Raw genomic sequence first — 55,378 nt, forward strand, 5'->3', positions numbered from 1 at the left:
CGGGAACGCCATCACGTCCGTCGGACCCGGCAGGTCCATCCAGCGCTGGTGCAGGTCCGCCATCACGTCCAGCTCCACCAGCAGGACGGACAGCTCGGCCAACGGGCTCACGCCCATCCGGTCCAGGGCGAACCGGGCGGCGGCCACGATGGACGGCTCGTCCACGCCGACGCCCGACTCGTTCGCGATCTCGATGCTCACGACGCCTATCGTCCCCGGCGCTGCCCGCGCGACCTCGCACCGGGTCCGGCGTGGTGCCCGCCCCGGTCGCGGGTATCGTCCTCGTCCTGCTCGACCTGCCACTTCTCGTAGGCGTCCACGATGTCCGCGACCAGCCGGTGGCGGACCACGTCGCTGCTGGTCAGGATCGAGAAGTGGACGTCCTCCACGCCGTCGAGGATGTCCCTGACCACCCGCAGGCCGCTGCGCTGCCCACCGGGCAGGTCGACCTGGGTGATGTCGCCGGTCACCACGACCTTCGAGCCGAAGCCGAGGCGGGTGAGGAACATCTTCATCTGCTCGGGCGTGGTGTTCTGCGCCTCGTCGAGGATGATGAAGGCGTCGTTGAGCGTGTTGTGCGTCAGCAGGTGGTCCTCGGTGACGTACAGCGAGTCGGCCGCCGCCACCTGGATGCACACGGCCTCCGCCCGACCCGCGGGCTCGATGCTGTCGATGAACCGCATCGGCCGACCGCCACCGCCGGCCGCCCGGTACCTGTCCCGCTTGCGGGCGAGCCGGAAGGGCTCCACGCCCTCGGGGAGGCGGATGTCGACGACGTGTGCGTCGTCGCGGTGGCCGACCTCGCGGCCGCCGGCCCGACCCGGGGTCCGTCCCCCGGCAGGACGGGTGCGGGTGTAGGCGATCCCGCCCAGCGACCGGACCAGTCCGATCACCTCGTCCCGGAGCCGGGCCGAGGTGGTCGCGTACTGGATGCGGCAGGTCCGCCCGGCCTGGACGACCGGTCCCCCGTCGGAGTCCAACAACCCCTGGAGCAGCGCCAGCCGGACCTCGGACGTGTTGAGCAGGTAGGCGTCCGGGATGAACTTCGTGCCCGAACGGGTGCCCAGCAGGTCCAGCGCCCGGGTCACCGGGTTCTCCAACGTGACGACGTCGCCCGGGGACCTCACCCGGTTCAGGGTGTGGTCCGCCCGGCTCTTCCGCCGCGCCACCACGCCGGGGAGGGCCGCCTCCAGGGCCACCGCCAACTCGGGGTCGGCGGTGGCGGAGGACGGCGTGGTGGAGCCCGTCGGGCAGCCGTCGCCCAGCAGCAGACCCAGGGCGTAGGGGTCCATCGGGACCTCCCGCGCCGGGTGGCAGGCAGGCGCGCTGAGCAGGGGGAGCTCGTACCGCCGGGCGTGGGCGGCCCGGAGGTTGCCGATCATCTCCTTGGTCTCCAGCACCCGCCACGGCTTGTCCCGGCGTCGGTCGGACGCGGTCCTGACCGTCCAGAGGTGGTCGCCGCAGCACAGCGTCGAGGCCCCGTCCTGGGCGGTGACGCGGTAGATGTCCTTCTCACCCTGCGGGTACACGCCGAGCACCGGCGTGGGCTCGCCGTTCGAGCCGATGACCAGGTCCCCGACCCGGAGGCTGCCGATCGGGCGGAAGCCCCCCGGCGTGAGCACCTCGGTGAACACCGGCTGCGCCCGACCCCGCATGTAGGCCAGCGGGGCGACCTCGATCGTGCCCGCCTGGGTCAGCCGCGGGATGGACTCGGGGTCCACCATGTCGTGCAGGGCGTCGTACAGGGGGCGCAGGTACGGGTCGATCTTCTCGTACAGCGTGCCGGGCAGGTAGCCGAGCCGCTCGCCCGCCTCGACCGCCGGGCGGGTCAGGACGATGCGGTTGACCTGCTTGGCCTGGAGCGCCTGCACGGCCTTGGCCATGGCCAGGTAGGTCTTGCCGGTGCCGGCGGGGCCGATGCCGAACACGACGGTGTTCTTGTCGATGGCGTCGACGTAGTGCTTCTGGTTGAGCGTCTTGGGCCGGATGGTGCGGCCGCGCCGGGAGATGATGTCGAGGCTGAGCACCTCGGCGGGCGACTCGCTGGTGCCCGCGGACAGCATCGCGACGGTGCGGCGGACCGTGTCCGGGCCGACCTGCTGGCCGCGGCTGGCCAGGGTGACCAGCTCGGTGAAGACTCGTTCGGCGAAGGCCACGTCGGCGGGTTGGCCGGAGAGGGTGATCTCGTTGCCGCGCACGTGCACGTCGGCGTCGAGCAGCTCCTCGACCAGGCGCAGGTTCTCGTCGCGCGAGCCGAGCAGGGCGAGCACCGCCCCGTCGGGCACGGCGAACTTGGACTGGGCATCGGCCGCGTCCCGGCCTGCCTGCGGCGTGTTGTCAGCGGTACCGGCCACGTGGCCTCGGGCCCTCTTCCTGCGCGTTCGTCCTCGCCCGGGGGTGGGCTCGGCTGCTGCGTCGATGCTAGCCGCCCGTACCGACAGTGCGCACCGCAGTTGGGAAGCCGCCGGGCGGGAGGGGTGCGGGCGCCCAGGGGGTCGGGTCCGGGGGACCAGGCCCGGGACCAGGCCCGGAGGTCGGGCTCGGGGATCAGGCCAGGGGCCCAGGCCACGAGGTCAAGCCCGGGGATCAGGCCAGGGGGCCCAGGGCGCGGCCGCCGAGGACGTGCAGGTGGGCGTGGAACACGGTCTGCCCGGCGTCGCGGCCGGTGTTGAACAGCAGCCGGTAGCCGCTGTCGGCGATGCCCTCGGCCCTGGCGACCTCGCCCGCGGCCAGGAACAGGTCGTCGAGGACGCCGGGCGCGGTGGCGGCGAGGGCGGCGGCGTTCTCCACGTGGGCCTTGGGCACCAGCACGACGTGCGTGGGCGCCTGCGGGGTGATGTCGCGGAAGGCCAGGGTGGTGTCGGTCTCGTGCACCACGGTGCCCGGGACCTCGCGGGCGACGATGCGGCAGAACAGGCAGTCGGACGTGCGCGGCAGGCTGGACATGCGCGGCAGGTTATCGGGCCAGGCGCAGGGCGGCGTCGCGGCAGGCGGCCCACGCCCCGGTCCCGACGGTGATCACGTCCAGGTGCCCGGCGCCGGGCAGCTCGACCAGCTCGGCGCCGGAGGCGCGGGCGAACGCGGCGCTCTGCTCGAAGGGCACGTCCTCGTCGGCGGTGCCGTGGACCAGCACGATCGGCTTGTCGATGGGCAGCAGGGCGGTGGGCGAGGCGTCGGCGTAGCGCTCGGGCACCTCGTCGGGGGTGCCGCCGAGCAGTTCGGCGGCGCGCCGGGTGATGGCGGGGTGGCCGAGGAGGTCCAGCACGCCGGCCTGGGCGACGGCGCCGACGACGCGGGGGTGGCGGGCGGCGGCCCACACGGCGAGGTGCCCGCCCGCGGAGTGACCGAGAGTGACCACGGGGCCGAGGGCGGGGTCGAGTGCGTCGATCGCGGCGAGGACGTCGTCACCGGTGGCGGGCCAGCCGCCACCGCCTGTTACCCGTCGGTACTCGACGTTGTGGGCGGCGGCGCCGTGGGCGACGAGGTCGGCGGCCAGGGGGCGGCCGAGTTCGAGCCCATAACGCTGGTGCCAGAAACCACCGTGGATTACCACGATCACCGAAAACGATTCACCGGGCGGGGTGGAAAACTCCGCGAACTGACTGGGGTGCGCCCCGTAGGTGATGCGCAAGGAAACCTCGTTATCGGAGGAACGCAAAAAGAGGCCGCGTCGCGGTGGGACCTGGGGGTCGTCCCACCACGACGCGGCGGCGCCGGACCGAGGGGGGAGGTGTCCGGCGTGTCCGGGGTTCGGGGACCGCTCCCGGTCGAACCGGGGCGACCCCTCTGGCCAGAAGCGTAACCCCTGTGTCGGCCATTCGCCAGAAGAGGCGGGAACCATTACCGCCAGCGATCGGTCAGCACACCCAGCGCACCCAGGGCCACCGCCGCGGCGGTCGACGCGCGCAGGACGTCAGGGCCCAGTCGCACCGCGTGCGCGCCCGCGGTGGTCAACGCGGACAATTCCTCGTCGGTGATCCCGCCTTCGGGTCCGACCACCAGCAGCACGTCCCCCGAAGCGGGCAGCGGAACCGATCCGAGGGCCGACGAAGATGATTCGTGCAAAACCAGTGCGACCGCGGACGAGGCGGCCAGCCGGGCGAGTTCGGCGGTGGAGGCGGGCGCGGCGACGGACGGCACGCGGGCGCGCCGGGACTGCTTGGCGGCCTCGCGCGCGGTGGCGCGCCAGCGTTCGAGGGCCTTGGCGCCGCGCGGCCCGTCGTCCCACTTGGTCACGCAGCGCGAGGCCCGCCACGGCACGACGGCGTCCACGCCCGCCTCGGTGGCCAGCTCCACGGCCAGTTCGCCGCGGTCGCCCTTGACCAGGGCCTGCGCCAGGACCACGCGCACGGCGGGCTCGGGCACGGTCCGGCGCTCGACGACCTCCAGCGCGAGGGCGTCCCTCAGCACCTCGGTGACCACGCACCGCGCCTGCTCCCCCGAGCCGTCGGAGAGCACCAGCTCCTCGCCCGCGCGCAACCGGCGCACGGTGGCCGCGTGCCGCCCCTCCGGCCCGTCGAGCAGCGCCGACGGGCCGGAGGGCAGTGCGGTCACGAGGAAGACCGGCGGGGTCACCGGTGGTTGCGACCGGAGCGCAGCCGGGAGAACAGCCCGCCGCCGCCCTTGCCGTTGTGCGCCAGGGTCGGCTCGTCCTCGCCGCGCGCCACGGCCAGCTCGCGCAGCAGCTCGGCCTGCCGGGTGTCGAGCTTGGTGGGCACCACGACCTCCAGGTGGACGTGGAGGTCGCCGTGGCCGTCGATGCGGCCGCTGGAGCGCAGCCGGGGCATACCGCGCCCGGTGAGCACCAGCTCGGTGTTCGGCTGGGTGCCCGGCTCGATCTCCAGCTCCTCCTCGCCGTCCAGGGTCTGGAGCGGCAGCACCGCGCCCAGGGCGGCGGTGGTCATCGGGACGCGCACCGAGCAGTGCAGGTCGGCGCCGTCGCGCTCGAAGACCTCGTGCGGCACCTCCTCGACCTCCACGTACAGGTCGCCGGCCGGTCCGCCGCCGGGTCCGACCTCGCCCTGGCCCGCGAGCCGCACCCGCATCCCCTCGGCCACACCGGCCGGGATCTGCACCGCGATGGTGCGCCGCGAGCGCACCCGGCCCTCGCCCGCGCACTGCTGGCACGGGTCGGGGATGACCTCGCCGAAGCCCCGGCACACCGGGCACGGGCGCGCGGTGACGACCTGGCCCAGGAAGGACCGCTGCACCGACTGCACCTCGCCGCGGCCGCCGCAGGTGTCGCAGCGCACCGGGGACGAGCCCTCGGCGGTGCCGCTGCCCACGCACCGGTCGCACAGGATCGCGGTGTCCACGGTCAGTTCCCGCGAGGCGCCGGCGGCGCACTCCTCCAGCGTCATCGACAGCCGGATGAGGGCGTCGGAGCCTGGCTGCACGCGGCTGCGCGGCCCGCGGCCGCTGCCGCCGCCCGCGCCGAAGAACGCGTCCATGATGTCGCCCAGCCCGAAGCCCGCGAACGGGTCGCGCATCCCGGCTCCGCCGCCACCCGGTTCCAACGGGTCGCCGCCCAGGTCGACGACCTGCCGCTTCTTGGGGTCCGACAGGACCTCGTAGGCGGCGGTCACCTCCTTGAAGCGCGCTTCCTCGTTGGGGTTGACGTCCGGGTGCAGCTGCCGCGCGAGCTTGCGGTAGGCGCGCTTGATCTCCTCGGGTGTCGCGTTCTTGGAGACACCGAGCGTGCCGTAGTAGTCCCTCGCCACCGTGTTTCCTCCTGCGGGCGCGTTCGGGCACGCGCTCGCTCGCTTGCGAAACGTCCTGCGGGACCGCGGTGTTCCCCCGTCGTCACCGCCCGGTCAGGATCTCACCGACGTAGGTGGCGACCGCTCGCACGGCCGCCATCGTGCCCGGGTAGTCCATCCTGGTAGGTCCCACCACTCCCATGCCGCCGAGCAGGTTGTCCCGGCTTCCGTAGCCGATGGACACGACGGAGGTGCTGCGCATCTCCGCCGCTTCGTTCTCCTCGCCGATGCGCACCAGGATCGTGCCGGGGTCGCTGGCGGCGGCCAGCAGCTTGAGCACCACGACCTGCTCCTCCAGCGCCTCCAGCACCTGGCGCAGCGAACCGGGGAAGTCTGCCACGTTCCGGGTGAGGTTCGCCGTGCCACCCAGCACCAGGCGCTCCTCGGGGTGCTCGACCAGCGATTCGATGAGCACGGTGCTGACCCGCGTCATGGCGTCGCGCAGCTCCGCGGGGGCCTGGTCGGGCAGTTCGGCGACCTCCGCGGAGGCGTCGGCCAGCCGCTTGCCGACCATGGCCGAGTTGAGCACCGAGCGCATCCGGGCGACGTTCTCCTCGGTGATCACGTCGCCGAGGTCGACCGAGCGCTGGTCCACCCGGCCGGTGTCGGTGATCAGCACCAGCACCAGCCGCGCCGGTGTGATGGCCAGCACCTCCAGGTGGCGGACGGTGGAGCGGCTGAGCGTCGGGTACTGCACCACCGCGACCTGGCGGGTCAGCTGGGCGAGCAGCCGGACGCTGCGGCGCAGCACGTCGTCGAGGTCGTAGGCGCCTTCCAGGAAGTTGTGGATGGCCTTGCGCTCCGCCGTCGACAGCGGCTTGACCTCGCTCAACCGGTCCACGAACAGGCGGTAGCCCTTGTCCGTGGGCACCCGGCCGGCGCTGGTGTGCGGCTGGGTGATGTAGCCGTCCTCCTCCAGCGCGGCCATGTCGTTGCGCACGGTGGCGCTGGAGACGCCCAGGTTGTGCCGTTCGACGAGCGCCTTGGAACCGACCGGCTCCTGGTTCGACACGTAGTCGGCGACGATCGCGCGCAGCACCTCGAACCTGCGCTCATCGGCGTTCACCACGCGCCACCTCCACACCCGGCCGGACCCTGCACCCAGAGTTTACGGAGGTGGCGGCCATCTTCGTAAAAGTCGTTCGCCCCGGGTCGCCGGGTGTGGGACAACCTGCGGTGTGCTTCCCCGGATCCAGGACAACCTGCGCGAGTCGATTCGGGCGGGCGCGGTGCGCGTCGGGCCGTTCCTCGCCCACTTCGACGCCCACAGCGACAACCCCTTCATGAACTACGCGGTCCCCGACGACGGCGCAGAACCGACCGCGGCCGAGGTGGAAGACCTGGTCACGGCCTTCCGCAAGCGTTCGCGCACGCCCCGGCTGGAGTACCTGCGGCCCGCGGCACCGGTGGACGCGGCGCTGGCGGCGGCCGGGTTCGAGGTGGACCAGCTGCTGCCGATGATGGCGCTCGACGAGCTGCGGGTGCCCGAGGCGCCGACCGGGCTGGTGCTGGGTCCGGCGACCTCGGACGAGGACCTGCTGGCGGCGTGCGTGGTGCAGAACACGGCGTTCGGGGTCGAGGGGACGGCGGGCGAGCCGGACGTGGCGCGGCAGCGGGAGCTGCTGCGCGAGGGCGGCGTGGTGGTGCTGGCCCGGCTGGGCGGCGAGCCGGTGGGCGCGGGCTCGCACACGGCGCCTCGGGACGGCCTGGCGCAGGTGGCCGGCATCGCGGTGCTGCCGGCGTTCCGGGGGCGGGGTATCGCGTCGGTGGTGTGCGCGGAGCTCACCGCGCGGGTGCTGGCGGCGGGGCTGCGGCCGTTCCTGGAGACCGAGCCGGACGGCAAGGTGACCCGCCTGTACGGGCCGCTGGGGTACCGGGTGATCGGGGAGTCGGCGTCGATCTCGCTGAGGTGACCGGCCGGGGTGACCGGCCGGGGTGACCGGCCGGGGTGACCGGCTGCGGCCGCCACCCGCTCAGGTGAGCCTGCGCACCACCGCGTCGGCCAGCAGCCGGCCCCGGTCGGTGAGCACGCACCGCCCCGCGCCCAGCGCCGCCGGGTCGAGCAGGCCGTCCGCCGCGGCGACCTCCGCCTCCGCCCGCCCCTCCGCGTCGAGCACGTCCAGCGGCAGCCCGGCGGCCAGGCGCAGCTCCAGCAGCACCCGCTCCACGCGCCGGTCGTCCCCCGACAGCTCCTCGCGCCCGGCGGCCGGGGACGTGCCCGCCGCGAGCAGCCCCGCGTACTTCGCCGGGTGCTTGACGTTCCACCAGCGCAGGCCGCCGACGTGGCTGTGCGCACCGGGGCCCGCGCCCCACCAGTCGGCGCCCCGCCAGTACAGCAGGTTGTGCCGGCACCCCGCCGCCGCGTCCGCCGCCCAGTTCGACACCTCGTACCAGGTCAGCCCCTGTTCGGTCAGGGCCCGGTCGACCTGCTCGTACTTGTCGGCCAGCACGTCGTCGTCGGGCATCGGCAGCTCGCCGCGCCGCACCCGGCGGGCCAGCGCGGTGCCCTCCTCCACGATCAGCGCGTACGCCGAGACGTGGTCCACGCCCGCGCCGCGCACCGCGTCCAGGGAGGCCCGCAGGTCGTCGGCGGTCTCCCCCGGCGTGCCGTAGATCAGGTCCAGGTTGACGTGGTCGAAGCCCGCCTGCCGCGCCTCCCGCGCCGCCGCGACCGGCCGGCCCGGCGTGTGGGACCGGTCGAGCACGGCGAGCACGTGCCGGGCCGCGGACTGCATCCCCAGCGACACCCGGGTGTAACCCGCGTCACGGATGGCCCCGAAGAACGCGGGCGAGGTCGACTCCGGGTTGGCCTCGGTGGTCACCTCCGCGCCCGGCGCCAGGCCCACCGAGGCGCGCACCGCGTCCAGCACGGCGGCCAGCCCGTCGGGTCCGAGCAGGGACGGCGTGCCGCCGCCCACGAACACCGTCTCGGCCGGGGGCGGCGTGCCCAGGACCCGCGCGGCGAGGTCCAGCTCGCGCCGCAGGCCCTCCAGCCACGACTCGGGCGAGGCGGAACTGCCCAGCTCACCGGCTGTGTAGGTGTTGAAGTCGCAGTAGCCGCACCGGGTCGCGCAGAAGGGCACGTGGACGTAGACGCCGAACGGCCGGGAGCCCAGCCCGGCGAGGGCGGCGGCGGGCAGCGAGCCGTCGGGGGGCGCGGGATCACCGGCGGGCAGGGCGGAGGGCATGGCCTCCAGTGTCCCACCTACCAGCCCTTACCAGTCCTGTGGACCCCGTCCCACCATGCGGATGGAGGTGGACCACAACATGGACGCGTGGCACGCTGAGGTCATGACTTCGACCGGAATCCGCCTGGTGGTCCGCCGCCACGTCGACTTCCGGCGCGTCTCCAGCGCGATGTGCCGTCGTTCGGCCTGACCCGCGCTGACCTGTAGTTCCGTCGGCGCCGGGCTGCGCTGACGAGGATCCCACCGCGGCTCGCCCCGGGACTTCGCACGCGCCCAGCGCCCCGAATCCCCGGAGGACGAGGATGGTCCCCCCGACGACCTCGGCGAGCACGACGCCCCGCGCCAAGCAGCGCCGAGGCGAGGGGCAGTGGGCGCTGGGCTACCGCGAGCCGCTGAACCCGAACGAGCGGAGCAAGAAGGACGACAACCCGCTCAACGTGCGCGCGCGGATCGAGAACATCTACGCCCACGGCGGCTTCGACTCCATCGACCCGGCCGACCTGCGCGGCCGGTTCCGCTGGTACGGCCTCTACACCCAGCGCAAGCCCGGCATCGACGGCGGCCGCACCGCCACCCTGGAGCCGGAGGAGCTGGACGACGAGTACTTCATGCTGCGCGTCCGCATCGACGGCGGCCGGCTCACCACGCAGCAGCTCGCGCTGATCGGGGAGCTGTCCCAGACCTACGCGCGCGACACCGCCGACATCACCGACCGGCAGAACGTCCAGTACCACTGGATCCGCGTCGAGGACGTCCCGACGATCTGGCAGAAGCTGGAGGCCGCGGGGCTGACCACGATGGAGGCGTGCGGCGACAGCCCGCGCGTGATCCTCGGCTCCCCGGTCGCGGGCATCGCCGAGGACGAGGTGGTCGACGGCACCCCGGCGATCGAGGAGATCCTGCGCCGCTACATCGGCGACCCGCGCTACTCGAACCTGCCGCGCAAGTTCAAGACCGCGATCTCGGGCCTCCCGGACGTGGCGCACGAGATCCACGACGTGGCGTTCGTCGGCGTGGTCCACCCCGAGCACGGCCCCGGCTTCGACCTGTGGGTCGGCGGCGGCCTGTCCACCAACCCGATGATCGGCAAGCGGCTGGGCGCGTGGGTGCCGCCGGACGAGGTGCCGGACGTGTGGGAGGGCGTGATCGCGGTCTTCCGCGACTACGGCTACCGCCGGCTGCGGCACCGGGCGCGGATCAAGTTCCTGGTCGCCGACTGGGGCCCGGAGAAGTTCCGCGAGGTCCTGGAGACCGAGTACCTGGAGCGGAAGCTGGTCGACGGCCCCGCGCCCGAGGTGCCCGACGTGCCGCGCGACCACATCGGCGTGCACCGGCAGCGGGACGGCCTGTTCTACGTCGGCGCCGCCCCCATCGCCGGCCGGGTGTCCGGGTCGACGCTGGTCGAGGTCGCCAAGGTGGTCGAGCGGGCCGGGTCCGGCCGGGTGCGCCTGACCCCGCAGCAGAAGCTGGTCGTGCTCGACGTGCCGGAGGCCGAGGTCAAGGCCCTCCAGTCCGACCTGGCCAAGCTGGGCCTCCAGACCGAGCCGTCGCCGTGGCGGCGGGGCGTGATGGCGTGCACCGGCATCGAGTTCTGCAAGCTCGCCATCGTCGAGACCAAGGCCCGCGCGGTGGAGCTGGTGACCGCGCTGGAGGCGCGGCTGGCCGACGTCGTGGCCGGGGTCACCGCGCCCGTCTCGGTGCACATCAACGGCTGCCCCAACTCCTGCGCCCGCATCCAGACCGCGGACATCGGGCTCAAGGGCCAGATCGTCACCGACGCCGACGGCAACCAGGTCGAGGGCTTCCAGGTGCACCTGGGCGGCGGCCTGGGCCTGGACGCCGGGTTCGGCCGCAAGCTGCGCGGGCACAAGGTCACCGCCGCCGAGCTGTCGGACTACGTCGAGCGGGTGGTGCGCCACTTCGTCGCCCAGCGGGAGCCCGACGAGCGGTTCGCGCAGTGGGTCGCCCGCGCCGACGAGGACGCCCTCCGATGAGCGAGCGCGCCACCCCGTTCTACTGCCCCTACTGCGGGGACGAGGACCTCCGCCCCGAGGAGGAGCCGGCCCACTCGTGGCTGTGCGCCTCCTGCCGCCGCGTGTTCACGGTCAAGTTCGTGGGTCTCAACCTTCCACAGAAGGAGGTGCAGCGGTGACCGCCCCCACCAGGCTCGACGAGTTGAAGGTGATCGCCGAGGCCGCCTCGGTCGAGCTGGCGGACGCCAGTGCCGAGGAGGCGTTGGCCTGGACCGCCCGCACGTTCGGCGACAGCTTCATCGTCGCGTCGAACATGCAGGACGCCGTGCTGATCGACCTGGCCACTCGGGTCAAGCCGGACGTCTCCGTGCTGTTCCTGGAGACCGGCTACCACTTCGCCGAGACCACCGGCGTGCGCGACGCGGTCGAGCTGGTCTACCCGGAGGTGCGGATGGTCAACGCCGCCGCCGAGCAGTCGGTGGCCGACCAGGAGGCGGAGTTCGGCCTGCTGCACCGGACGGACCCCGCCCGGTGCTGCCACCTGCGCAAGGTGGTGCCGCTGCGGCGCGAACTGGCCAAGTACGACGCGTGGGTGACCGGCGTGCGCCGGGTCGACGCGCCGACGCGCGCGGACACCCCGGTCGTCCAGTGGGACGAGCGCAACGGCCTGGTGAAGGTCAACCCGATCGCGCCGTGGTCCGACGACGAGTTCAACGACTACCTCCACCGGCACGGGATCCTGGAGAACCTGCTGGTCCAGCAGGGGTACCCGTCGATCGGCTGCGCCCCGTGCACGGCGAAGCCGCTGCCGGGTCAGGACGCGCGCAGCGGCCGGTGGGCCGGGCTCGCCAAGACGGAATGCGGGTTGCACGGATGACGACAGCCCTGGACACGCTGGACCGCCTGGAGTCCGAGGCGATCCACATCTTCCGCGAGGTCGCGGGCGAGTTCGACCGGCCGGTGATCCTGTTCTCCGGCGGCAAGGACTCCACGCTCCTGCTGCACCTGGCGGTCAAGGCGTTCTGGCCCGCCCCGGTGCCGTTCCCGCTGCTGCACGTGGACACCGGGCACAACTTCGACGAGGTCATCGAGTTCCGCGACCGCGTGGTGGCCCGGCACGGGCTGCGCCTGGAGGTGGCGAAGGTCCAGGACTTCCTGGACGACGGCCGGCTCACCGAGCGCCCGGACGGCACGCGCAACCCGCTCCAGACCGTGCCGCTGCTCGACGCCATCACCACCCACCGGTTCGACGCCGTGTTCGGCGGCGGGCGCCGGGACGAGGAGCGGGCCCGCGCCAAGGAGCGGATCTTCAGCCTGCGCAACGCGTTCGGCCAGTGGGAGCCGCGCCGCCAGCGCCCGGAGCTGTGGAACCTCTACAACGGCCGCCACCGCCCCGGCGAGCACGTGCGCGTGTTCCCGCTGTCCAACTGGACCGAGCTGGACGTGTGGCGCTACATCGCCCGCGAGGGCATCGAGCTGCCGTCGATCTACTACGCCCACCACCGCGAGGTGTACCTGCGGGACGGGATGTGGCTGGCCGAGGGCCCGTGGGGCGGTCCGCGCGAGGGTGAGCGGCTGGTCGGCAAGACCGTCCGCTACCGGACCGTCGGCGACGGGTCGTGCACCGGCGCGGTCGAGTCCGACGCCGCGGACATCGAGGCCGTCATCGCCGAGGTGGCCGCCTCGCGGCTCACCGAGCGCGGCGCGACGCGCGCGGACGACCGGCTGTCCGAGGCCGCCATGGAGGACCGCAAGCGGGAGGGCTACTTCTGATGAGCGACCTGTTGAGGCTCGCCACGGCGGGCAGCGTCGACGACGGCAAGTCCACCCTGGTCGGGCGGCTGCTGTACGACACCAAGTCCGTGCTGGCCGACACCCTGGACGCGGTGCACCGCGCCAGCGCCGACCGCGGCCTGACCACGCCCGACCTGTCCCTGCTGGTCGACGGCCTGCGCTCGGAGCGCGAGCAGGGCATCACCATCGACGTCGCCTACCGCTACTTCGCCACGCCGGCGCGCTCGTTCGTGCTGGCCGACACCCCGGGCCACGTGCAGTACACCCGCAACACGGTGACCGGCGCGTCCACCGCGCAGCTCGGCGTGCTGCTGGTCGACGCGCGCAAGGGCGTGATCGAGCAGACCCGCCGGCACGCGGCCGTGCTCGCGCTGCTGGGCGTGCCGCGCCTGGTGCTCGCGGTGAACAAGATCGACCTGGTCGACTTCGACGAGGTGACCTTCTCGCGCATCGCCAAGGAGTTCACCGCGCACGCCACCGCGCTGGGCTTCCCCGAGGACGCCGTGGTCGGCATCCCGGTCTCGGCGCTGGCGGGCGACAACGTGGTGGAGCGCTCCGCGCGCACCCCCTGGTACGGCGGCCCCACGCTGCTGGAGCACCTGGAGACCGTGCCGGTCGAGCCGGACCCGCACGACGCGCCGTTCCGCTTCCCGGTGCAGTACGTGATCCGGCCGCGCACCACCGAGCACCCCGACTACCGCGGCTACGCGGGCCTGGTCGCGGCGGGCACCGTGCGGGTGGGCGACGAGGTGGCCGTGCTGCCGAACGGGCTGCGCACGACCGTCACCGGCATCGACACCGCCGACGGCCCCCTGGAGCAGGCCGCCGCCGGCCGGTCGGTGACCCTGCTGCTGGAGCACGACCTGGACATCTCGCGGGGCGACCTGATCTCGGCCGCGGCCGTGCCGCCGACCGTGACCGACGAGCTGGACGCCACCGTGTGCTGGCTGTCGGAGAAGCCGCTGGTGCCCGGCGCGCGCGTGCTGGTCAAGCACGGCACGCGCACCGTCCAGGCGATCGTCACGCGGCTGCGCACCCGGTTCGACGAGCAGCGGCTCGCCCGCACCGACGGGCCCGACTCGCTGGAGCTCAACGAGATCGGCCAGATCGACCTGCGCACGGCCGAGCCCATCCCGGTCGACGACTACGCGCGCCACCGCCGCACCGGCTCGTTCCTGGTCATCGACGCCGCCGACGGCAGCACGCTGGCCGCCGGGCTGGTGGGCGCGCCGCTGCCGGAGCTGGGCGACGACGCCGTGGAGCGGGACAGCCGCGCCCTCGTCTCCCCCGGCCCCTGAGGGGTCCGCGACCGTGAGCACACGACGCCGGTTCCCGGGCACCCCCACCGCGCGAGCCAGGTGCGCCCGGGTCGACCGCGACGGGGGCGCGCCGCGGTCCGGCCCCACCCCGGTGGGCGCGCCGTGACCGCGCTGGTGGCCGTGGCGCACGGCAGCCGGGACCCCCGGTCGGCGGCGACCGTGCGCGAACTGCTGGACGTGGTCCGGGCGCTGCGGCCGTCGCTGGACGTGCGGGCCTCGTTCCTGGACCTGTCGGCGCCGCTGCTGGGCGACGTGCTGCGCGCGGTCCGCGCCGACGGCCACCGCTCGGCCGTGGTGGTGCCGCTGCTGCTGGGCAAGGCGTTCCACGCGCGGGTCGACGTGCCGGGCGCGGTGGCCGAGGCCCGCGCCCCGGGACTGGACGTGGCGATCGCCGACGTGCTCGGCCCGGACCCGCGGCTGGAGTCGGCCGCCCTGCGGCGGCTGGCGTCGGTGGGCGTGCGCTCGGGCGACCGGTCGCTGGGCGTGGTCCTGGCTGGCGCGGGTTCCTCGCACGCCCCGGCCAACGCGCTGGTCTCGTCGATCGCGGCCCGGTGGGCGGCGGGCTCGGGGTGGGCGGGGGTGGAGCCGGCCTTCGCCGCGTCCGCGGCGCCGGACGTGCCGACCGCGGTGGGGCGGCTGCGGGCGCGGGGCGCGCGGCGCGTCGCCGTGGCGTCGTGGTTCCTCGCGCCGGGCCTGCTGCCGGACCGGGTGGCGCGGCTGGCCGGGGAGGACGCGCTGATCGCCCCGCCGCTGGGGCCGGACCCGGAGGTGGCGGAACTGGTGCTGCACCGCTACGCGAGCGCGCTGGTCCCGCTGGCCCGGACCGCCTGAGGTGCGGGCCGGCCGAGACCCGGACCGCCTGAAACCCGGACCGCCTGAAACCCGGACCGGCCGAGACCCGGACGTCCGAAACCCGGACGTCCGAAACCCGGACCGGCCGAGATCCGGGCCGCCTGAAACCCGGGCCGGCGACGACGGGGCGAGGGTCACCCCCGGTCCCGCTCGTCCTCCTCCAGCGCCTCCACCAGCCGCTCCATCACACCCAGCGCCGTGCGCAGGTCGGCCAGGTCCACCCGGGCCGAGATGCGGTTGGTGAACGCGTGCTGCGCCGCGGTCAGCCCGCGCACCGCCGCGTACCCCGCCGCGGTCGGCCGCAGCAGCTTGGCGCGCTTGTGCGCCGGGTTCGGCAGGTACTCGGCCAACCCCCTGTCCACCAGCAGGTCGGCGATGCGCTGCACGCTCTGCCTGGTCAGGCTCATCTCCCGGGCGATGCCGGACACCGGCAGCGGCTCCCGCAGCACCGCCCCGAGCACCTGCCACCACGCCGCGGTCAGGCCGACCGGCGCGGTCATCACCTCGGCGGCCGCGAGGAAGCCGCCGTAGAGGCGGAACGTGCGCATGATGACCTCGGTCAGCACGTCCCCGGCCTCGGTGCGCGGCTCGGTCACGCCCCCACCAGCCCGCCGAACCAGGCCGGGTCGCCCGTGCGGTGCAGGCCGTACCACGCCTCCAGCACCTCGTCCGGGTAGAGGTCCAGCTCGGCGAAGACCTCGCGGGCGAACTCCAGCGGCGACGCGCCGCCCGCGGTGATCACGCCCCGGTCCCGCACCGCCCGCTCGGCACCGAACCGGTCGGCCCCGGCGTAGCCGCCCAGCTCCTCCACCGCGTTGCCGGTGTGCCGCCGGTCGTCCAGCAGACCTTCGGCCGCCAGGCCGGCGACCGCGCCGCAGATGCCGGCCACCGGCACGCCCGCCCCGACCCAGCGCCGGGCGGCCGCGCCGAACGGGGCCAGCTCCCCGGTCGACCAGGCGTCCGCGCCGGGCAGGACCAGCATGGCGCTGTCGGCCGGGTCGGCGTCGGCCAGCACGAGGTCCGGCACGATCCGCAGCCCGCCGATCGTGGTCACCGGCTCGGGCCCGGCCCCGACCGCCCGCACCCGGAAGCGGCCGGGCTCCCGCTGGAACGCCGGGTTGTTGACCCCGGCCGCCACGTACCCGAACTCCCAGTCGGCCAGGCCGTCGTACACCGCGAGGTGGATCGTCTTCATGACAGCATCCTGTCAAGTTGACAGTACACTGTCAAGAAATCGCCGTCGTAGAGTGCGGCCCATGGCAGACGAGCTGGTCCACTACGGGGTGCGGCGCGGCATCGCGACGATCACGCTGGACTCCCCCCGCAACCGCAACGCCCTGTCCCGGCAGCTGCGCGCCGAGCTGACCGCGCACCTGGACACCGCGACGGCCGACGACGCCGTGCGGGTGGTCGTGCTGAGCCACACCGGACCGGTGTTCTGCTCGGGCATGGACCTCAGGGAGGCGGGCGGCGCGAGCGCCGACCAGCAGGGGGTCAACGAGTTCCCCGCGATCCTGGAACGGCTGTGGACCAGCCCCAAGCCCGTGGTCGCCCGCCTGGCGGGCCCGGCCCGCGCCGGCGGCGTCGGCCTGGTGGCCGCGTGCGACATCGCGATCGCGGTGGACACCGCCACCTTCGCGTTCAGCGAGGTCCGCATCGGCGTGGTGCCCGCGGTCATCTCGGTGACCGTGCTCCCCCGCCTGCTCCCCCGCGCCGCGCACGAGCTGTTCCTGACCGGCGAGACGTTCGCCGCCCCGCGCGCAGCGGCCATCGGGCTGATCAACTCGGCGGTGCCGGCGGAGGGGCTGGACGACGAGGTGACCCGCTACACCGACATGCTCGCGCTGGGCGCGCCCGGCGCCCTGGCCGCCACCAAGCGGGTGCTGCGCGAGCCGCGGGCGGAGGACCTGGGCGTGGCGTTCGCCGACATGCTGGAGCTGTCCGCGCGGCACTTCGGCGGTCCCGAGGGCCAGGAGGGCATCGCCGCGTTCGTGGCCAAGCGCCCGCCGTCCTGGGTGCCGGAGTAACCGGGTCTCAGCCGGGGCGGACCAGGGTGAGCCGGCGGTCGCCGGCCTCCCGGGTCCGCGCCGCCGCGTCCCGCACCACGGCCTCGACCTCGGCGTCCCCGCCCTCCCAGACCAGCACGTGCTCCCCCGCGGGCAGCCACGACAGGTCGGTCAGGCTGTCGTACAGGGCGTCCAGGTTGTGGCCGAACCAGTCGGGGAAGTCGAGCGCCTCGGCGATCGCGGCGACGGCGTCGCGCCGGTCGCGCGCGCCCGGCCGCACCCGGTGCAGGTAGGCGGTCACCGGGTCACGTCCACCACGACGAACGACGCGTAGTGGTCACCGGTGTAGAACACCTCGTCGGCCGCGCCCGTCACCAGGCGACGCGCGCCCCGGTCGTCGCTGCCGGGGGTCGGCACGGTGTACTCCCGGTAGTGGTCGCGGGCCTGCCGGGGCAGCCGCTTCTCCCGGTTCTGGAACGTCACGCCGTCGTTGCGCGGGTACGGGAACGGCCCGCCGCGCCCGATCAGCTCCCAGGTCTCGCGGACCTGCTCGGGCAGGTCCGACAGCTCCTCCACCGGCAGCCCCGAGGACGCGCCCGGCACCGGCGCCGAGGTCGGCCCCTGGGCCGTGCCGGTCACGTCCTTGGCGAAGTAGCCGACCACGACCAGCGCGATCAGGCCCAGCAGTGCGACGGTCAGGCGGCGAGCGGGAGTCACGTCCGCGAGCCTACGAACCGCTGCCCGCGTCCGTCTCGCCGGGCTGGGCGGGCGGCACCTTGGGCACCGGGTTGAACCTGGTCGAGGCGTTGTCCACGACCCGGTCGATCAGCCGGGCCGCGCCCAGGCACAGCGGCAGCAGCACCCCCATGAGCAGCGCGAACTGGAACGGGAAGGCCAGCTGCGCCATCCACAGCTCGACCCCGTCCCACCACTGCTGGAAGGCGTCCACCACGGCACCGAGCCTAGTCGGGTGACGCGCTTCACCGCACGCGGATCACTACCAGTCGGTAAGTTGCCCGCATGTTCGCCGTCTACGCAGCCGAGCCGAGCCCGCAAGACCCGATCGCCGCCCTGCGCGTGGGCGAGCGGCCGGAGCCGGAGGTCCCACCGGGCTGGGTGAAGGTGGCGGTCAGGGCGGCCAGCCTGAACATGCACGACCTGTGGACGCTGCGCGGCGTCGGCATCAAGGCCGACCGGTTCCCGATGACCCTGGGCTGCGACGGCGCGGGCGTGCTGGAGGACGGCTCCGAGGTCGTGCTGCACTCGGTGATCGGCGACCCGGCCTGGTCCGGCGACGAGACCCTCGACCCCGGCCGCACCCTGCTGACCGAGAAGTACCAGGGCACCTTCGCCGACCACGTCGTGGTCCCCGCCCGCAACGCGCTGCCCAAGCCGGCCGGGCTGAGCTTCGCCGAGGCCGCGTGCATGGGCACGGCGTGGCTGACCGCGTACCGGATGCTGTTCGTGAAGTCCGGCCTGCGCCCCGGTCAGACCATGCTCGTGCAGGGCGCCTCGGGCGGCGTGTCCACGGCGCTGGTCCAGCTCGGCCGCGCGGCGGGCTTCCGGGTGTGGGTGACCGGCCGCACCGAGGAGAAGCGGGCGCTGGCCGAGAGCCTGGGCGCGCACGCGAGCTTCGAGTCCGGCGCGCGCCTGCCCGAGCGGGTGGACGCCGTGTTCGAGACCGTCGGCAAGGCCACCTGGTCGCACTCGATGAAGTCGCTCAAGCCCGGCGGGATCATCGTCATCTCGGGCGCGACCAGCGGCGACGCCACGGCCGCCGAACTCCAGCGGCTGTTCTTCCTCCAGCTGCGCGTGGTCGGCTCGACCATGGGCACCCGGGAGGAACTGGCCGACCTGCTGGCGTTCTGCGGCCTCAACGGCCTGCGCCCGCAGATCGGCGCGGAACTGCCGTTCGAGCGCGCCGAGGAGGGCTTCCGCGCCATGCTCGACGGCGAGACCGCGGGCAAGATCGTGTTCAGCCGCTAGACCGCAGCAGGTCCAGCAGCACCTCGGGGTCCCGCGCGCCGGCGACCCCGCGCCGGCCCACCACGAACGTGGGCACCGACCGCACGCCGATCGCGACGCCCTCGGCCAGCTCCTCGCTCAGGCGCTCGGCCAGGGCGTCGTCGGCGAGCAGGTCCTCCGCGCCGGTCAGACCCGCCTCACCGGCCAGCGCCACCAGCACCCCGCGGTCGCCGACGTCCGCGCCCTCGGTGAACGGGCCGGGACCAAGCCGACCGGTGGCTCATCAGCCACCGGCTTCCGCGAATTCACGCACCCACCCCACGCACGAAATTCCGGAGACCGACACATCGAATTGTGCGAATCGGACAATACGAGCGAGACATCGTTGTTCCCGGTTCAACCATCCACCCGAACAAGCAACCCGCCTCCCGGTAGTGCGATCGAACAAACCCGAGGACAGTCGACGCGCGTACGGTTCCGCTCGCACACGACCACCGAGGGAGCTGGTAATGACGGTGCCGCAGGGCAGGGAAGGCTTCGGGCGGGGCAGCGGCGTGTTCCGCCGCAAGCCCATCGAGCAGATAGGCGAGGAGAAGACCGGGCTGACCCGCACGCTCGGTTTGTGGCAGCTCACCGCGATCGGCATCGGCGGCATCATCGGGGCGGGCATCTTCTCGCTCGCCGGCGCCGTGGCCAACCAGACGGCGGGACCCGCCGTGCTGGTCTCGTTCCTCGTCGCGGGCATCGCGAGTGCCGCCGCCGCGTTCTCCTACGCCGAGTTCGCGGGCCTGATCCCCCGGGCCGGTTCCGCCTACACCTACGGCTACGCCGTGCTCGGCGAGATCGTGGGCTGGTTCATCGGCTGGGACCTGCTGCTGGAGTACACCGCGATCGTGGCCGTGGTGGCGATCGGCATCAGCGGCTACTTCAACGAGCTGCTGGACCTGCTCGGCGTCGACCTGCCGGTGTGGCTGCTCGGCGCGCCGGGCACGGAGCCCGACGGCGTGGCGGCCGGCAGCTACCAGGTCAACCTGTTCGCCGTGCTGCTGTGCCTGCTGATCGCGTTCGTGCTGAACACCGGCATGAAGAACGCGGCCCGCTTCGAGACCACCCTGGTGTACCTGAAGGTCGCCGTGGTGCTGCTGGTGATCGTGGTCGGCGCGTTCCACATCAACACCGACAACTACAACCCGTTCTTCCCCTTCGGCCTGTCCGGCGCGTTCACCGGCGCGGCCACCGTGTTCTTCGCCGTGTTCGGCTACGACGCGATGAGCACGGCCGCCGAGGAGTCCAAGGACTCGCAGCGGCACATGCCCAGGGCCATCATCTACTCGCTGGCCATCTCCATGGTGCTCTACGTGCTGGCGTGCCTGGTGCTGACCGGCATGGTCAACTTCAAGGACGTCGACGCCGAGAGCGCGTTCGCCTCCGCGTTCGCCGACATCGGCCTGCCCGCGCTGGGCATCGTCATCTCCGTCGGCGCGGTGCTGGGCATCACCACCGTGCTCTTCACCTTCCTGATGGGCGCGGCGCGCGTGGGCTACTCGATGTCCCGCGACGGCCTGCTGCCCGGGTGGTTCGCCAAGACCCACCCGGTCAAGCACGTGCCGACGCGGGTCACGTGGGTGCTGGGCATCGCGTCCGCGGCCATCGCCGGCTTCCTGCCCATCGGCGAGGCCGCGGAGCTGACCAACATCGGCATCCTGCTGGCGTTCGTGGTGGTGTGCGTCGCGGTGGTCGTGCTGCGGTACCGGCAGCCCGACCTGCCGCGCACGTTCAAGACGCCCGGGATGCCGGTCGTGCCGATCGTCGGCGTGGTGTTCTCGCTGTGGCTGATCACCTTCCTGGCGCCGGAGACGTGGCTGCGGTTCGGGATCTGGTTCGCGATCGGCCTGGTCGTCTACTTCGCCTACAGCAGGCGGAAGTCAGTCCTGAACCGACAGGACTGACGCGCACCACGAGTCGACCACGTCGGCGAGCACGGCCATCGGCAGCGGACCGCCCCGCAGCACCTGGTCGTGGAAGGCCCGGATGTCGAAGCGGTCGCCCAGGCGCCGCTCGGCCTCACCGCGCAGGCGCTGGATCTCCAGCCGCCCCACCATGTAGGACAGCGCCTGCGCGGGGTTCTCGGTGTACCGGTCGACCTCGGAGAAGATGTCGACGTCCGGCATGACCGCGTTGGCGCGCAGGTAGTCCACGGCCTGCTGCCGGGACCAGCCCAGCGCGTGCAGGCCGGTGTCCACCACCAGGCGGGCGGCGCGCAGCGAGTCGCCCGACAGCATCCCCAGCCGGGCCACGTCGTCGCTGTAGAGGCCCATCTCGTCGGCCAGGCGCTCGGTGTAGAGCGCCCAGCCCTCCAGGTACGCCTCGATGGACGCGAAGCGGCGCAGCAGCGGCAGGTCCTCCAGCTGCTGCGCCAGCGCGATCTGGAAGTGGTGGCCGGGCACGCCCTCGTGGAACGCGGTGGACTCGGCGCTGAACCGGTCGCGCTGCTCGGCGAGGTGGGTGTTGACGAAGTAGGTGCCCGGCCGGGAGCCGTCCAGCGCCGGGTCCATGTAGTAGGCCAGCGGCGCGTTGGGCGCCTCGGCCTCCGGGACCTCCTCCACCTCGCACCGCGTGCCGGGCAGCGTGCCGAACCAGTCGGCGGCGACCGCCTCGGCGCGGGCGATGGTCCGCCTGGCCAGGGTGAGCATGTCCGCGGCGCTGCGCCAGCGCAGGTCCGGGTCCGCGAGCAGGCGGGCCCGCACCTCGGCGGCGCTCACCGGGCCGAACACGCGCGCGCCGATCTCCTCGTACTCCCGGTCGAGCGCCTCGATCAGCTCCCGGCCGATCCGGTGCAGCTCCTCGGGGGTGTGGTCGGTCGTGGTGCAGGCGCGGACCAGGTTCGGGTAGAGGCGGTCGCCGTCGGGCAGCCAGCACAGGCCGGGCCGGTCCTCGTCGCGGCCCCGGTCGAGGACCTCGGCGGCCAGGAAGTCGCGGTAGCGGGCGAGGGCGGGGCGCACGGCGCCCGTGAGCAGCTCGGCGCACTCGTCGGCCAGCGGCGTGCCCGCCACCGGCGCGCCCAGCGGGTCGACGCGCTCGGCCAGGTAGCGGTCGACGCGGGCGATGGCAGAGGCCACCAGGTGCCGGACCGGGCGGCGGGCGGACCCGCGCTGCCGGTGGGCCAGGGCGTCGAGGTAGCCGGGCAGCGCGGCCAGCCGGGTCAGGTAGGCACGGCGGGCGGCGTCGTCGCCGGGCAGGACCAGGGGTAACGCGCCGAGCAGCAGCACCACCGGGGCGTTGAGGCCCTCGGCGTGGGTGTGCTCGACCAGGTTCGCGTCGAGGAGGTGCACCAGGCTCCACGCCTGCTGCGCGACCACCGCCCGGGTCACCGGGTCGTCGCCGGCGGTGTCCGCGCGTCGGGCGATGGCCTCGGCGCGGTCGCGCAGCGCGCGCTCGCCCTCGGCGCTCGGGTCCGGCAGCCGGTCGTCCCAGCCGGGCAGGCCGCGCAGGGTCGCCGTCACGGGATCGGCGTCCAGCACCAGGGTCAGCAGCTCGTCGGCGAGTTCGCGCGCGGTGTTCACGTCGGACATTCTCCGGTGCTACCCCGGCGGGATGCGCGCGTTCGCGGCGGAAAGGGCCTGGCGCGCCTCGGCGAGCAGCCGGGCCACGACCTCGGCGGCCGGCGCGGGCCGGACGAGGGGGTAAGTCTGCCCGGCCCACAGCGACATCAGCTCCGGGTCGCCGGACGCCCGCACGGGCCTGGTCAGGTGGTGGACCTCCGGGTAGGCGGCGGGCGCGTGGCCGGAGTTCTCGGTGAGGAAGCGGTTGACCAGACCGCGTGCCGGACGGCCGCTGAAGGCCCTGGTCAACGCGGTGCGCCGGGTGCCCTCGGCGAGGGCCTGGCGGTGGGCGGGCGAGGTGCCCGCCTCCGGGGTGGGCAGGAACGCGGTGCCGAGCTGGGCGGCCACCGCGCCCGCGGTGATCACCGCGGCCACGTCCGCGCCGTGCACGAGGCCGCCGGTGGCGATCAGCGGGAGGTTCACCCGGTCGCGGACCAGGCGCAGCGCGGCCAGCACGCCGAACAGCTCGCCGCCGCCGGGCGAGACGCCGTCGTCGGCGAACGTGCCGCGGTGGCCGCCCGCGTCGCTGCCCTGCACGCACAGGGCGTCGGCGCCGATCCGGGCGGCCTGCTCGGCTTCCCGGGGTGTGGTGACGGTGACCACGACGGTGGTGCCCGCGGCGTGCAGGCGGTGGACGTCGGCGGCGGTGGGCAGGCCGAAGGTGAACGAGACGGCCGGCACCCGCAGCGCCATCAGCAGTTCGAGCTTGGCGGCGTAGGAGTCGTCGTCCCAGCGGGGTTCGCCCGGCTCGGTCGGCGACTGCGCGCGGACGCGCTCGCGGTAGCCGGCGAGGTCGACCTTGGCCCGCGGCCCGGGGACGAACAGGTTGACGCCGAAGGGCCGGTCGGTGAGCGCGGTGGTGGCGTCGACCTGCTCGGCGACCGCCTCGACAGACTGGTAGCCGGCGGCCAGGAACCCCATCCCGCCCGCGCGGCCGACCTCGGCCACGAGCCGGGGGGTGGACGCCCCGCCGGCCATCGGCGCGGCGATGACGGGGACTTCCAGTCGGTCGAACATGAGCCACCCTAACCCCGGTCGCGCCGGGTGGCCCCGGCAGGACCGGGGCCCCGCCGGACGGTCGCCCCTCCCGCGGTGCGGCGGGAGGGGCGACCCCCGCGTCAGGGCAGGGTGTCCAGGTGCGGGGCCACCGTGTTGGCGAACTGCCAGTTGTTGGAGGCGTCCCAGTTGATCGACCAGGTCATCGCGCCGCGGATGCCGGGCCACGTCTGCGAGGGCTTGAACGAACCGCAGTTCGTGCCCTTGGCCAGGCAGTTGAGCGCCGCGTTGACGTTGGCCGGCGACTGGTACCCGCCGCCCGCGCCCGACGGCGAGGCGGGCAGGCCCAGGCCGACCTGGTCGGGCCGCAGGCCGTTCTGGAGCTGGACGCAGGCCAGCGCGACCAGGAAGTCCACCGTGCCCTGGGCGTAGACCTTCTGGTCGCAGCCGAGCATGGTGCCGGAGTTGTAGAACTGCATGTTGACCACCGTGAGGATGTCCTTCACGGCCAGCGCCAGCTTGAAGTACTCCTGGCCGGTGGACTGCATGTCGATGGTCTGCGGCGCCATCGCGATGACCTTGCCGCCGGCCGCGTGGATGCTGCGCAGCGCCGGGGCCATGTGGGTGGCGTTGACGCCGTTCTCCAGGTCGATGTCCACGCCGTCGAACCCGTACTCGGAGATCAGCGACCTGACGCTGGTGGCGAAGGCGTTGGACGCGGCGGAGTCGCCGACCCAGATGCTGCCCTTCTCGCCGCCGACGGAGATGATCACCTTCTGGCCCCGGGACTGGAGGGTGCGGACGTCGGCCTTGAACTGGGCGTCGGTGTAGCCGCCGAGCTTGCTCGACAGGGTCGGGTCCAGGGTGAAGTCGACCGCGCCGCGCGTCGCGGGCACGGCGTCGGCGAACGCGACGGCCACCACGTCGTAGGTGCGGGGCACGTCGGCCAGCTTGAGCAGCCGCGAGCCGTTGTCGAAGTTGTGCCAGTACCCGGTGAGGATGTGCTTGGGCAGCGACGGGTCCGGGTTGCCGGGCGTGGTGGTGGTCGTCGTCGTGGTCGTGGTCGTCGTCGTGGTGCTGGTGGTGGTGCTGGTCGGCGGGGTGCCCGGACCGTCCAGGCTGATGTCGTCGGCGTAGAAGGTCGGCTGGCCGTACCAGCCGTGCACGTAGATGGTGACGCTGGTGCTCGCGCCGGTGGTGAAGTCCAGGCTCAGCTGGCCGAAGCCGGTCGAGCCGGGGGTCCAGGTGCTCTTGTCGCCGCTGCCGGTGCCGGTCACGCCGAGGTAGACGTAGCTGCCCTGCACCCACGCGCTCAGCTTGTAGGCGGTGTTGGCCCGCACGGTGATCGTCTGCGAGCAGCGGGCCTGGTCCGTGCCCGCCGGGCTGCCCGCGAGCGCGTGCGACCCGCTGCGCTTGGTCGTGGACACCACGCTCGTCGCGCCGCTGCACGTCCAGCCGCTCTTGTCGCCGCTGTCGAAGCCGGGGTTGGCGACCAGGTTGGCCGCCGACGCGCTGCCCGCGACCACCAGGGTCAGGCCGGCGACCGCCAGCACGCCCGCCAGCACCGCGCCCAGCGCGCGTCTCGTCCTCGAAGCCACGTCCACCTCCACGTTCTCTCCGGCGGCCTTGCCCAGCCCAGGTGACGCGGGCCACTCGAAAATGGACTAGACCAATGGCACTTGTCAAGGGTGTGACCATGAGCGGGTGACCTTTACCGTTGATGAAGCGATCCGGATCGCGCGCGCCGCCCACGAGGGACAGGTCGACAAATCGGGCCACCCCTACATCGGCCACCCGCTGCGGGTCATGGACCGGGTGGCCGGCGAGCACGCGCGCATGGCGGCCGTCCTGCACGACGTCGTCGAGGACACTTCCGTCACGGCGAACGACCTGCTGGCCGCCGGGTGCCCGCCCGAGGTGGTGCGGACCGTGCTGGCGCTGACCCACGGGGAGGGCGAACCCCAGGAGCAGTACCTGGCGCGGGTGCTGACCGACCCGGTGGCGGTCGTGGTCAAGCGCGCGGACATCGCCGACAACACCTCACCGCACCGGCTGGCGGCGCTCGACCAGGCCACCCGGGACCGCCTGCGGGCCAAGTACGCCAGGGCGCTGGAGATCCTCGACGGGGACGGGTAACCCCGTCGTCACCCGCGCGACGCGTGCTCGACCAATGCCGGTGACAGGTGCGGCGGAGGTCACGTCAAAACCCAGTGCGCAAGGCCCTGACGTGCGGCATCATAGAGGTGAACCGATACAGAAAGATCGACCGGAAAGGCGATATGACCAACCCCCTGAGCACTGTTCGCACGTACTTCGCCACGAGGCGCGCGATCCGCGAGCGGGAAGCGCGGATCGAGCGCGAGATGGCCGCCTACGACACCCCCAGCGCCCGGATGGACATGGAGGCGATCCTCGCCCGCCACTCCACCCACGAGGCCAGGGAGCTGGAGGAGATCCTCCGCCGCCACATCCCGGCCGGTGTGCTCCGCTACCACGGCTGAGCAACCGCGTTCCTTTCGAGGGCCTTCAGGACAGGGACGTCCTGAAGGTCCTTTCGTCATCTTCAGGCCCGGTCGAACCAGGTGCCGAGGAGCGTCGCGGGCACGATCCGCACCGGGAACGGCAGCGTCGCCTCGAACGCGTCCTCGCCCTTGACCTCGGCCACCAGCTCGTAGCACCCGCGGACGTCGAGTTCGAACACGATCAGCTTCAGCTCGTGCGGGTCGACGACCCAGTAGCCGGGCACACCCATCCGCTCGTACGCGGCCTTCTTGTTGTTGAGGTCGTTCAACGCCGTGCTCGGCGACAGCACCTCGACGGCCAACAGCGGGGCCACGGGCAGGTCCTTCTCGGTCAGGTCCTCGTCGCGGGCCACCAGGACGTCGGGCTGGAGTTCGGTGGACGACGAGGGACGCACGGAGAGCGGTGCCGTGAACGCGCTCAAGCCCGTCGGACATGCGCGGTGCAGGAGCATGAAGATCTCCCCCACGACCTTCTGGTGCTTCGGAACGGGTGCCGGGCTCACGATGAGCACCCCGTCGATGAGCTCGTACCGGTGACCGTCATCAGGCATACCCTCCAGGTCTTCGACCGTGTAGGGACGTCCGGATGCCTTGTGCGTCATAGCGGTCATGGTCCCCTCCTTCCAGTTGATGCGCCAACCATGCCGGAGGAACTCACCGAAAACAGCGATCCCCGCCGATCAGGCACCCGAAGGTGGCCCGATCGACGGGGACGTGACCGCCGGTCCTACTTCTTGCCCTTGTCCTTGCCGCCGGAGTCGTCGGTGGACAGCGCGGCGACGAAGGCTTCCTGGGGCACCTCGACCCGCCCCACCATCTTCATCCGCTTCTTGCCCTCCTTCTGCTTCTCCAGCAGCTTGCGCTTGCGGGTGATGTCACCGCCGTAGCACTTGGCGAGCACGTCCTTGCGGATCGCGCGGATCGTCTCGCGGGCGATCACCCGCGACCCGATGGCCGCCTGGATCGGCACCTCGAACTGCTGGCGCGGGATCAGCTCGCGCAGCTTCGTGGCCATCCTGGTGCCGTAGCCGTAGGCGTGGTCCTTGTGCACGATCGCGCTGAACGCGTCCACCGGCTCGCCCTGGAGCAGGATGTCCACCTTGACCAGCTCGGCGTCCTGCTCGCCCGACTCCTCGTAGTCCAGCGAGGCGTACCCGCGCGTGCGCGACTTCAGCGCGTCGAAGAAGTCGAAGATGATCTCGCCGAGCGGCATCGTGTAGCGCAGCTCGACGCGGTCCTCGGACAGGTAGTCCATGCCGCCCAGCTGGCCGCGCTTGGCCTGGCACAGCTCCATGATCGCGCCGATGTAGTCGCTGGGGGCGATGATCGTGCACCTGGTGACGGGCTCGTACACCTCGGCCCGCTTGCCGTCGGGCCAGTCGGACGGGTTGGTCACCACGTGCTCGGCGCCGTCCTCCATGACCACGCGGTAGACCACGTTCGGCGCGGTGGAGATCAGGTCGAGGCCGAACTCGCGCTCCAGCCGGTCGCGGGTGATCTCCAGGTGCAGCAGGCCGAGGAAGCCGCAGCGGAAGCCGAAGCCCAGGGCCGCCGAGGTCTCCGGCTCGAACGTCAGCGCGGCGTCGTTGAGCTGGAGCTTCTCCAGCGCCTCGCGCAGGATGGGGTAGTCCGAGCCGTCGACCGGGTAGAGGCCGGAGTACACCATCGGCCGCGGCTCGCGGTAGCCCGCCAGCGGCTCGGTGGCGCCCTTCTTCTCCGCCGTCACGGTGTCGCCGACCTTCGACTGGCGCACGTCCTTCACGCCGGTGATCAGGTAGCCCACCTCGCCGACGCCCAGGCCGACGCTCGGCTTCGGCTCGGGCGAGATGATGCCGACCTCCAGCAGCTCGTGGGTCGCGTTGGTCGACATCATCCGGATGCGCTGGCGCGGGGTGATCTTGCCGTCGACCACGCGGATGTAGGTGACCACGCCGCGGTAGGTGTCGTAGACCGAGTCGAAGATCATCGCACGGGGCGGGGCGTCCGCGTCGCCGACCGGCGCCGGCACCCGCTTCACGACCTCGTCCAGCAGCGCCCCGACGCCCAGGCCGGTCTTGGCCGAGACGCGCAGCACCTCCTCGGGCTCGCAGCCGACGATGTGGGCGAGCTCCTTGGCGTACTTGTCGGGGTCCGCGGCGGGCAGGTCGATCTTGTTGAGCACCGGGATGATGGTGAGGTCGTTCTCCATCGCCAGGTACAGGTTGGCCAGCGTCTGCGCCTCGATGCCCTGCGCGGCGTCGACCAGCAGGACCGTCCCCTCGCACGCCTCCAGCGCGCGGGACACCTCGTAGGTGAAGTCGACGTGGCCCGGGGTGTCGATCATGTGCAGCACGTGGTCCTGCCCGGCGACCTGCCAGGGCAGCCGGACGTTCTGGGCCTTGATCGTGATGCCGCGTTCGCGCTCGATGTCCATGCGGTCGAGGTACTGCGCTCGCATCGCACGGGCGTCGACCACGCCGGTGAGCTGCAACATGCGGTCGGCCAGGGTCGACTTGCCGTGGTCGATGTGCGCGATGATGCAGAAGTTCCGGATCAGCTCCGGAGGCGTGAACGTCTGGTCGGCGAACGTGGTCACTCAGGGTCCTCGCACGTGAAAGACGGAGGGGATCACCCCATTCTCTCATGCCACGACGTCGCCCCGACCCGCGCGGGCGCGACCGGGGACATAGGCTCCCCGGTCGTGTATGCGAACGGTGAGGACCCGCGCCCGGTGAAGGGCGCGGTGCGGGAGGTCCACCCGGCCGCCGCGGCGGCGACCCTGGAGTACTCCCCCGACCTGGACGGCCTGGCCGACCCGGGCGAGGTCGTGTGGGCGTGGGTGCCCTTCGAGGAGGACGCGAGCCGGGGCAAGGACCGGCCGCTGCTGGTCGTGGGCCGCCGCCGGCGGGCCCTGCTGGCGCTGATGCTGACCAGCCGGCCGCCGGGCGGGCTCGGGCAGGACGACTGCCTGGACCTGGGCGTGGGCCGCTGGGACCGCGACGGCAGGCACTCCTACCTGCGCCTGGACCGGGTGTTCGAGCTGGCCGAGGACGACATCCGGCGCGAGGGCTCGGTGCTGGAGCCGGAGCGGTTCTCGCTGGTGGTGGACGCGCTGCGGCGGCTGGGCTGGCGCTAGACCCCCGACCGGGGTCGGGGGACGTCCCGGGCCCGCTCAGGGCGATCCCCGATGCCGCGCCGGCGCCCGCCGGGAACCCTGGGGTCCATGGCGAGCAACCTGATGAAGGCGTTGGACGCGGCGTTCGGCCACCCCCGGGGCAAGGTGGGCGAGCTGGGCGGCCGGGTGATGGCCAGGGTGAACGCGAAGGTGGAGGAGCACGTCGTCGAGTTGGCGCGCCCCGCGGCCGACGAGGTCGTCCTGGTGCTCGGCCCCGGTCCGGGCGTGGGCCTGAGGCTGGTCGGCGAGCGCGCGCTCAAGGCGATCGGCGTCGACCCCTCGCAGGTCATGCTGGACGAGGCGCGCAACCGGTGCGCGGAGCTGATCGTGGCCGGCCGGGTGGAGCTGCGCGAGGGCGCGGCCACCCGCACCGGGCAGCCCGGGGCGTCCGTGGACGTGGTGATCTCGGTGAACAACCTCCAGCTGTGGGACAACCGGCCGGCCGCGTTCCACGAGCTGCGGCGGGTGCTGCGGCCGGGCGGGCGGCTGGTGGTGTCGGTGCACCGGATGGCGCTGGACACCTCCGAGTACGACCTGATCCGGGAGGCGGAGCAGGCCGGGTTCGCCGGGGTGCGCACGTCGCTGCACCAGTACGGCGGCGTGGTGCCGCCCGCCGTGCGGCTACTGGCGGACGTCCCGGCGTAGCGGGTGCTCGGCCGGGATCTCGACGAACGCGATCAGCCGGCCGTCCGGGTCCGCCACCCACATCTCGTCCAGGCCCCACGGTTCCCGCCGCGGGGGCCGGACGACGTGCTCGGCCAGCCGCGCGGCGGCGTCGTCGAGGTCGCGCACCTGGAGCCACAGCCGGGTGGCCCCGGTGGGCTCCTCCGCCGCGGTGCCGGACACCTCCAGGAACCCGCCGCCGAGGAAGAACACCGTGCCGCCGGGGAACTCCCGGTGCACGGCCAGGCCGAGGACGTCCCGGTAGAACGCGCGGGCCCGCTCGGGGTCCGCGGACCGGATCAGGACACGGCTGCTCAGGATCTCCACGCCGTCCAGGGCATCACAGGTCCAGGTCGCGCGCCATCCGCACGTGCGCGTCCCCGTCGTGGCCGACCTCGCGCCAGCGGTGCGCGAGGTAGAAGCGCCGGGCGCGCCGGTTCTCCGCGAACACGTCCAGGTGCGCGGTCCCCACCCCGGCGGCGCGCAGCTCGGCGAGGGCCGCCTCGTGCAGCGCGTGGCCCACGCCCCGGCCCCAGTGCGCCGGGTCGACCTGGAGCTGCTTCAGCTCGCCGTCCGGCTGGACCAGGGCGAACCCGGCGAACCCGCCGTCCAGCTCGGCGCACAGCCACACCCGGCCCGGTCGGGTGAGGTCGTAGCCGTTCGCCCGCGCACCCCGCTCCCACTCGGCCAGCTCGCTCTCCGGCAGGTGCCCCTCGTAGTAGCTGCGCCGGGCCCTGACGTGGACGTCGACCAGCGGCCACCTGTCCTCCGCGCGCGGCGGTCGCACCGTGATGGTCCCCATGTGGTCACTGACGCGCGGCGGCCGGTCGGGTTGCCGGGGCACGGCCTCCCGCGCCCGTGCGATCGGCATCGCGGACAACTTCCGCCCTCGTTGCGCGCCCACCGGAAAAAGTGATATCACTTTGCTAAGCAAGAGATATGACCTGAGGGGTGCACATGGACACAGCTGCTGACGTCGCGGTGCGGATGCCGAGTCCCGTCGTGCGGGAGCGCGAGGCGAAGCACGTGTCGGGGTGGGGGGTGCTGGCCGTCGCGGTGGTGCTGATCGCGGCGGGCACGGCGCTGATCGTGCTGGGCGCGATCCCGGGGGACGACGGGCCGAGCGTGCCCGCGATCGTGGGCGGCTCGCTGCTCGTCACCGTCGGCGGCATCGCGGGCGGCGGCCTGTTCACCGTCGCGCCGGGCGAGGTGCGGGTGCTCCAGTTCGCCGGCAGCTACATCGGCACGGTGCGGCGGGACGGCCTGCGCTGGGCCAACCCGTTCGCCACCAAGGTGAAGGTGTCGACCAGGATCCGCAACCACGAGACCGCGGCGCTCAAGGTCAACGACGCCGACGGCAACCCGATCGACATCGCCGCCGTGGTGGTGTGGCAGGTCGAGGACACCGCGCGGGCCATGTTCGAGGTCGACGACTTCGTCCGGTTCGTGGGCATCCAGACCGAGACCGCGGTGCGGCACATCGCCACCAGCTACCCGTACGACAACCACGAGGAGTCCGGGCTGTCGCTGCGGGAGAACGCCGACGAGATCACCGAGACGCTGTCGCTGGAGATCGCGGCGCGCGTGCAGTCGGCCGGGGTGAAGGTGATCGAGTCGCGCCTGACGCACCTGGCCTACGCTCCGGAGATCGCGCAGGCGATGCTCCAGCGCCAGCAGGCGGGCGCGGTGGTCGCGGCGCGGACGCGGATCGTGGAGGGGGCGGTCGGCATGGTCGAGCTGGCGCTGGCCAAGCTCGCCGAGCAGGACGTGGTGGAACTGGACGAGGAGCGCAAGGCGGCGATGGTGTCGAACCTGCTGGTCGTGCTGTGCGGCGAACGGTCAACGCAACCGATCGTCAACGCCGGATCGCTGTACCACTGAGTTGGCCGAGCGCAAGAGCGTCCTGCTGCGCCTTGACCCGGCGGTGCACGACGCCCTGGTCAGGTGGGCGAACGACGAGTTGCGCAGCACCAACGCGCAGATCGAGTTCCTGCTGCGCCGCGCGCTCGCCGAAGCCGGCCGCCTGCCCTCCGGGACGGCGGCCCAACCCCGACGCGGTCGGCCGCGCAAGTCCGAGGAGGACGGCGGCTGACCGGTGGGCGTCGCCCGCGCGGGGAGCGCCCGCGACGCCCGCGTTGATCGACTCGCGGGTGACCCGGCCCGGTGCGAACGTGGAGCGCGTGACCGACGTCAACGCCCCGTACGCACCGGGCACGCCCGCGTGGGTGGACATGATGACCACCGACCGGGACGCCACGGCGGAGTTCTACGGCGGGCTGTTCGGCTGGGAGTTCGAGGTCGGCGGACCGGAGACCGGCCACTACACCAACGCCCTGGTGCGCGGGCGGCCCGTGGCCGGGTTCGGCGAGATGCCGCCGGACGTGATGTTCCCCGTGGTGTGGACGACCTACCTGGCCACCGACGACCTCGACGAGTCGCTGGGGGCCGTGGTCGCGGCCGGCGGCAAGGTGCTCGTGCCGGTGTTCGACACCGGCGGGCCGGGGCGCGGCGCGGTCGCGGTGGACCCGACCGGCGCGGCGTTCGGGCTGTGGGAGGCGGGCACGCACATCGGCGCGTACGCGGTGGGCGAGCCGGGCGCGGTCGTGTGGAACGAGCTGGCCACCCGCGACCCGTTCGGCGCGGCCGAGTTCTACCAGCGGGTGTTCGGCGTGGGCCTCGACCCGCTGCCCGACTTCCCGTACACGCAGCTGCGGGTGGAGGGGCGCGTGGTGGCCGGGCTGTTCGGGATGGCCAACGAGATCCCGGCCGAGATCCCCGCGCACTGGATGACCTGCTTCGCGGTGTCCGACGCGGAGCTGGCGGCCCGGCGGGCGCGCGAGCTGGGCGGCGTGGTGGTCGGCGACGTGGTCGACACGCGGTTCGGCCGGTTCACCACGGTCGGCGACCCGATGGGCGCGACGTTCCGGGTCATCCAACCGCCGCCTTCCACCCCAGACTGACCACCAGCGCCACCACGACGGTGAGGAACACCCGGCGCACGAACGACGACCCGCGCCGGACGGCGAGCTTCGCCCCGAGCACCGCGCCGGTGACGTTGCACACCGCGAGCACCAGGCCCAGGCCCCACAGCACCTTCCCGGCCGGGATGAAGTACAGCAGGGCGCCCAGGTTGGTGGCCACGTTGACGACCTTCGCCGTGGCCGAGGCGCGCAGGAACGCGAAGCCCACCAGGCCCACCAGCAGGAACACCAGGAACGCGCCGGTGCCCGGCCCGGCCAGGCCGTCGTAGAAGCCGATCAGCGCGCCGCCGACCGCCATCACGCCGACCTGGGCGGCGCGCGCGAACCGCGGCGCCTCCGCCGCGCCCAGCTCGGGCTTGCGCCACGTGTAGAGGCCGACGCCGACCAGCGCGACGAGCACCACGCCGTTGAGCACGCCGGGGGCCAGCGCGCCCGCGAACGCCGCGCCGCCCACCGCGCCGCCGAACGCGGCCAGCGCCATGGGCAGCGCCGTCCACCAGTCGATCGTGGTCTCCCGGGCGTAGGTGCGCATCGCGGCGGCCGTCCCGACCACGGAGGCGATCTTGTTGGTGGCCAGCGCGTACAGCGGCTGCCCGCCGGGCGCGATCAGCAGCAGCGCGGGCAGCTGGACCAGCCCGCCACCGCCGACCACGGCGTCGACCGCGCCGGCGAGGGCGGCGGCCGCGCAGAGGAACAGCAGGGCGGCGAGCGAGATCTGCCCGAAGCCGGGCCAGTCGAGTGCGGCGGTCACCCGATCAGCTTAACCGGACAGGCGTACTGCTTTTTCTTCCTACCTGGGAGCGTTCCCAATGCGCCCGTTCAGCTCTGTCCCGGGCCCGGTCGCACGGCCAGGGTTGGTCCGGGCGACCTGATCAACCAGGAGGTTCTCGATGCGGAGATCCCGAAAGCGCGCCGCGGCCGGCGTGCTCACCGCGTTCGCCGTCCTCGTCGGCGGATCGCAGGCCACCGGCGCCGGGGAACCGCGCGGACCGCACTACCAGGACGCCCGCGCGCCGGTCGAGCGCCGCGTCGACGACCTCCTGCGGCGCATGACGCTGGAGGAGAAGGTCGGCCAGATGACCCAGATCCGGCTGGGGAAGCTGCGCGGCAACTGCGAGTGGAACGCCGGCCCGCTGCGCGAGGACTGCCTGAAGGCGGTGCTGGAGGACGCGAAGGTCGGCTCGGTCCTGTCCGGCGGCGGTGACGCGCCGAACCCGAACACGCCGCGGGCGTGGGCCGAGATGACCAACGAGATCCAGCGGTACGCGCTGGACCACAGCCGCCTGCGCATCCCGCTGATCTACGGCGCGGACGGCGTGCACGGCCACTCGAACGTGCTCACCGCCACCATGTTCCCGCACCAGGTGGGCCTGGGCGCGACGTGGAACCCCGATCTGATGGAGGACCTGGGCGAGTCCACCGGGCGGGCCATGCGCGCCACCGGCGTGTTCTGGAACTTCGCGCCGGTCTCCGACCTGGCCCGCGACACCCGGTGGGGCCGCTACTACGAGACCTACGGCGAGGACCCGGTGCTGGCGGGCTCGCTGGCCGCGGCGAACGTGCGCGGTCAGCAGCGCGAGGCCGACGGCACCGCGTCGCTGGCCGCCACCGCCAAGCACTTCGCCGGGTACTCGGAGCCGTTCAACGGACACGACCGCGCGCCCGCGCAGCTGCCGATCCGGCACCTCCAGGACACCGTGCTGCCGCCGTTCCAGGCGCAGTTCGACGCCGGCGTGCGGACCGTGATGATCAACTCGGGCGCGGTGAACGGCGTGCCGGCGCACGCGTCGAAGTACCTGCTCACCGAGCAGCTGCGCGACCGGATGGGCTTCCGCGGGGTGGCGATCAGCGACTGGGAGGACATCCGGTACCTGGTGGACCGCTACCACGTGGCGGCGGACTACCCGGAGGCCATCGCGATGGCGGTGAACGCCGGCGTGGACATGGCGATGGAGCCGTCGAACGCGGCCGAGTTCACCAAGGGCCTGCTGGCGGGCGTGCGCGGCGGCGCCATCAGCGGCAAGCGGATCGACCAGGCCGTGCGGCGCGTGCTGACGCTCAAGTTCGAGCTGGGCCTGTTCGAGAAGCCGTTCGTGGACCCGGCCGCGGCCGACGGGGTCGTCAACGGCGCCGACCGACCGCTGGCGCTGCGGGCCGCCGCCGAGGGCGTGGTGCTGCTGCGCAACGAGGGCGTGCTGCCGCTGTCCACCGGGGCCCGCAAGCTCGTGGTGACCGGCGACGCGGCCGACTCGGTGGCCCGCCAGCTCGGCGGCTGGACCGTCGGCTGGCAGGGCGTGCCGGCGGGCTCGCCGCTGCCCCCGACCACCACCGTGCTCCAGGGCATCCGGGCCGCCGCGCCGGGGGCGGACGTGGTCGGCGCCACCACCCGGGCCGACGCCGTGGCCCAGTCGGCCGACGCCGACGCCGTGGTGGTCGTGCTCGGCGAGGACCCGGGCGCCGAGGGCGAGGCCGACACCGAGTCCCCCGCGCTCACCGCCGAGCAGCAGGGCCTGGTCGACGCCGTGCGCGCGACCGGCAAACCGGTGGTCGTGGTCCTGCTGACCGGGCGGCCGCAGGTGCTGGGCACGGTCGCCGGGGCGCCCGCGCTGCTGGCCGGCTGGCTGCCGGGCTCCGAGGGCGGCGCCGCCGTCGCCGACGTGCTGTTCGGCGCGGTCAACCCCAGCGGCAAGCTGCCGGTGTCGTGGCCCAAGACCATCGGTGACCAGCCGTTCTCCTACGACCAGCCGCGCGGCGCGAACACGGGCGAGAGCTCGAACTACGACCCGCAGTTCGCCTTCGGCCACGGCCTGTCCTACACCAGCTTCACCACGTCCGCGCCGGTCCTGAAGTCCGCCGAGGTCCGGCGCGACGGCAAGGTCGAGGTCTCGGTCACGGTCACCAACACCGGCGTCCGCGACGGCGCCCTGGTGGTGCCGGTGTACGTGCACCAGCCGGTCAGCAGGGTCCTGACCCCGGACCGCCGCCTGGTGGCCTTCACCCGGGTGGAGCTGAAGGCGGGCGAGCAGCGCGCGGTGCGGGTGACCTTCGACGCGACCCGCCTGGCCACGACCGCGGGCGACATGGACGCCACCGGCAGGCCCGAGGTGGCGAAGGGCCGGTACGAGGTGCTGGTCGGCGAGGGGAGGGCGGGGTTCACGGTGCGGTGAGCAGCCCTGATATCGTGACTGGTCGTACCGCGCGGCATTCCGCAGTGGAGGAAGACCGCCCCGGGTTCGGGGTGGAGCCGATCGACGAGCGCGGTACGACTCCGAGACCGAGGAAAAGGGTGGCTTTCGCGTGGCGAACATCAAGTCCCAGCTGAAGCGGATCAAGACGAACGAGAAGGCGCGCCTGCGCAACAAGGCCGTCAAGTCGTCGCTGAAGACCGCGATCCGCAAGTTCCGTGAGGCCGCCGAGGCCGGTGACAAGGAGAAGGCCGTCGCGCTGGCGCAGGAGGCTTCCCGCAAGCTCGACAAGGCCGTCACCAAGGGCGTGATCCACGCCAACCAGGCCGCCAACAAGAAGTCGGCGCTGGCCAGGCGCGCCAACCAGGTCTGACCCTGGTCCACGGCACCGAGCACCACAGCACCGAGCACCACAGCACCGGAGCGCCGCTCTCCCCTCGCGGGGCGGGCGGCGCTCCTGCTTTTCCGGCCGCCGGGCACTTGTTTCGAGCTTTTCCGGCCACCGGGCAGTCATCCCTGCTTTCCGGCCACCGAGCACTCATCCCTAAGCTTTTCCGGGCACCGGGCACCGGGCACCGGTCGCACGCCGACCGGCGGCGTCTCGGCATTCAGCAGCCCGGCGCTCAACCAGCCCGGCGTTCACCAGCCCGGCGTTCACCAGCCCGGCGTTCACCAGCCCGGCGTTCACCGCCGACCGCGGGCGGCGACGATCTTCAAGACCGCTCGCTCCAAGGCGTACCCCGAGTCGGCGGCGGCGCCCTTCACGTCCGCGTTGAGGTCCGCGACCACCGACATGGCCGACGCCAACCCCCACTCCTCCCACCCACGCGACTGCCCCTGGGCCTTCTTCACCTTCCACGGCGGCATACCCAGCTCACCCGCCAGCTTGAACGGGTCCCCCCGACCGACCGCCGACACGCGCGCGACCGTGCGCACCGCGTCCGCCAGCGCGTCGGCCACCAGCACGTGCGGCACACCGAGCTGGATCGCCCAGCGCAGCGCCTCCAGCGCACCGGCCCGGTCACCCATCACGGCCTTCTCCGCGACCGCGAACCCGGTCACCTCCGCCCGCCCACGGTGGTAGCGGCGGACCGCCTCGGCGTCGACCTTCCCACCGGTGTCGGCGACCAGCTGCGACGCCGCCGCGGCCAGCTCCCGGAGGTCGGAGCCGACCGCCTCGATCAGCGCGGCCACGGCCTCCGGGTCCGCCTTGCCGCCGCCGGCCGCCCGGATCTCGTTGCGCACGAACGCCTCGCGGTCCGTGGCCTTGGTGACCTTGGGGCACTCGGTCACCCCGGCGCCCGCCTTGCGCAGCGCGGCGGGCAGCTCCTTGGCCGCCTTGCTGCGCCCACCACCGCTGTGCACGACGACCAGCGTCACCCCGTCGGCGGGCGCCTTGGCGTAGGCGATCACGGCGTCGGCGATCTCCTTGCCCACCTCCTGCGCGGCTTCGAGCGCGATCACGCGACCCTCCGCGAACAGCGACGGGCTCACCAGTTCGGCCAGCTCGGGAGGGGTGAGCTCGGTCACCCGAACGCGCGTCAGGTCGGCCTGCGGGTCGATCTTCCGCGCGAGGTCCAGCGCGCCGCGCACCGCGCGTTCGACCAGCAACTCCTCCTCGCCGATGACCAGGTGGACGGCATCGGGCGTGTCAGTGGGCGCACTCACGCGCGCGATCCTCCCACGCCCGTTCGCCGTCCGGATGGTGGACGTCACTGGCTACGGGTCGGGATCGTGTCGTAGGTTGACGTCACCACAACTGAATACCGCTCATCCAGAGGGGCAGAGGGATCGGCCCGTAGAAGCCCCGGCAACCCGTCGTTCAGCGTGCGCGTCCAGCGCCCGCCGGCGATCACGGTGCCAATTCCGACCCGCGACGCGGGAAAGATGAGGAGACACCTCGCGATGACTGCTGTCAGTGCGCCCTCGGCGACCACCACCTCCTTCGACCTCGGTCCGGCTCGTGCCCTGTCCTGTCGGGAGTGCGGGCACGAGACGCCGCTCGCACCGGAATACGCCTGCCTGGAGTGTTTCGGGCCGCTGGAAGTGGCCTACGACTTCGGCCGCGTCCGCCGTGAGGACATCGAAGCCGGCCCCCGGTCGATCTGGCGCTACCGCGGCCTGCTGCCCGTGCCCTCCACGGTCGAGTCGCACCCCAACACCAACCCCGGCGGCACCCGCCTGGTGGAGGCCGACCGCCTCGCCAAGGCCCTGGGCGTCCGCAAGGTCTGGGTCAAGGACGACACCGGCAACCCCACCCACTCCTTCAAGGACCGCGTCGTCGGCGTCGCCCTCGCCGCGGCCCGCGAGCTGGGCTTCAAGGTGCTGGCCTGCCCGTCCACCGGCAACCTCGCCAACGCCGTCGCCGCCGCCGCGGCCCGCGCCGGCTGGGAGTCGGTGGTCTTGGTGCCCTCCTCCCTGGAGCAGGCGAAGATCCTCATGACCGCCGTCTACGACGGCAACCTGATCACCGTCGACGGCAACTACGACGACGTGAACCGGCTGGCCCAGGAACTGGCCGCCGAGCACGAGGACTGGGCGTTCGTCAACGTCAACGTCCGCCCCTACTACGCCGAGGGCTCCAAGACGCTGGGCTACGAGGTCGCCGAACAGCTCGGCTGGCGCCTGCCCGACCAGATCGTGGTGCCCATCGCGTCCGGCTCCCAGTTGACCAAGGTCGACAAAGCCTTCCGCGAGCTGGGCGAACTCGACCTGGTCGAGCAGACCCCGTACCGGGTGTTCGGCGCCCAGGCCACCGGCTGCTCCCCCGTCTCCGCCGCCTTCAAGGCCGGCCACGACGTGGTCTCCCCGGTGCGCCCGGACACCATCGCCCGCTCACTGGCGATCGGCGCCCCCGCCGACGGTCCCTACGTGCTGGACGCCGTGCGCCGCACCAACGGCGCGATCGAGGACGTCACCGACGAAGAGGTCATCGAGGGCATCCGGCTGCTGGCCCGCACCGAGGGCATCTTCGCGGAGACGGCCGGCGGCGTGACCGTCGCCACCGCGAAGAAGCTCATCGAGTCCGGGCAGCTCGACCCGGACGGCGAAACCGTCCTGCTCATCACCGGCGACGGCCTCAAGACCCTCGACGCCCTCAGCGACCGCATCGGCCCCCGGGCGAACGTGCCGCCGTCGGCGGAGGCCGTGCTGAAGGCCCTTCAGGACTGACACCACCACCCGGACCACCGGCCACATCGGAGCCACAAGCCACACCGGCGCCACAAGCCACACCGGCGCCACCGGCCGCTCCGGAGCCACCGGCAACACCGGAGGCATCGGCCGAGCCGGAGCCACCAACCGGGCCAGGTTCGGTGCCCGCCGAACCCGGTGCCGAACCCGGTGCGACGGTCACCAAACCCGGTGCGGCGGTCACAGCGCGACCCCCGAGGTGCGCAGCCAGCCCGTGCGCGGGAAGGCGGCCAGCTCGGGGAGCACGCGCGGCTCCACCGGTTCGGTGACCACGCGCCACGCGGTCAGCAGCTGTGGCCACGGCCGTTTCGCCTTTTCCTGGTTGTAGCGCTCGGCGTGCCACTCCTCCGGCGGTATCGCGAGGTCGTCGTCGAACAGGGTGTCGGCGACCAGGCGGTACGCGGCGTCGGCGGAAGCCACCTCGGCCGTGTGCACCACCCCGGTGGCGGTGGCCCGCGCGACGATGCCGCGTTCCCCGCCGAGCCGGTCCTCGCACACGTAGTAGGTGAAACTCGCCCGCAGCTCGTCGCGCGGCCAGGGCCGAGCGGTGTAGCCCGGCTGCCACAGCGCCCACCCCAGGGCCCGGTGGTCACCTGGCCGCTGCCACCCCGCGTTGAGCCTGATCCACCTGTCGTTCCTCATCTTCGTTTCCCTTCGCCTCGTCGAGCGGACCGCCCCGGCGGACGATCCGCAGCCCTTCCGGGCCGGTGAGGACGGCGGTGTCGCCGTCCCGGTCGGTGCGCAGCACCAGCGCGCCCTGCTTCACCAGCGCGTCGACCACCACCCCGCTGGGGTGGCCGTAGCGGTTGCCCGCGCCGACGCTCACCAGCGCGATCCGCGGCCGCACGGCCGCGAGGAACGCCGGTGACGAGTACCGCGACCCGTGGTGCGGCACCTTGAGCACGTCGGCCCGCAGGTCGACGTGCCCGTCGAGCAGGTCGGCCTGTCCGGCCAGCTCGACGTCGCCGGTCAACAGCACCCGCCCGGCCGCGGTCGATGCCCGCAGCACCAGCGACGCGTCGTTGACCGCCGTGTTCGTCTCACCCACCGGGCCCGCACGCGGACCCAGCACGTCGAGTCCCAGCCCCGGCCAGCCCAACCGCTGCCCGGCACTCAGCTCGACCACGCGGACCCCGGCCGCCCGCGCCCGTTCGCGCACCTCCTCCCACGCCCACCCCGGCCGGCGCGCGGGCCCCACGGCCACCGCGCCCACCTCTCGTTCCGCCAGCACGGCGGCCAGTCCGCCGACGTGGTCGGCGTGCAGGTGGCTCAGCACCACCAACGGGATGCGCCGCACCCCCAACCGCCGCAGGCACGACAGCACCGGCACCGGGTCGGGCCCGGTGTCGACCAGCACCGCCCGGTCGCGCTCGGCGGTGGCCAGGACGACCGCGTCCCCCTGACCCACGTCGCACGCCACCACCGACCAGCCCTGGACGGGCCAGCGCGGCGAGACCACCTCCAGCGGCACGAGGACCACCACCGCCCCGGCCACCGCGGCCACGACCAGCACCCGCAACCGCCGCAGCCGGAGGACCACCCAGCCGAGCACCAGCACCCCGGCCAGCAGCACCCCGCCGACCCAACCCTCGGGCCACCCGACCGCCGCACCCGGCACCGCCGCCGCGTGCCGCCCCACGGTGATGAGCCAGCTCACCGCCGGTCCGGCCACCTCGACGACCAGGCGCGCCACCGGTTCGTGGACCGGTGCCAGCACCGCGGCCGACACACCGAGCACCGTGGCCGGCGCCACCACGGGCCCGACCAGCAGGTTCGCCACCACCGCGACCAAGCTGACCTGCCCCGAGATGCCCGCGACCAGTGGTGCGGTCGCCAGGTTCGCGGCCACCGGCACCGCCAGCGCCTCCGCGAGCCCGACCGGCACACCGCGTTCCCTCATCGCGGCGGACCACCTCGGCGCGAGCAGCACCAGTGCCGCGGTGGCCACCACCGACAGGCCGAACCCCGGGTCGGTGGCCAACTCCGGGTCGTAGAGGACCAGGACCACCACCGCGGCCGCGAGCGCCGGCACCGCCGACCGCTCCCGTCCCAGCACCAGCGCGAGCAACGCCACCGCACCCATCACGGCGGCCCGCAGCACGCTCGGCTCCGGCCCGGCGAGCACGACGAACCCGACCAGCGCGGCCATCGCACCCGCCGCGCACCCGCGTGGACCGAGGCGGAACAGCCGCAGCACCAACAGCACCGCGCCGCACAGGATCGCCAGGTTCGCCCCGCTGACCGCCAGGACGTGGGCGAGCCCCGCGGTGCGGAACTCCTCCACCACCCTGGGCGCGAGGCGCGAGGTGTCACCGACCACCAGGGCCGGCAGCAGCCCGGCGGGTTCCGGGTCGAGAGCGGTGCTCGCGTCCCGGAGTCCGGCCCGCAGGTCCTCGGCCACCCGCTGCCACACCGGTGCCTCGGTCTCCACGCGCGGCGGTCCGCGGACCCGGAGGACGGCGACCGTCAGCTCACCGCCCCGAGGTGGGGCGAGCGTGCCCTTCGCCTCGACCCGCCGGCCCGGCAGCAGCTCCAACCACCCGGTGGCCGGGGCCAGGACCACCACCCGGCCGCCGTCGTCGAGGGTCGCGCGGACCAGGACCAGGTCGACACCGCCCGCTCGTGACCCGAAGCCGCTGGTGCGCAAGCCGTGCGGTCGGCTGTCGAGTTCGAAGTGGAGGGTGGTGGGCATCCCTCGTTCGGCGGCGGCGCGCAGCGGGTGGTGGGCCGACGCGTGGGCTTGGGCGCCGATCCAGCACGCCGCCACCGGTCCCGCGACCGCGATGGCGACCGCCGCCGGGCGCCAGGGCCGCAGCGCCAGACCACCGATGAGCGTCAGGGTCAGGCCGACCACGGGAGCGGCCCACCAGGTCCACAGGAGACCGGCGAGAGCGGTGGCCCAGACGGTGAGGGCGGCCGGGACGAGGTGCGCGCGGGGGTTCACGACCACACCCACCCGAGGCTGGTGACCGCGAGGCGTGGGCGGTGGTTGCCGGTGGGGCGGTGCTCGTCGGTGAGGCGGTCACCGAACGTGCGGCGGGGCAAGCGGTCGAGCAGTCGTCGCAGCCGGCGGCGGAGGTGGTGGGAGGCGATGGACAGGAGGAGGCGGTGCGGAGCCGGGGTGGAGCGGACCGGGTGGGCGGGCCGGGCGGGGCGGAGGACGAGGTGGTCGAGCGTTTGACGGAGGCGGGCGTGCGGGCGGGGGCAGGGGCGGCTGCTCGTGGTGGGGGTTCGGCGGGTCTCCGGTTGGTGGTTGGTTGATCGGCGGGTGGTCGAGCGGTCGTGAGCCTGGTCGTGGGTGGTCGGGTGGGCAGCCTGGTCGTGGGCAGTGTCGTGGGCAGCCGGGTCGTGGGCAGTGTCGTGGGCGGCCGCGTCATGGGCAGTCGGGTCGTGGATGGCCGGGCGGGCGGTGAGGTCTGGGGCGGTTGGGCGACGGGCAGTGGGGCGGTGGGCGGTCGGGCGGTGGGCGGTCGGGCGGCGGGTGGGCGGTTCGGGTGCGCGGCGGTCGACGTCCCAGGTGGACGCGCGGCACCTGGGGAACTTCGAGCAGGTGGCGGTTTCCGGTATGGGCGCCTTGAACCGGGCGCGGGCGGCCGCGGCGGAGGTGGGTTTGTTCGGACAGGGACAGGCGGGGCTCATCAGAGGGCTCCTGGTGGTCGTGAGGGGTTGAGTGGTCGTGAAGGGCTAGAGGCGGACCAGCTCGCCGAGCTTCGCCAACTTCGCGTCGCCGATGCCCTCGATCTCGCCCAGCTGTTCGAGCGAGGTGAACGGGCCCTGCTTCTGGCGGCGGTCGACGATGCGCTGGGCGGTCACCGGGCCGACCCCGGGCAGGGTGTCGAGCTGTTCCTTCGTCGCGGCGTTGAGGTTCAGCGGTTGGCTCGCCGCGTCGGCCGGCTGCGGTACGGGAACGCCCACGGCGATCTGCTCGCCGTCGGTGACCCTGCGGGCCAGGTTGAGCGCGGTCAGGTCGGCGCCCGGGTTGGGGCCGCCGGCGGCGCGCACGGCATCGGCCACCCTGGCGCCGCTGGGCACCGTCACCAGACCCGGTGTCGGCACCTGGCCGACGACGTTGACGACGAGCTGCTGCTCGGCCTGCGCGACGGCGGCGGGTTCGGCCACCCTGAGGTCGGGTGGGCTCTCGGGCACGGGCCGCTGCCACCACAGGGCCAGGGCGACCGCGAGCCCCACGCCCGCCATGACGCTCGCGAACAGGACCGTGCGGCGGCGCGGGAGGGCCGGGTCGGGCAGCCAGCGGCGCAGCAGGCGCCCGAGCTTGCCGCGTGGCTGCGCGCCCTCGCCCTCGGTCTGGACGAAGACCAGCTTCTCGTCGGCCTCGGCCGCTCGGTGTTTGCCCCGCTCCTGGGAGATCAGCGCTCGCAGGCGGGCTTTCGTGGTTTCCGGGTTCGTGTCGAACATGTGATCGACGCTAGGCCGGTTGGCGCAGTCGCGGGAGGGGCGATCCGGGATCTGTGGACAACTTCCCGGTGATGGATAAAGCGGGCTAGGAAACCCCGCCCGGCAGCACCACCACGCCCAGGACCCCGGGACCCGTGTGCGCCCCGATCACGGCTCCCACCTCGGAGATCAGGCAGCCGGTCGAGCCGGGGACGCGCTCGTCGAGCAGCGTCGCGAGTTCCGCGGCGCGCTGCGGGGCGGCCAGGTGGTGGACGGCCAGCCCGACCCGACCGGGACCGGCCGCCGTCGCGGCCAGGTCGACCAGGCGGCCGATCGCGCGCCCCATCGTGCGGACCTTCTCCAACGGCACGATGCGGCCGTCGTCGACGTGCAGCAGGGGCTTGACCGCCAGGGCCGTCCCGAGCAGGGCCGCCGTGGGGCTGATGCGCCCGCCCCGCCGCAGGTGGTCCAGGGTTTCCACGCAGAAGAACATCTTGACGCGCGCCGCCGCGTCGACCGCCGCCCGCTCGGCGTCCGCACCGTCCTCGGCCGCGGCGCAGGCGGCCAGCACGGCGAAGCCCAACCCCATGCCCGTGGCGCGTGAGTCGACCACCCTGATCCGGGTCGGGTCGACCTCCTCGGCGGCCAACCGCGCGGCCTCCCACGTGCCCGACAGCTCCCGGGACAGGTGCACCGACACGATGGACCCGGCGCCCTCGTCGAGGGCCGACCGGTACGCCTCGGCCAGCTCCCCCGGCGTGGGCCGGGACGTGGTCACCCGGCGGTGCTCCCCCAGCGCCGCGGCCAGCTCCGCCGGACCGAAGTCCACCACGTCCAGCCTGCCGCGACCGTCCACCGCCACGTGCAGCGGGACGACCCGGATGCCGTGCCGCTCGGCGAACCCCTCGGGCAGGTACGCCGTGGAGTCGGTGACGATCGTGGTGGACACGAGTGCCGAGACTACGGCTCCGCCCCTCCCGGGTGACCGACCGCCACGGTGCGGACCAGTTCGGCCATCGCGGCGCCGACCAGCTCGTGCGCCTCCCAGCCCCAGTGCATCCCGTCCGGGTTGCCGAGCCGTGACCGCACGTGCTCACCCACCAGCGCGGGCACGTCCAGCAGCGGCACGCCGACCCGCTCGGCCCACCCGCGCACCGCGCGCTCCGCCGCCGCGCGCCCGGTGTGCACCCCGCCGTACGCCGGGGACCGGTGCACCGACGGCGTCATGCCCACCACCCGGATCCCCGGTTCGAGGGCGTGCACCGCGCGCACCGAGTCGTCCAGGTACCGCACGGTCAGGTGCGGCGGCAACGCCACCGGGCGCCCGCGCGACAGCCTCGACAGCGCCGGTTGGAGCGCCAGGTACGCCGCCCGCGCCCGCCGCCGCACCCCGTCCGGCCGCAGGTAGCGCAGCCCCTGCCGCCAGAAGGTCGGCAGCGGCGAGGGCAGCGTGTCCATGTGCCCCACGGCCAGCAACAGCACGTCCGTGCGCGGCAGCAGCGACCACACCCTCGGGTCGCCGGTCAGCGACCACCAGGCGTCCCGGGCCGTCCAGCCGAACCCCGCCGCCAGCTCCGCGTGCCCGCCCAAGGCCGCCGCGCAGACGTTCGGCCACAACCGCGGGTGGTCCGCGGGCAGCGGCCCCTCCGGGCCGTGGAACGTCAGCGAGTCGCCGAGGACGAGCAGTCTCACCTGGTGGTTCCGGCGTTGTACGACGACAGCCGCCACCGGCCGTCACCGCCCGGACGCCGCGCGAACACCGTCCAGTGGCAGTTGCCGATGCCGCCGAGCAGACCCCAGCGGTCCACCGGCAGCTCCAGCAACCGCCCGGTCAACGCGCTGATCAGCCCGCCGTGCGCGCACAGCATGACCGTCCCGGAGAACTCCCGGTCCACCTCGTCGACCACGGCGAGGGCGCGCTCGGAGACCTCCACGCGCGTCTCGCCCTCGGGCGGCGACAGGGTGCCGTCGCCGCGCCACAGCTCCAGCATCCCGGGCCACTCCACCTCGATCTCCGTGGTGGTGAGGCCCTGCCACTTGCCCAGGTGCGTCTCGCGCAACCGCTCGTCGATCCGCAGCGGGACCCCCGTCGCCTCGGTGAACACCGACGCGGTGTCCCGCGCGCGGTGCAGGTCCGAGGCGACCACCAGCTCGGGCGCGAACCCGGCGAGCACCGGCACCGCGAACCGAGCCTGGTTCCACCCGGTCTCGGTCAGCGCCGAGTCCAGGTGGCCCTGCATCCGGCTGGTCGCGTTATAGTCGGTCTCACCGTGCCGCCACAGCACGAGCCGGGTGAGGGTCATGCGTCGGCGACCTCGTCGGTCACGGGCCCGGCGTCGAACTCGATGCGCGGGCAGTCCTTCCACAGCCTCTCCAGGCCGTAGAAGCTCCGCTCCTCCACGTGCTGGACGTGCACCACGACGTCCACGAAGTCCAGCAGGACCCAGCGGCCCTCGCGCGCGCCCTCACGGCGGACCGGCTTGCGACCGGCCTCGCGCAGCTTCTCCTCGACGTTGTCCACGATCGCGCCGACCTGCCGCTCGTTGGGCGCGGAGGCGATCACGAACGCGTCGGTGATCACCAGCTGGTCGGACACGTCGAGCACGATCACGTCGTGCGCCTTCTTGTCGGCCGCCGCGTTCGCGGCGACCAGCGCCAACCGTCGTGCCTCGTCCGTGGCTGCCACTTCTCTCCTCATCGCCTCGGCGGGCGCCGATAGGCCCGCACGAGTTACCGAGGGTACCGGCGCCCGGTATCAGTCCGGCACCGAGTAGAGCCGGCGCTTCGATATGTACTGGACCACGCCGTCGGGCACCAGGTACCACACCGGCAGGCCGGCGGCCGTGCGGGCGCGCACGTCGGTGGACGAGATGGCCAGCGCGGGCACCTCGACCAGGGACACCGCGCCGGGCGGCAGGTGGGTGTCGTCCAGCTCGTACCCGGGCCGCGTGACGCCGATGAAGTGCGCCAGGTCGAACACGTCGTCCGCGCGCCGCCAGGACAGGATCTGCTCCAGCGCGTCCGCGCCGGTGATGAAGAACAGGTCCGCGCCGGGGTGCGCGGCGCCGAGGTCGCTGAGCGTGTCGACGGTGTAGGTGGGTCCGTCCCGGTCGATGTCGACCCTGGACACCGAGAAGCGGGGGTTGGACGCCGTGGCGACGACCGTCATCAGGTAGCGGTCCTCGGCCGCGCTGACCTGGCGTTCGACCTTCTGCCAGGGCTGCCCGGTGGGCACGAAGACGACCTCGTCGAGGTCGAAGCGGGCCTGGACCTCGCTGGCCGCGACGAGGTGGCCGTGGTGCACCGGGTCGAAGGTGCCACCCATGACGCCGATCCGGCGGTTGGACATGGGAGGTGAGCCTAGTTCGGTTGGCGCGCGGGCGGCCGGTGGCGTCCCGGGGAGTGGACCGCGTCCACGGGTCGCCGTGACGCGATCGGCGCGGTCCTCCGGCGGTCGGCTACTCCTGCGGGGCGAGCACCGTGCCGTCGGCGTCGCGCACCAGGATCGCCTCCATCGGGCACGACTCGGCCGCGTCCACGACCGCGTCGGCGGGCTCGACGGAGGGGTTGACCGGGGTCGCGGTGCCGTCTTCGAGCCGGAAGTGGTCCGGCGCGATGGACGAGCACATACCCGTGCCCAGGCACCTGCTCCGGTCGACCTCCACGGTCCAGCGCGTCACGGGCTCACCACCTGACGGGAAGGGCCTGCGGGCCCCGGATCAGCCTGCCCTTCTTGAACGCGACGTCACCGTCCAGCCGGAGCGACGGGAACCTCTTGAGCAGGGTGCCGATGGCCACCTGGAGCTCCATCCGGGCCAGGGACGCGCCGACGCAGTGGTGCGCGCCGTGGCCGAACGTGAGGTGCGGGTTGTGCTCGCGGTGGAAGTCCACCTCGTCCGGGCGGTCGAACACCGACGGGTCGCGGTTGGCCGCGAGGTTGTTGACGAACACCGCCTCGCCGGCGGCGATCCTCACGCCGGACAGCTCCACGTCGGCCGTGGCGATCCGGGGGAAGCCCGCCGAGCTGCCCAGCGGGGTGAACCGCAGCAGTTCCTCCACCGCGGCGGGCACCAGCGACGGGTCGTCGCGCAGCTCCGCGAGCCGGTCGGGGGCGCGCAGCAGCAGGTAGGTGAAGTTGCCGATCTGGTTGGCCGTGGTCTCGTGGCCCGCGACCAGCAGCGCCACCCCGAACGACACCAGCTCCCGCTCGGTGAGCCGGTCCTCGTCGTCGTGCGCCGCGACCAGCTCGGACAGCATGTCGTCGGCGGGGTCGGCGCGCTTGGCCACGACCAGCCCGGCGATGTAGTCGCGCAGCGCGTCGTTCGCCGCGACGATCTCCTCGGGCCGGAACGCGGTGATCGCCACGGCGGCGTCCGACCAGGCCCGGAAGCGCCCTCGGTCCTCGAACGGCACGCCCAGCATCTCGCAGATGATCGTGATGGGCAGCGGCATCGCCAGCGCCTCGACGAGGTCGACGGGCGGGCCCTGCTGCTCCACCGCGTCCAGCAGGCCGTCCACGACCTCCTGGGCGCGTTCGCGCAGCCGCTCGGTGCGGCGCAGCGTGAACCCCTTGGCCACCAGCTTGCGCAGCCGCGTGTGGTCCGGCGGGTCCATGCTGAGGATGTTCGCCTCGGTCGGCATGTCCGGCAGCGAGCGCGGCACGTCCGCGCCCGGCGCCAGCACCGCGGCGCGGCTGAACGCCGGGTCGGCGAGCACCGTCCTGACGTCGTCGTACCGGGTCGCCAGCCACGCCTCGCCGCCGAAGGGCAGGCGCACCCTGGCCACCGGCCCGTCGCGCTGGAGCTCCAGCAGCCCGGGGTCCAGCACCAGGTCGTCGGGTTCGGTGAACGGGTAGGACCTGCTCTCCATCGGCACCCCCGCACCAGCATCCGCTCACACCCGACAGTAGGCAGACCGTTACCGACCGTCAACCGCTTTCGGTGCGCTTCAACAGGACGGAGGACGCCCGGGTCACCAGGGCCGCGGCGTGGATGGGGTCCGCGCGCAGCTCCGCCTCCTCGTGCGGCAGATGCTCGGCGGGCAAGTCCTCCGACGCCGCCCTGGTCTCGGCGGCGTCCCGGGGCCGGCTCACGACGTCGGCCGGACCTGTCCCTCGCCCCAGACGACCCACTTGGTCGAGGTCAGCTCGGCCAGGCCCATGGGACCGCGCGCGTGCAGCTTCTGGGTGGAGATGCCGATCTCCGCGCCCATGCCGAACTCGCCGCCGTCGGTGAACCCGGTGGAGGCGTTGACCACGACCGCCGCGGCGTCGACCCGGGTGGTGAAGCGGCGGGCCGCGTTGAGGTCGCTGGTCACGATGGCCTCGGTGTGGCCGGAGCCGTGCGCGGCGATGTGCTCCACGGCCTCGTCGAGCGAGTCGACCACGCGCGCGGCGATGTCCAGGGACAGGTACTCGGTGCCCCAGTCCTCGTCGGTGGCGGCCACCACGCGCTGGTCGCGGGCGAACCGCTCGTCGCCGTGCACCACGACGTCCCTGGCCAGCAGCGCCTGGGTGATGCGGGGCACGAACTCGTCCGCGACGGCGGCGTGCACCAGCAGCGACTCGGCCGCGTTGCACACGCTGGGGCGGCGGATCTTGGAGTTGAGCACGATGCGCTCGGCCATGTCGAGGTCGGCGGAGGCGTCCACGTACACGTGCACGTTGCCCACGCCGGTCTCGATGGCGGGCACGGTGGCCTGCTGCACGACCGCGTTGATCAGGCCCGCGCCGCCGCGCGGGATGACCAGGTCCACCAGGCCGCGCGCGGTGATCAGGTGGGTGACCGACGCGCGGTCGTGGCACGGCAGCAACTGCACGGCGTCCGCGGGCAGGCCGGCTGCCTCCAGGGCGTCGCGCAGGATCGCGACCAGCGCGGTGTTGGAGTGCTCCGCGGTCGACGAGCCGCGCAGCAGCGCCGCGTTGCCGGACTTCAGCGCCAGGCCGGCGGCGTCCACGGTGACGTTCGGCCGGGCCTCGTAGACCATGCCGACCACGCCCATCGGGACGCGGACCTGCCGCAGCTCCAGGCCGTTGGGCAGGATCGAGCCACGCAGCACCTCGCCCACCGGGTCCGCCAGGCCGGCCACCGTCTCCAGGCCGGCGGCCACGCCCCCGACGCGCGCCTCGGTGAGCGCCAGGCGGTCCAGCAGGCCCTGGTTCAGGCCGGCCGCGCGGCCCGCTTCGAGGTCCTTGGCGTTGGCCTCCAGCACCTCGGCGCACCGGGTGCGCAGCGCGGCGGCCATCTCGTGCAGGGCGGCGTCCTTGCGCTCGCGGGTGGCGAGGGCCAGCTCGTTGGCGGCGACACGGGCGCGCCGGGCCGCGGCGTGCACCTGTTCGCGCAGGTCGTCAATCACGCGGCTCAGCCTACGGTCACCCGGACGTGGCTGTCTTCGAGGTTCTCGCGGATCGGAACTGTCGGGGACGTCTGCCAAGGTGTTCGACCATGGACGACGGTGCGCTCCGCGAACTGGCCGAAGAACGCCTGAGGGCCCTGGCCGGCCCCTCGGCCGTGCTGCGCGACGACCAGTGGACGGCGATCCACGCGCTCGTGGCCGACCGGCGGCGGGCGCTGGTGGTGCAGCGGACCGGGTGGGGCAAGTCCGCGGTGTACTTCATCGCCACGGCGCTGCTGCGGTCCCTGGGCGAGGGGCCGACGGTGATCGTGTCGCCGCTGCTGGCGCTGATGCGCAACCAGGTCGAGGCGGCGGCGCGGGCGGGCGTGCACGCGGCGACGATCAACTCGGCCAACACCGACGAGTGGCAGGACGTGCAGGACCGGGTGGCGGCCGGCGAGGTCGACGTGCTGCTGGTGTCGCCCGAACGGCTGAACAACCCGGACTTCCGGGACTCGGTGCTGCCCTCGCTGACCGCGTCGGCGGGGCTGCTGGTGGTGGACGAGGCGCACTGCATCTCCGACTGGGGCCACGACTTCCGGCCGGACTACCGGCGGCTGCGGACGCTGCTGACCGAGCTGCCCGCCGGGGTGCCGGTGCTCGCCACCACGGCCACGGCCAACGACCGGGTGGTGCGGGACGTGACCGAGCAGCTGGGGCTCGGCGCGGACGCCGACGCGCTGGTGCTGCGCGGACCGCTGGACCGCGAGAGCCTGCGGCTGTCGGTGGTGCGGCTGCCGACCGCCGAGGCCCGGTTGGGGTGGCTGGCCGAGCGGTTGGGCGAGCTGCCCGGCTCGGGGATCGTGTACGCGCTGACCGTGGCGGCGGCGGACGACGTGGCGGCGTTCCTGCGCTCGCGCGGGTACGAGGTGGTGGCGTACTCGGGGCGCACCGACCCGGCGGAGCGGCAGCGGGCCGAGGCGGACCTGCTGGCCAACCGGGTCAAGGCGCTGGTGGCGACCTCGGCGCTGGGCATGGGCTTCGACAAGCCGGACCTGGGGTTCGTGGTGCACCTCGGCGCGCCCGCCTCCCCCATCGCCTACTACCAGCAGATCGGCCGGGCGGGGCGCGGCGTGGAGCGGGCCGAGGTGCTGTTGCTGCCCGGCCCGGAGGACCGGGACATCTGGGCGTACTTCGCCTCGCTCGCCTTCCCACCCGAACGAGTGGTGCGGCAGGTGCTCGACGCACTCTCACCGGATCGAGCGATGTCAACAGCCGCCCTGGAGCCCATAGTGGAATTGTCACGCACCCGCCTCGAAGTGGTGCTGAAGGTGCTGGACGTGGACGGGGCGGTGCGGCGGGTCCGCGGCGGGTGGGTGTCGACGGGGCGGCCGTGGACCTACGACGCCGAGCGGTACGGGCGGATCGAGGCGGCCCGGCAGGTCGAGCAGCGGGCGGTGCTCGACTACCTGGCCACCGACGGCTGCCGCATGGAGTTCCTGTTGCGGCAGCTGGACGACCCGCACGCGGCGCCGTGCGGGCGGTGCGACAACTGCACGGGTGTGCGGCCCTCGGCGGAGGTGTCGGACACGGCGGCCTCCGCGGCGCGGGAGCGGTTGTTGCGCCCGGGTCTGGAGGTCGAGCCGCGCAAGATGTGGCCCACGGGGATGGCGGCGGCCGGGGTGGCGCTGTCCGGGAAGATCCCGGCGGGCGAGGCGGCGACGACGGGCCGGGCGCTGGGGCGGTTGACCGACATCGGCTGGGGCAACCGGTTGCGGTCGCTGTTCGCCGAGGCGGACCGGGAGATCCCGGACGACGTGTTCGCCGCGTGCGTGAAAGTGCTGGCCGCGTGGGGTTGGGCCGAGCGGCCGGTGGGTGTGGTGACGGTGGGGTCGCGGGCGAAGCCGGAGCTGGTGGGCAGCTTCGGGCGGCGGATCTCGTCGGTGGGGCGGTTGCCGCTGCTGGGGCAGGTGTGGCTGGGCGAGTCGACGCACCGGGCCAACAGCGCGCAGCGGTTGGCGGGGCTGGTGCGGGAGGTGAGCGGACCCGATCTGTCCGGTGTGGACGGACCGGTGCTGTTGGTGGACGACCGGGTCGACACCGGCTGGACGATGACGGTGGCGGCGCGGGAGCTGCGGCGGGCGGGCGCGACGGCGGTGCTGCCGTTCGCCCTGGCGGTGACGGCGTGAGATCGACGGCGGGGAGACCGCCCCCCCCCCCCCCCCCCCCGACGGGCGGTGTGGCGGACAGGAGCAGGGGGTGGGCCGGTGGTGACGGGGTGAGGTTGATGGCGGAACGAGTGCTGCTGCGGCCGTTCGCGGCGACTGACGCGCCAGCGGTCGCCGCGTACCGGTCCGATCCGCACGTGGCCCGCTACCAGGGGTGGGACGTGCCGTTCTCCCTGGTGCAGGCCGAGGAGTTCGTGCGGGAGGTCGCGGGTCTCGACCCGGCCGAGCCGGGGTGGTTCCAGTTCGCCGTCGAGGTGGGCGGAAAGCTGGTCGGCGACGTCGGGGTGAACCTGCACCACAACCGGATGCAGGCGGAGATCGGCTACACGTTGGCGGCCGCGCACCAAGGGCTCGGGTACGCGACGGAAGCCGTGCGGCGACTGCTGGAGCACCTGTTCGACGAGCGCGGGCTGCACCGGGTGGCCGCCGAGTGCGACGCGCGCAACGGGCCGTCCGCCCGGCTGCTGACCCGGCTCGGGTTCCGCCAGGAGGGGCACCGGGTGCGGAGCACGTGGGCGAAGGGCGAGTGGACCGACGACCTGCTGTTCGGGTTGCTGGCCGAGGAGTGGAGGGAGCACATGATCTGACCGCGTGACCGGTGGCGATCGGGATCGGCGCGGGCGGGACCGGCAGGGGCCCGTCAGGGCTTGCCGGCTTGCCAGGGCCCAGGGTCTGCCGGGGCCTATGACCCCTGCCGGGGGCCTACGACCGCAGCGGAACCAGGTCGTCCGCGTGCACGACCTCGCGGCGCTGCTCCGCAGGCAGGTCGGCGCTCTTGCGACCGATCAGGCCGGGCAGTTCCGCGGCGTCGAAGGCCACCACGCCGCGTGCCACCACGTGCCCTGACGGGTCGACCAGCTCGACCACGTCACCGGCCTCGAACGCGCCGTCCACGTCGGTGATGCCCGCCGCGAGCAGCGACCGCCGGCGGCCGACGACCGCGGCCACCGCGCCGTCGTCCAACCGCAGCCTGCCGGTGGCGTCGGCCGCGTGCCCCAGCCAGAAGCGGCGCGCGGACAGCCGGGGGCCGGTCACCGCGAACGCCGTGCCGACGTCCGCGGCGCTCAGCGCCCGCGTGGCGTCGGTCGCGCCCGCCAGCAGCACGGGGATGCCCGCCGAGGCCGCCAGGCGGGCTGCCGCGAGCTTGGACGCCATCCCGCCGGTGCCCAGGCCGGAGGCGCCGGCCGAACCTGCCCGGACGCCGTCCACGTCGGCCGGGCCGGTCACCTCGGTGACGCGCTGGGCGCCCGGCAGGCGCGGGTCGCCGTCGTAGAGGGCGTCGACGTCGGAGAGGAGGTACAGGGCGTCCGCGCCCACCAGGTGGGCCACCAGGGCGGCCAGCCGGTCGTTGTCGCCGAACCGGATCTCCTCGGTGGCGACGGTGTCGTTCTCGTTGACCACCGGCACCGCGCCCAGCGCCAGCAGCCGGGAGAACGTGCGCTGGGCGTTGCGGTAGTGCGCCCGCCGCACCACGTCGTCCGCGGTCAGCAGGACCTGGCCGACGGTCAGCGAGTAGCGCCCGAACGAGTTCGCGTACGCGTGCGCCAGCGCGAGCTGCCCGACGCTCGCCGCCGCCTGCTGCGTGGCCAGGTCGCGGGGCCGCCGGGTGACGCCCAGGGGGGCCAGACCCGCCGCGATGGCGCCGGAGGACACCAGCACCACCTGGCTGCCCGCCGCGCGGCGGGCAGCCACGGCGTCCACCAGCGCGTCCAGCCGCGACCGGTCCAGGCCGCCCTCGGCGGTGGTCAGCGACGACGACCCGACCTTCACCACGACCCGGGCCGCCGCCGAGACGGCCTGCCTGGCGGGTGACGACGTCGTCGAGGCGATCACTCGTCGTCCTCTTCGTCTTCGTCGTCGTCGAACTCGTCGTAGACGCCGGGCAGGCGGCGGGCCTTCTTCGCCGCCAACCGCTCGGACGCGCCGACGCGCGTGTTCTGCTCCAGCCGCGCGTCGGTGCCGCGGCCGGTCATGGTCATGGCGATGCCGGCGGGCGTGGTCGGCTCCCAGTCGAACACCAGGTCGCCGATGGTGACCTGGCAGCCGGGTTCCGCACCCATCTTGACCAGCACCTCCTCGACACCGAGGCGGGCCAGCCGATCGGCGAGGTAGCCGACGGCCTCGTCGTTGTTGAAGTCGGTCTGCCGGATCCAGCGCTCGGGCCGCTCGCCGCGCACGATGAAGCCGCCCGGCGTGGTCGGGTCCTCCACCACGGTGAAGCCCGCGTCATCCAGGGCCTTGGGGCGCAGCACGATCCGCGTCGACTCCTGCTTCGGGCGTGCCGCCCGGTACTCCTCCACGATCCGCGCCAGCGCGAACGTCAGCTCGCGCAGGCCCTCGCGGCTGGCCGTGGACACCTCGAACACCGGCAGGCCGCGCGCCTCGACGTCCGGGCGCACCAGCTCGGCCAGTTCCTTGGCCTCCGGCACGTCGATCTTGTTCAGCACCACGACGCGCGGCCGGTCGGCCAGGTCGTCGGCCAGCGACGGCGTGTACTGGGCCAGCTCGGACTCCAGCGCGTCGATGTCCGACAGCGGGTCGCGGTCCGGCTCGTAGGTCGCGCAGTCCACCACGTGCACCAGCACGGCGCAGCGCTCGATGTGGCGCAGGAAGTCCAGGCCCAGGCCCTTGCCCTCGGCCGCGCCGGGGATCAGGCCGGGCACGTCGGCCATGGTGAACACGGTCTCGCCGCCGGTGATCACGCCGAGGTTCGGCACCAGCGTGGTGAACGGGTAGTCGGCGATCTTCGGCTTGGCCGCGGACAGCACCGAGATCAGCGACGACTTGCCCGCCGACGGGAAGCCCAGCAGGCCCACGTCCGCGACGGACTTCAGCTCCAGCACCAGGTCGCGCGCCTCGCCCGGTTCACCCAGGAGGGCGAAACCGGGGGCCTTGCGGGCCTTGGACGCCAGCGAGGCGTTGCCGAGACCACCGCGACCGCCCTGGGCGGCGATCAGCCGGGTGCCCTCGCCGACGAGGTCCGCGACCAGCTCGCCCTCGGGCGTGAGCACCACCGTGCCGTCGGGCACGCGCAGTTCGAGGTCGGCGCCGTTCGCGCCGTCGCGGTTGGCGCCCTGCCCGCCCTTGCCGCTGCCGGCCGAGGCGTTGGGGCGGAAGTGGAAGTCGAGCAGCGTGTGCACCTGCGAGTCGACGACCAGCACGACGTCGCCGCCCCTGCCGCCGTTGCCCCCGTCCGGACCGCCCAGCGGCTTGAACTTCTCGCGGTGCACGGAGGCGACGCCGTCGCCCCCGTCACCTGCGGCGGCGTGGA

General features: G+C 73.5%; 58 protein-coding genes, 4 pseudogenes and 1 riboswitch (2 of these 63 running past the window's edge). Of the genes and pseudogenes, 23 read left to right on the top strand and 39 right to left on the bottom strand.

Translation table 11 applies throughout. The features are described 5' to 3' along the window. From ybeY to hrcA, 9 genes and pseudogenes are all read right to left on the bottom strand, one after another. On the bottom strand, positions 1-201 hold the start of the coding sequence (ybeY, locus tag ACFP3R_RS15080) for an rRNA maturation RNase YbeY (RefSeq protein WP_380636637.1). The gene continues 354 nt to the left of window position 1, outside the view; the window shows 201 of its 555 coding nt (coding positions 1-201); its start codon is at positions 199-201; the stop codon falls past the left edge of the window. Between the two features lie 5 nt (positions 202-206). Beyond that, positions 207-572 (bottom strand): annotated as a pseudogene (locus ACFP3R_RS15085) (PhoH family protein); the annotation flags it as partial. A gap of 267 nt (positions 573-839) precedes the next feature. Next, positions 840-1,655: pseudogene (locus ACFP3R_RS15090) on the bottom strand (LAGLIDADG family homing endonuclease); the annotation flags it as partial. Further along, a pseudogene (locus ACFP3R_RS15095) lies at positions 1,644-2,354 on the bottom strand (PhoH family protein); the annotation flags it as partial. The pseudogenes ACFP3R_RS15090 and ACFP3R_RS15095, both read right to left, overlap by 12 nt. 232 nt (positions 2,355-2,586) lie before the next feature. Beyond that, positions 2,587-2,946, bottom strand: coding sequence for a histidine triad nucleotide-binding protein (locus ACFP3R_RS15100; RefSeq protein ID WP_380636639.1), 360 nt, complete (start codon positions 2,944-2,946; stop codon positions 2,587-2,589). Between the two features lie 10 nt (positions 2,947-2,956). Next, entirely contained in the window at positions 2,957-3,559 is a 603-nt protein-coding gene (locus ACFP3R_RS15105; protein WP_380636642.1) for an alpha/beta hydrolase family protein, read from the bottom strand. A 281-nt stretch (positions 3,560-3,840) separates the two neighbouring features. Next, positions 3,841-4,575, bottom strand: a complete 735-nt coding sequence (locus tag ACFP3R_RS15110; protein WP_380636644.1) for a 16S rRNA (uracil(1498)-N(3))-methyltransferase — start codon at positions 4,573-4,575, stop codon at positions 3,841-3,843. After that, a complete protein-coding gene (gene dnaJ / locus ACFP3R_RS15115; protein WP_380636646.1) occupies positions 4,572-5,720 on the bottom strand; it encodes a molecular chaperone DnaJ in 1,149 nt (382 codons plus the stop codon). Before dnaJ ends, ACFP3R_RS15110 begins: the two co-directional genes overlap by 4 nt. 82 nt (positions 5,721-5,802) lie before the next feature. Continuing rightward, entirely contained in the window at positions 5,803-6,828 is a 1,026-nt protein-coding gene (gene hrcA, locus ACFP3R_RS15120) for a heat-inducible transcriptional repressor HrcA (RefSeq protein ID WP_380636647.1), read from the bottom strand. Positions 6,829-6,937: 109 nt separating this feature from the next. On the opposite strand from hrcA, the gene ACFP3R_RS15125 reads away from it, so the two are divergent. Next, a complete protein-coding gene (locus ACFP3R_RS15125; protein ID WP_380636648.1) occupies positions 6,938-7,672 on the top strand; it encodes a GNAT family N-acetyltransferase in 735 nt (244 codons plus the stop codon). A 60-nt stretch (positions 7,673-7,732) separates the two neighbouring features. On the opposite strand, the gene hemW is transcribed toward ACFP3R_RS15125, so the two are convergent. After that, positions 7,733-8,947 (bottom strand): radical SAM family heme chaperone HemW, encoded by a 1,215-nt coding sequence (gene hemW, locus ACFP3R_RS15130; RefSeq protein ID WP_380636652.1) that lies wholly within the window; start codon positions 8,945-8,947, stop codon positions 7,733-7,735. Between the two features lie 55 nt (positions 8,948-9,002). Here hemW and ACFP3R_RS15135 point away from each other — a divergent pair, with 55 nt between their 5' ends. The 7 genes from ACFP3R_RS15135 (at position 9,003) to ACFP3R_RS15165 (ending at position 14,864) form a co-directional block, all read left to right on the top strand. Then, on the top strand, positions 9,003-9,137 hold the full coding sequence (locus ACFP3R_RS15135) for a putative leader peptide (protein WP_380636655.1): 135 nt from the start codon (positions 9,003-9,005) through the stop codon (positions 9,135-9,137). A gap of 112 nt (positions 9,138-9,249) precedes the next feature. Next, positions 9,250-10,941 (top strand): nitrite/sulfite reductase, encoded by a 1,692-nt coding sequence (locus ACFP3R_RS15140; protein WP_380636659.1) that lies wholly within the window; start codon positions 9,250-9,252, stop codon positions 10,939-10,941. Continuing rightward, positions 10,938-11,099 (top strand): Insertion element protein, encoded by a 162-nt coding sequence (locus tag ACFP3R_RS15145; protein ID WP_380636663.1) that lies wholly within the window; start codon positions 10,938-10,940, stop codon positions 11,097-11,099. The genes ACFP3R_RS15140 and ACFP3R_RS15145 overlap by 4 nt, the downstream gene beginning before the upstream one ends. Further along, positions 11,096-11,797, top strand: a complete 702-nt coding sequence (locus tag ACFP3R_RS15150; protein ID WP_380636667.1) for a phosphoadenylyl-sulfate reductase — start codon at positions 11,096-11,098, stop codon at positions 11,795-11,797. The genes ACFP3R_RS15145 and ACFP3R_RS15150 overlap by 4 nt, the downstream gene beginning before the upstream one ends. Next, positions 11,794-12,693 carry a sulfate adenylyltransferase subunit CysD gene (gene cysD, locus ACFP3R_RS15155; RefSeq protein ID WP_380636670.1) on the top strand — a complete coding sequence of 300 codons (900 nt, stop codon included), beginning with the start codon at positions 11,794-11,796 and terminating at the stop codon, positions 12,691-12,693. The genes ACFP3R_RS15150 and cysD overlap by 4 nt, the downstream gene beginning before the upstream one ends. After that, a complete protein-coding gene (locus tag ACFP3R_RS15160) occupies positions 12,693-14,012 on the top strand; it encodes a sulfate adenylyltransferase subunit 1 (RefSeq protein WP_380636673.1) in 1,320 nt (439 codons plus the stop codon). The genes cysD and ACFP3R_RS15160 overlap by 1 nt, the downstream gene beginning before the upstream one ends. 123 nt (positions 14,013-14,135) lie before the next feature. Continuing rightward, positions 14,136-14,864: a sirohydrochlorin chelatase gene (locus ACFP3R_RS15165; protein WP_380636676.1), complete on the top strand. Its 729-nt coding sequence runs from the start codon at positions 14,136-14,138 to the stop codon at positions 14,862-14,864. A gap of 155 nt (positions 14,865-15,019) precedes the next feature. Here the strand turns inward: ACFP3R_RS15165 and ACFP3R_RS15170 are convergent, their stop codons facing one another. After that, positions 15,020-15,481, bottom strand: coding sequence for a MarR family winged helix-turn-helix transcriptional regulator (locus tag ACFP3R_RS15170; protein WP_380636677.1), 462 nt, complete (start codon positions 15,479-15,481; stop codon positions 15,020-15,022). Continuing rightward, positions 15,478-16,080, bottom strand: a complete 603-nt coding sequence (locus ACFP3R_RS15175; protein WP_380636679.1) for a DJ-1/PfpI family protein — start codon at positions 16,078-16,080, stop codon at positions 15,478-15,480. The genes ACFP3R_RS15170 and ACFP3R_RS15175 overlap by 4 nt, the downstream gene beginning before the upstream one ends. Before the next feature lie 61 nt (positions 16,081-16,141). Between ACFP3R_RS15175 and ACFP3R_RS15180 the strand changes: the two genes are divergently transcribed. Beyond that, positions 16,142-16,912, top strand: a complete 771-nt coding sequence (locus tag ACFP3R_RS15180; RefSeq protein ID WP_380636682.1) for an enoyl-CoA hydratase-related protein — start codon at positions 16,142-16,144, stop codon at positions 16,910-16,912. 7 nt (positions 16,913-16,919) lie between these two features. On the opposite strand, the gene ACFP3R_RS15185 is transcribed toward ACFP3R_RS15180, so the two are convergent. The 3 genes from ACFP3R_RS15185 to ACFP3R_RS15195 are packed head-to-tail and all read right to left on the bottom strand — an operon-like array spanning position 16,920 to position 17,843. After that, positions 16,920-17,192: a barstar family protein gene (locus ACFP3R_RS15185; protein ID WP_380636684.1), complete on the bottom strand. Its 273-nt coding sequence runs from the start codon at positions 17,190-17,192 to the stop codon at positions 16,920-16,922. Then, positions 17,189-17,608, bottom strand: a complete 420-nt coding sequence (locus ACFP3R_RS15190) for a guanyl-specific ribonuclease (protein ID WP_380636686.1) — start codon at positions 17,606-17,608, stop codon at positions 17,189-17,191. Before ACFP3R_RS15190 ends, ACFP3R_RS15185 begins: the two co-directional genes overlap by 4 nt. 10 nt (positions 17,609-17,618) lie before the next feature. Continuing rightward, a complete protein-coding gene (locus ACFP3R_RS15195; protein ID WP_380636688.1) occupies positions 17,619-17,843 on the bottom strand; it encodes a hypothetical protein in 225 nt (74 codons plus the stop codon). Between the two features lie 68 nt (positions 17,844-17,911). Between ACFP3R_RS15195 and ACFP3R_RS15200 the strand changes: the two genes are divergently transcribed. Beyond that, complete coding sequence (locus ACFP3R_RS15200; protein WP_380636690.1) at positions 17,912-18,877, top strand: zinc-binding dehydrogenase; 966 nt, start codon at positions 17,912-17,914, stop codon at positions 18,875-18,877. Here ACFP3R_RS15200 and ACFP3R_RS15205 read toward each other — a convergent pair. After that, a pseudogene (locus tag ACFP3R_RS15205) lies at positions 18,867-19,097 on the bottom strand (DsbA family oxidoreductase); the annotation flags it as partial. The gene ACFP3R_RS15200 and the pseudogene ACFP3R_RS15205 overlap by 11 nt on opposite strands. Positions 19,098-19,365: 268 nt before the next feature. Here ACFP3R_RS15205 and ACFP3R_RS15210 point away from each other — a divergent pair. Continuing rightward, positions 19,366-20,805, top strand: coding sequence for an amino acid permease (locus ACFP3R_RS15210; protein WP_380636692.1), 1,440 nt, complete (start codon positions 19,366-19,368; stop codon positions 20,803-20,805). Here the strand turns inward: ACFP3R_RS15210 and ACFP3R_RS15215 are convergent. From ACFP3R_RS15215 to ACFP3R_RS15225, 3 genes are all read right to left on the bottom strand, one after another. After that, a complete protein-coding gene (locus ACFP3R_RS15215; protein WP_380636694.1) occupies positions 20,782-22,428 on the bottom strand; it encodes a DUF885 domain-containing protein in 1,647 nt (548 codons plus the stop codon). The genes ACFP3R_RS15210 and ACFP3R_RS15215 overlap by 24 nt on opposite strands. Before the next feature lie 9 nt (positions 22,429-22,437). Then, positions 22,438-23,475 carry an NAD(P)H-dependent flavin oxidoreductase gene (locus ACFP3R_RS15220; protein WP_380636696.1) on the bottom strand — a complete coding sequence of 346 codons (1,038 nt, stop codon included), beginning with the start codon at positions 23,473-23,475 and terminating at the stop codon, positions 22,438-22,440. Positions 23,476-23,576: 101 nt separating this feature from the next. Continuing rightward, positions 23,577-25,052: a chitinase gene (locus tag ACFP3R_RS15225; RefSeq protein WP_380636698.1), complete on the bottom strand. Its 1,476-nt coding sequence runs from the start codon at positions 25,050-25,052 to the stop codon at positions 23,577-23,579. A gap of 106 nt (positions 25,053-25,158) precedes the next feature. Here ACFP3R_RS15225 and ACFP3R_RS15230 point away from each other — a divergent pair, with 106 nt between their 5' ends. Then, positions 25,159-25,590, top strand: coding sequence for an HD domain-containing protein (locus tag ACFP3R_RS15230; protein WP_380636701.1), 432 nt, complete (start codon positions 25,159-25,161; stop codon positions 25,588-25,590). 143 nt (positions 25,591-25,733) lie between these two features. After that, entirely contained in the window at positions 25,734-25,955 is a 222-nt protein-coding gene (locus tag ACFP3R_RS15235) for a hypothetical protein (RefSeq protein WP_380636703.1), read from the top strand. 62 nt (positions 25,956-26,017) lie between these two features. Here the strand turns inward: ACFP3R_RS15235 and ACFP3R_RS15240 are convergent, their stop codons facing one another. Both ACFP3R_RS15240 and lepA read right to left on the bottom strand, forming a co-directional pair. Next, positions 26,018-26,578, bottom strand: coding sequence for a Uma2 family endonuclease (locus ACFP3R_RS15240; protein ID WP_380636705.1), 561 nt, complete (start codon positions 26,576-26,578; stop codon positions 26,018-26,020). A 125-nt stretch (positions 26,579-26,703) separates the two neighbouring features. Beyond that, positions 26,704-28,551 carry a translation elongation factor 4 gene (lepA, locus tag ACFP3R_RS15245; RefSeq protein WP_380636707.1) on the bottom strand — a complete coding sequence of 616 codons (1,848 nt, stop codon included), beginning with the start codon at positions 28,549-28,551 and terminating at the stop codon, positions 26,704-26,706. 105 nt (positions 28,552-28,656) lie between these two features. Between lepA and ACFP3R_RS15250 the strand changes: the two genes are divergently transcribed. Beyond that, positions 28,657-29,091, top strand: a complete 435-nt coding sequence (locus tag ACFP3R_RS15250; protein WP_380636710.1) for a type II toxin-antitoxin system PemK/MazF family toxin — start codon at positions 28,657-28,659, stop codon at positions 29,089-29,091. Between the two features lie 87 nt (positions 29,092-29,178). Then, positions 29,179-29,775, top strand: a complete 597-nt coding sequence (locus ACFP3R_RS15255) for a class I SAM-dependent methyltransferase (protein WP_380636712.1) — start codon at positions 29,179-29,181, stop codon at positions 29,773-29,775. Here ACFP3R_RS15255 and ACFP3R_RS15260 read toward each other — a convergent pair. Continuing rightward, the gene (locus tag ACFP3R_RS15260) at positions 29,752-30,120 is read right to left on the bottom strand and encodes a VOC family protein (protein WP_380636714.1); all 369 of its coding nucleotides are present in this window, start codon (positions 30,118-30,120) and stop codon (positions 29,752-29,754) included. The genes ACFP3R_RS15255 and ACFP3R_RS15260 overlap by 24 nt on opposite strands. Positions 30,121-30,133: 13 nt before the next feature. Next, positions 30,134-30,664, bottom strand: a complete 531-nt coding sequence (locus tag ACFP3R_RS15265; RefSeq protein ID WP_380636715.1) for a GNAT family N-acetyltransferase — start codon at positions 30,662-30,664, stop codon at positions 30,134-30,136. Between the two features lie 86 nt (positions 30,665-30,750). Between ACFP3R_RS15265 and ACFP3R_RS15270 the strand changes: the two genes are divergently transcribed. The 3 genes from ACFP3R_RS15270 to ACFP3R_RS15280 all read left to right on the top strand — a co-directional run bounded on the left by ACFP3R_RS15270 (position 30,751) and on the right by ACFP3R_RS15280 (position 32,753). Further along, positions 30,751-31,674, top strand: coding sequence for an SPFH domain-containing protein (locus ACFP3R_RS15270; RefSeq protein WP_380636717.1), 924 nt, complete (start codon positions 30,751-30,753; stop codon positions 31,672-31,674). 1 nt (position 31,675) lies between these two features. Continuing rightward, positions 31,676-31,885, top strand: a complete 210-nt coding sequence (locus ACFP3R_RS15275) for a type II toxin-antitoxin system antitoxin (RefSeq protein WP_380636718.1) — start codon at positions 31,676-31,678, stop codon at positions 31,883-31,885. Between the two features lie 88 nt (positions 31,886-31,973). Then, on the top strand, positions 31,974-32,753 hold the full coding sequence (locus ACFP3R_RS15280) for a VOC family protein (RefSeq protein WP_380636719.1): 780 nt from the start codon (positions 31,974-31,976) through the stop codon (positions 32,751-32,753). On the opposite strand, the gene ACFP3R_RS15285 is transcribed toward ACFP3R_RS15280, so the two are convergent. Continuing rightward, positions 32,722-33,525: a sulfite exporter TauE/SafE family protein gene (locus ACFP3R_RS15285; RefSeq protein WP_380636721.1), complete on the bottom strand. Its 804-nt coding sequence runs from the start codon at positions 33,523-33,525 to the stop codon at positions 32,722-32,724. The genes ACFP3R_RS15280 and ACFP3R_RS15285 overlap by 32 nt on opposite strands. A gap of 139 nt (positions 33,526-33,664) precedes the next feature. Here ACFP3R_RS15285 and ACFP3R_RS15290 point away from each other — a divergent pair, with 139 nt between their 5' ends. Both ACFP3R_RS15290 and rpsT read left to right on the top strand, forming a co-directional pair. Continuing rightward, entirely contained in the window at positions 33,665-35,941 is a 2,277-nt protein-coding gene (locus ACFP3R_RS15290) for a glycoside hydrolase family 3 N-terminal domain-containing protein (RefSeq protein WP_380636724.1), read from the top strand. A 130-nt stretch (positions 35,942-36,071) separates the two neighbouring features. After that, positions 36,072-36,332, top strand: a complete 261-nt coding sequence (rpsT, locus tag ACFP3R_RS15295; RefSeq protein WP_380636728.1) for a 30S ribosomal protein S20 — start codon at positions 36,072-36,074, stop codon at positions 36,330-36,332. Between the two features lie 311 nt (positions 36,333-36,643). Here the strand turns inward: rpsT and holA are convergent, their stop codons facing one another. Further along, positions 36,644-37,627 (bottom strand): DNA polymerase III subunit delta, encoded by a 984-nt coding sequence (holA, locus tag ACFP3R_RS15300; protein WP_380636731.1) that lies wholly within the window; start codon positions 37,625-37,627, stop codon positions 36,644-36,646. A gap of 99 nt (positions 37,628-37,726) precedes the next feature. After that, positions 37,727-37,853: riboswitch (SAM riboswitch) on the top strand. Positions 37,854-37,864: 11 nt separating this feature from the next. Between holA and thrC the strand changes: the two genes are divergently transcribed. Beyond that, positions 37,865-39,130, top strand: coding sequence for a threonine synthase (gene thrC, locus ACFP3R_RS15305; protein WP_380636733.1), 1,266 nt, complete (start codon positions 37,865-37,867; stop codon positions 39,128-39,130). Positions 39,131-39,331: 201 nt separating this feature from the next. On the opposite strand, the gene ACFP3R_RS15310 is transcribed toward thrC, so the two are convergent. The 12 genes from ACFP3R_RS15310 to ACFP3R_RS15365 all read right to left on the bottom strand — a co-directional run bounded on the left by ACFP3R_RS15310 (position 39,332) and on the right by ACFP3R_RS15365 (position 49,900). Continuing rightward, on the bottom strand, positions 39,332-39,793 hold the full coding sequence (locus ACFP3R_RS15310) for a hypothetical protein (RefSeq protein WP_380636734.1): 462 nt from the start codon (positions 39,791-39,793) through the stop codon (positions 39,332-39,334). Then, positions 39,741-42,095, bottom strand: a complete 2,355-nt coding sequence (locus ACFP3R_RS15315; protein WP_380636737.1) for a DNA internalization-related competence protein ComEC/Rec2 — start codon at positions 42,093-42,095, stop codon at positions 39,741-39,743. Before ACFP3R_RS15315 ends, ACFP3R_RS15310 begins: the two co-directional genes overlap by 53 nt. Before the next feature lie 740 nt (positions 42,096-42,835). Further along, positions 42,836-43,567, bottom strand: coding sequence for a ComEA family DNA-binding protein (locus tag ACFP3R_RS15320; RefSeq protein WP_380636741.1), 732 nt, complete (start codon positions 43,565-43,567; stop codon positions 42,836-42,838). 85 nt (positions 43,568-43,652) lie between these two features. Then, complete coding sequence (locus ACFP3R_RS15325; RefSeq protein WP_380636745.1) at positions 43,653-44,495, bottom strand: DegV family protein; 843 nt, start codon at positions 44,493-44,495, stop codon at positions 43,653-43,655. 11 nt (positions 44,496-44,506) lie between these two features. Next, the gene (gene octT / locus ACFP3R_RS15330) at positions 44,507-45,238 is read right to left on the bottom strand and encodes a diglucosylglycerate octanoyltransferase (protein WP_380636747.1); all 732 of its coding nucleotides are present in this window, start codon (positions 45,236-45,238) and stop codon (positions 44,507-44,509) included. After that, the gene (locus tag ACFP3R_RS15335) at positions 45,235-45,849 is read right to left on the bottom strand and encodes a histidine phosphatase family protein (RefSeq protein ID WP_380636749.1); all 615 of its coding nucleotides are present in this window, start codon (positions 45,847-45,849) and stop codon (positions 45,235-45,237) included. Before ACFP3R_RS15335 ends, octT begins: the two co-directional genes overlap by 4 nt. Next, on the bottom strand, positions 45,846-46,232 hold the full coding sequence (gene rsfS / locus ACFP3R_RS15340; protein ID WP_380636752.1) for a ribosome silencing factor: 387 nt from the start codon (positions 46,230-46,232) through the stop codon (positions 45,846-45,848). Before rsfS ends, ACFP3R_RS15335 begins: the two co-directional genes overlap by 4 nt. 69 nt (positions 46,233-46,301) lie before the next feature. Further along, on the bottom strand, positions 46,302-46,895 hold the full coding sequence (nadD, locus tag ACFP3R_RS15345; protein WP_380636754.1) for a nicotinate-nucleotide adenylyltransferase: 594 nt from the start codon (positions 46,893-46,895) through the stop codon (positions 46,302-46,304). A 109-nt stretch (positions 46,896-47,004) separates the two neighbouring features. Further along, positions 47,005-47,226, bottom strand: a complete 222-nt coding sequence (locus ACFP3R_RS15350; RefSeq protein WP_380636756.1) for a ferredoxin — start codon at positions 47,224-47,226, stop codon at positions 47,005-47,007. Between the two features lie 4 nt (positions 47,227-47,230). Further along, the gene (locus tag ACFP3R_RS15355; RefSeq protein WP_380636758.1) at positions 47,231-48,415 is read right to left on the bottom strand and encodes a cytochrome P450; all 1,185 of its coding nucleotides are present in this window, start codon (positions 48,413-48,415) and stop codon (positions 47,231-47,233) included. Positions 48,416-48,473: 58 nt separating this feature from the next. Further along, entirely contained in the window at positions 48,474-48,638 is a 165-nt protein-coding gene (locus tag ACFP3R_RS15360; RefSeq protein WP_380636760.1) for a hypothetical protein, read from the bottom strand. Next, positions 48,635-49,900, bottom strand: coding sequence for a glutamate-5-semialdehyde dehydrogenase (locus ACFP3R_RS15365; protein ID WP_380636761.1), 1,266 nt, complete (start codon positions 49,898-49,900; stop codon positions 48,635-48,637). The genes ACFP3R_RS15360 and ACFP3R_RS15365 overlap by 4 nt, the downstream gene beginning before the upstream one ends. 89 nt (positions 49,901-49,989) lie before the next feature. Between ACFP3R_RS15365 and ACFP3R_RS15370 the strand changes: the two genes are divergently transcribed. Both ACFP3R_RS15370 and ACFP3R_RS15375 read left to right on the top strand, forming a co-directional pair. Further along, complete coding sequence (locus ACFP3R_RS15370) at positions 49,990-52,068, top strand: RecQ family ATP-dependent DNA helicase (protein WP_380636763.1); 2,079 nt, start codon at positions 49,990-49,992, stop codon at positions 52,066-52,068. A 98-nt stretch (positions 52,069-52,166) separates the two neighbouring features. Continuing rightward, positions 52,167-52,694: a GNAT family N-acetyltransferase gene (locus tag ACFP3R_RS15375; protein WP_380636765.1), complete on the top strand. Its 528-nt coding sequence runs from the start codon at positions 52,167-52,169 to the stop codon at positions 52,692-52,694. A 115-nt stretch (positions 52,695-52,809) separates the two neighbouring features. Here the strand turns inward: ACFP3R_RS15375 and proB are convergent, their stop codons facing one another. Beyond that, positions 52,810-53,940 carry a glutamate 5-kinase gene (gene proB, locus ACFP3R_RS15380; protein ID WP_380636766.1) on the bottom strand — a complete coding sequence of 377 codons (1,131 nt, stop codon included), beginning with the start codon at positions 53,938-53,940 and terminating at the stop codon, positions 52,810-52,812. Next, positions 53,937-55,378 carry the 3' portion of a GTPase ObgE gene (obgE, locus tag ACFP3R_RS15385; protein ID WP_380636768.1) on the bottom strand. 28 nt of this gene lie beyond the right edge of the window, so only the last 1,442 of its 1,470 coding nucleotides appear in the window; the start codon falls outside the window, past its right edge; its stop codon occupies positions 53,937-53,939. The genes proB and obgE overlap by 4 nt, the downstream gene beginning before the upstream one ends.

The sequence above is a fragment of the Saccharothrix lopnurensis genome, from assembly GCF_042658445.1.
Lineage (GTDB): Bacteria > Actinomycetota > Actinomycetes > Mycobacteriales > Pseudonocardiaceae > Actinosynnema > Actinosynnema lopnurensis.

Excerpts from the sequence above, each read along its gene's own strand:
- ACFP3R_RS15375 (WP_380636765.1), top strand. The coding sequence starts at position 52,167 with ATGGCGGAACGAGTGCTGCTGCGGCCGTTCGCGGCGACTGACGCGCCA.
- ACFP3R_RS15255 (WP_380636712.1), top strand. The coding sequence starts at position 29,179 with ATGGCGAGCAACCTGATGAAGGCGTTGGACGCGGCGTTCGGCCACCCC.
- ACFP3R_RS15200 (WP_380636690.1), top strand. The coding sequence starts at position 17,912 with ATGTTCGCCGTCTACGCAGCCGAGCCGAGCCCGCAAGACCCGATCGCC.
- ACFP3R_RS15210 (WP_380636692.1), top strand. The coding sequence starts at position 19,366 with ATGACGGTGCCGCAGGGCAGGGAAGGCTTCGGGCGGGGCAGCGGCGTG.
- ACFP3R_RS15140 (WP_380636659.1), top strand. The coding sequence starts at position 9,250 with ATGGTCCCCCCGACGACCTCGGCGAGCACGACGCCCCGCGCCAAGCAG.
- ACFP3R_RS15355 (WP_380636758.1), bottom strand. The coding sequence starts at position 48,415 with ATGGAGAGCAGGTCCTACCCGTTCACCGAACCCGACGACCTGGTGCTG.
- ACFP3R_RS15175 (WP_380636679.1), bottom strand. The coding sequence starts at position 16,080 with ATGAAGACGATCCACCTCGCGGTGTACGACGGCCTGGCCGACTGGGAG.
- ACFP3R_RS15100 (WP_380636639.1), bottom strand. The coding sequence starts at position 2,946 with ATGTCCAGCCTGCCGCGCACGTCCGACTGCCTGTTCTGCCGCATCGTC.
- ACFP3R_RS15265 (WP_380636715.1), bottom strand. The coding sequence starts at position 30,664 with ATGCCGATCGCACGGGCGCGGGAGGCCGTGCCCCGGCAACCCGACCGG.
- ACFP3R_RS15145 (WP_380636663.1), top strand. The coding sequence starts at position 10,938 with ATGAGCGAGCGCGCCACCCCGTTCTACTGCCCCTACTGCGGGGACGAG.
- ACFP3R_RS15320 (WP_380636741.1), bottom strand. The coding sequence starts at position 43,567 with ATGTTCGACACGAACCCGGAAACCACGAAAGCCCGCCTGCGAGCGCTG.
- thrC (WP_380636733.1), top strand. The coding sequence starts at position 37,865 with ATGACTGCTGTCAGTGCGCCCTCGGCGACCACCACCTCCTTCGACCTC.
- hemW (WP_380636652.1), bottom strand. The coding sequence starts at position 8,947 with ATGCCCTCCGCCCTGCCCGCCGGTGATCCCGCGCCCCCCGACGGCTCG.
- ACFP3R_RS15235 (WP_380636703.1), top strand. The coding sequence starts at position 25,734 with ATGACCAACCCCCTGAGCACTGTTCGCACGTACTTCGCCACGAGGCGC.
- nadD (WP_380636754.1), bottom strand. The coding sequence starts at position 46,895 with ATGTCCAACCGCCGGATCGGCGTCATGGGTGGCACCTTCGACCCGGTG.
- ACFP3R_RS15220 (WP_380636696.1), bottom strand. The coding sequence starts at position 23,475 with ATGTTCGACCGACTGGAAGTCCCCGTCATCGCCGCGCCGATGGCCGGC.
- ACFP3R_RS15180 (WP_380636682.1), top strand. The coding sequence starts at position 16,142 with ATGGCAGACGAGCTGGTCCACTACGGGGTGCGGCGCGGCATCGCGACG.
- ACFP3R_RS15270 (WP_380636717.1), top strand. The coding sequence starts at position 30,751 with ATGGACACAGCTGCTGACGTCGCGGTGCGGATGCCGAGTCCCGTCGTG.
- ACFP3R_RS15335 (WP_380636749.1), bottom strand. The coding sequence starts at position 45,849 with ATGACCCTCACCCGGCTCGTGCTGTGGCGGCACGGTGAGACCGACTAT.
- cysD (WP_380636670.1), top strand. The coding sequence starts at position 11,794 with ATGACGACAGCCCTGGACACGCTGGACCGCCTGGAGTCCGAGGCGATC.
- ACFP3R_RS15290 (WP_380636724.1), top strand. The coding sequence starts at position 33,665 with ATGCGGAGATCCCGAAAGCGCGCCGCGGCCGGCGTGCTCACCGCGTTC.
- ACFP3R_RS15160 (WP_380636673.1), top strand. The coding sequence starts at position 12,693 with ATGAGCGACCTGTTGAGGCTCGCCACGGCGGGCAGCGTCGACGACGGC.
- ACFP3R_RS15240 (WP_380636705.1), bottom strand. The coding sequence starts at position 26,578 with ATGACGCACAAGGCATCCGGACGTCCCTACACGGTCGAAGACCTGGAG.
- ACFP3R_RS15135 (WP_380636655.1), top strand. The coding sequence starts at position 9,003 with ATGCGGATGGAGGTGGACCACAACATGGACGCGTGGCACGCTGAGGTC.
- ACFP3R_RS15310 (WP_380636734.1), bottom strand. The coding sequence starts at position 39,793 with ATGAGGAACGACAGGTGGATCAGGCTCAACGCGGGGTGGCAGCGGCCA.
- ACFP3R_RS15215 (WP_380636694.1), bottom strand. The coding sequence starts at position 22,428 with ATGTCCGACGTGAACACCGCGCGCGAACTCGCCGACGAGCTGCTGACC.
- ACFP3R_RS15370 (WP_380636763.1), top strand. The coding sequence starts at position 49,990 with ATGGACGACGGTGCGCTCCGCGAACTGGCCGAAGAACGCCTGAGGGCC.